Below are 57,671 nucleotides of genomic sequence, written 5' to 3'. Positions count from 1 at the left end.
CACGTCACGATTCGAGGTCGTGCGGCGTTCCAGCCGACGCTCCCCGCCACTGTGGGCGACTCTGAAAGCCAAAACGTCGAGGTATCGAGGAGTTCGAACCTGCTCGGCCGATATCCGATAGGAACGTGTTCGCCCTTCGTGTCACCGTCTGCGCGCCCTACGCCGACCCATTCGATGCCGGGTGTCTGTCCGTCGATATAGTCTAACTGATGCTTCAGTGGCTCCTGTAGTCCGACGAGGTCCGGCTTGTGAAATCGAAGCACGCTGGCGACCATCTCCTTCCGCTCGGGCCACGCGTGTTCGCCGTCGGAGTCGGTATCGTAGCGCACGTTGAACGACATCACTCTCGACGGAGCCGAGGCCTCGAAATCGACGGATTCGGAAGCGTTGCCTGACATGGGTGCCGTAGCCTTAGTTCTCTGTCCATTCGTAAATAGTCGTTCCGGGGAACTGTCTCCCCGATGTCGTCACGAAGGGAGTCTCGCGCGAGTCACCCCTGTGCCGGGACGCTACTCTGTCCGGTCCGCTGGTCGACCAGTTTCGTCACCACCACGATGCTAGCGAACAGCGTCGCGAGTACGATTATCAACTTCATCGAGAGGAAGATATCGCGGTAATCCGCGATGAAGCCCATGAGGACCGGGAAACTCGCCATTCCGGCGTAGAAGGCGCTCGTCGCGATAGCGTTCACGGGACCGCTGAACTCCGGCGAAGTCTCCACGCCGAACGCGACCATGTTCGGATAGATACCCGACTGAAGCACGCCCATCAGTGCGATACCAGCGAGCAGTACCACCCACGTGGACGTCGAGAAGACGACGTAGGCGGTCGGCACGAGGAGAACGCCGATGGTGATGACGAGGTTGATGTATTGGACTCGCTCGGAGATGTACGTGTAGACGAGTCGGCCGGGGACGTAGGAGACGAGAAACAGCGAGAGGACCGAGTTAGCGGAGGATTGAGAGAACGACTTTCCGACGTAGTACGGAAGCCACGTGAAGATACCGCCCTCGACGCCGCCGCCGATGAACATCGCGACGGCCATCCCGACGATACCCGTCTTTCGAATGATGTGGCGCAGTGCTCCGAGGTCGAGTTCCTCCTCCGTCCCCGGTTCGAGCGGGAGGTCCGTCCTCGAGACGAGTATCGCGACCGGAACGAACGTGACCGCCAGTCCGAGATAGGCGAACTGCCAGCTTCCGGCGGCTACCGACGCGGTCACCAAGAGCGGTCCGATGGTCGCTCCGACCGCCCACGCGAGGTCGTACATGTTGAATATTCGCCCACGGGAGGTGGGGTAGAGGTGACTCAGAATCGGCCTGTCGAGACCTCGGAACAGTCCCGTCGCGACTCCTCGGACGAACAGTGCTCCGAGGAACGCGACGAAGGTGGGTGCGAGACCCATCACGAACATGCACGCCGAGACTATCAGCGAACCCACTAGGAGGAACCGCTTCATGTTCACTCGACCTGCGACCGTTCCCATGACGACGACGCAGAGGACGAACCCGACCGTTCCGGCTGGTGCGACGAGTCCCAGCATGCTGGCCGACACCGCGAACTGCTGTTTCAGTTCCGGGACGAGCGCGCCCCGCATCTGGAACCCGACCGCTTCGAGTCCGACGAAGGTCAGGATAGTGACTAGCCAGAGTCGCCTGTTCTCGGGCGGTTCTTCCGTCATCGGTTGTCGCCTCCTCGTTCCATTTGCGACGCCCCTCGATTACTTTCGTGGGAAAGTAGTGTTATTTCGCACATGATGTCAGGTCAAGACCACAATTAAAAACTATTCTGGTAGCCGTCAGTACTCCTCGTGTTTCCAGCTCTCTATCGGCTTCTGCCCACCGTCAACGCGAAGTTCGTGACCGTTCACGTAGTCGCTCGCGGGTGACGAGAGGAACAGAACCGCGTCGGCTATCTCCTCGGGTTCCGCGAACCTGTCGAGGGGGTTCAGGTCCAGAATCTTCTCCCGGGTCTTCTCGACCATGTGTTCTGTCATCCGAGTGTTCACCCAACCGGGCGCTACCGCGTTCACGCGGATACCGTCGTACGCGAGTTCTCCGGCCAGCGATTTCGTCAGTCCGAGGAGACTGTACTTCCCGACGTCGTACTGGGGAGACATCCCGATGCCCTCTTTGGTGTGAATCGAACTCACGTTGACTATCTTCCCGTATCCCTGCTCGCGCATCCCCGGAATCGCGTGACGACAGCAGTATATCGACCCCCAGAGATGCGTCTGAAGATTCAACTCCCATATCTCGTCGTCGGTCTCCTCCGTGAACCGTTGGGCGTCACCTACACCTGCGTTGTTGACGAGTACGTCGACTGCTCCGACTTCTTCGGCGGTGCGCTCGAACATGGCCTCGACTTCGGCTTCGTCCGTGATGTCCGCGGGCACGGCGAGAGCATCGCTGCCACGTTCCCGAACCTCGCTGGCGGTGTCTTCCGCGCGGTCGGGGTCGATGTCGTTGACGACGACGTCTGCACCGTTCTCGGCGAGGGTGAGAGCAGTCGCTCGACCGTTTCCGCGTCCAGAACCGGTTACGAGCGCAGTCCTACCTGAGAGGTCGCATTGCATGAGTAGACAACTCGTGTTATGTGCATTAGTGCTTTCTAACTAAATTTAATGGAAAGCCTTAATACATATAAGTGGTTCTTCCGATTTGCAACGATGCACATTTACTTTGCAGGGCCGATTTTCGGCGAAGCACAGCTACAGTTCAACGAGAAGATACTCGAGATGATAGAGGCGGAGGGACACGACGTATTCCTGCCCCAGCGCGACGGAATCGAGAATCTCCAACCGGGAGACGAACCGCACATCGAAACCGTCGAGGACGCGAAGAACGAACTGTTCCGATTTAATCGGGAGAAGGTCCTCGAAGCAGACCTAATGATGATAATCCTCGACGGCCAGATTCCGGACGTGGGTATCGGAACCGAACTCGGCCTCGCGCACGAACACGACATCCCGATTATCGGTCTGAAGACTCACGCGCCGAACTCGGTCTCGAAGGACATCGTTGGAGAACTGAATCCGATGCTGTTCGGTTCTCTTTCGGAACTCACTACGAGTCCCGAGGAGTTCGTCGGTGCTATCGAAAACTACGAAGGCCGGTGATTACTGATGGAGGCTGTCATCTTCGACATGGACGGTGTCATCGTGGACTCGGAACGCCATTGGGGTGAACTCGAAGAGGGATTCATCTTCCCGGAAGCGGTCGATTCCGACGCTGCGACGGCCGCAGAAATCGCGGGCATGAACGTCCACGACGCCTACGACTACCTCGCCGACGAGTACGGCGTCACCGTGGACGAATCGACGTTCCTCGACCTCTATCAGGACGCTGCCGAGAAACTGTACACCGAGAAAGCGGAGATGATGGACGGACTCCCCGACCTACTCGACACGCTGGACGAGCGCGGGACCAGACTCGCACTCGCTTCCTCTTCGCCGCCCGCTTGGATTCAGTTCGTGATGGACCGGTTCGACCTCGAACGCTACTTCGAGGAGATAGTCAGTGGCGACGAAATCGAGAGCGAGAGCAAACCCGCTCCCGATATCTATCTACATACGGCGTCGCTACTCGACGTCTCGCCGTCGGCTTGCGCCGCCGTCGAGGATTCGACGCACGGAACTCACGCAGCGAAGGCCGCGGATATGCATTGCATCGGCTACCGCACTGTCGCTAACGAGGACCAAGACCTCTCAGAGGCCGACGAAGTCGCGTCCGGTTCTGACGCTTTGCGGGACGCGTTGCTCGGGTTGACGACCCCGGCCTGACTCGCTCCTTCTCGTTACGGGCGAATATATTACAGTATCTATAACAGTTTATATCAGCACTAGCAAAGCTTATATTAAGTTAATATCATTGTGTTAGTGTGAGCAAACAAACTCCACACGACCGGACCGACTCGTTCGCAGAGAATTACGCGGAGTACAAACGGTATCTCTGCCAGAACGTCCAACCCTCTAGGCCCCCGTTCGATACGGCGGACGGAATGCGTGTTACGAACGTAGAGGGCCGGGAGTTCCTCGATTTCGCGTCACAGACGCTCAATCTGAATCTCGGCCAGTGTCACCCGGACATCGTCGAGGTCGTCGAACGACAGGCCAACAGACTCCAATACACCTCGTCGCGGTATCTCGACGAACCGACCATGCGCCTCGCCAAGCGCATCGCCGAGGTCGCACCCGAGGGTCTCGACAAAGTCAACCCGAAAGTCACCGGGGGAAGCATAGCCAACGAAGGTGCCATCAAGATGGCCCGAAAGAAACACGACGGTAACACCATCGCCACTACCTACGGTAGTTTCTTCGGCGAGACCAACGAGGTCATGCGACTCTCGGGCAAGTACTACGACAAGGACTTCCTCGTCACCGACGGGGACTTCGAGCACTTCGACCCGCCGTACGCTGGCGATTCAGTGTCCGAATCGGCGGACGAGTTCCGTAAGTTAGCCGAGACGCGTGAGGACCTCTGTGGTGTCATCTTGACGCCCATCGACGTGAACGCTGGCGTCGTCGAATTCCCGAAGAGCTACCTCCAAGACGTACGCAATATCTGTGACGAACACGACATCGCGCTCATCTTCGACGAGGTCCAGACCGGATTCGGATGGCTCGGTCAGATGTTCGCAGCCGAGTACTACGACGTGACCCCGGACATCATGACCCTCGCCAAGGGTATCTCGGCCGGATATCCGCTCGGTGCCATCGTCTGTCGGGAGGAGTACGACGTCGTCGGCTACGGCGAACACGAGTTCACGCACGGTGCGAACCCCATCGCGAGCGCCGTCGCCGTCACGAACATCGACATCCTCACCCAACCGGGGTACCTCGACGAGGTTGCCGACAAGGGTGAACTCCTCGGGGAACGTCTCGCGGGACTCGAAGACGAGTTCGACATCGTGGACGACGTGCGTCGGTTCGGGCTGATTGCCGGTGTCGATATCGTGGACGACGGTGAACCGTCGCCCGAACTCGCCGAGGAGATATTCGAAGCGTGCCTCGACGAGGGCATCATGTTCCGTCTCTCGGGCGACTTCGGCGGCAACTCGCTGGTCATCAAACCACCGGTCATCGCGAAACGCTCTCAGATAGACACCGCAATCGATACGCTTCGCGACGTTCTCGAACGGCACTGAGTCACCACTGCTCCGACCGTGGAACTACTCCGTCCACGGACTCTCTCGCTTTCGTTCTGCGTGCCGCTGTGGTTGCTGTTTTTGCTGTCGTTGCCGCTCTGGTATCGCTCCCGTTTCGCCTCTCGTTCCGGTCTCTTCTCGTCCCGCGCCACGTTCGTTCGAGCGAGGAGAGTCGATAGAAAGAAGGGTTCGGCGGACTCACCCTACGCGTACTGTTGATGCTCGACGATACCAAGCGACGAGCACGCAGCGTCGCGTTTCTCTTTCCGGCAGCGCTGGCGCGTCTCGGTCTCCTCGACCGCGAGAAGGGCGAGGAGGCGTTCGACCTCGCGGTCCCGGTGATGGTCACCGGCGGGATGCGGACGCTGCTCCGGGTCGCGGACTTCTTCATGGTCGGACGTGCGCTGGGCGACGAGGCGGTCGCCGCGCTCGAACTCGGCTTCCAGTACTTCTTCATCCCCTTCGGTCTCTCGCTGGCGCTGACCAGCGGGACTATCAGCGTCGTCTCGCGCTTCGAGGGCGCGGGCGAACACGAGAAGGCCAACTTCACCATCAAGCAGTCGCTCTGGTTGGCGCTCCTGCTCGCGGTGCCCATCACCGCGGCGACGTGGGTGTACGCCGAACCGATGATAGACGTGCTGACCGACGACCCCGAGACCATCCGACTCGGCGCTATCTACCTCAAAATCATCATGCTCTCGGTCTCGTTCCGGTTCTGGAGCATGATAGCCGCCCGCGCGCTTGCGGGCGTCGGTGACACCCGAACCCCGATGTACGTCCGCCTGCTCACACTCCCGACGAACATCTTCCTCAACGCGGTCCTCATCTTCGGGTTCGGCCCGTTCCCGAAACTGGGCGTCGCGGGCGCGGCGTGGGGCACTGCTCTCGCCAACGTCCTCGCGGCGGTCATCTTCACCGGCGCGCTCCTCTCGGGGCGGTATTCGGTCCGTCTGCCGCTCGGCGGGAAGCAGTGGGACTGGTCGATAGCGACCGAAATCGTCCGCGTCGGCCTGCCGCTCGCGGGGACTCGACTCTCCCGGACGCTCGGCCGGTTCCCCTTCCTGCTGGTCCTCACCACGCTCGGGACGCCGGTCGTCGCGGCCTACGCCATCGGTCGGCGGGTGATGCTGCTCGCCCTGATGCCCGCGTGGGGGTACTCTACGGCCTCTTCGACGCTGGTCGGCCAGTCCATCGGGGCCGGAAACGACGGCGAGGCCACCGAGTACGGCTGGCAGACCCTGCGAATCGCGCTCGTGACGCAACTGCTCATCGGCGCGGTGCTGTTCGCGGCGGCCCGGCCAATCGCAGTGGCGTTCGGCACCAACCACGTCGACCTCACGGTCACCTTCGTCCGCGTGTTCGGTCTCGGCGTCGCGGCGTTCAGCGTCTCCCGAACGATGCGCGGGGGCCTGCGCGGCGCGGGCGACACGCGGTGGCCCTTCTACGGCGCGTTCGCCGGGACCTATCTGTTCAAGCTTCCGGTGGCCTTCCTCGCGGTCGCGCCCGGGGTCGCCCTCTTCGAGATAGCAGGCTGGCAGTTCGCGCCGGGTATCGGCTTGGGTTTGGTGGCGGTCTACGCCTCCATCCTCGGCGATATGTACCTCCGGGCCGGTGTCAACGTCTTCCGGTTCTGGACCGGCAAGTGGAAGCAGGTCGCCCGCGAGTCCGATATCGGGGCCGGAACCGGTGCGGACTGACGAGTAGTCGCGGCGCGTCGCATCCGGACTCGCGGACTAAACCTGACAGTTTTAAGCGCTCGCGTCCGAACGAATCGGTATGAGCAAGGCAACCAAAATCGTCGTCGCAACGGTCGGCATCACCTCGATTCTGTCAGTCGCACTTCTCGCGAACCTCTGGCTCGCCGCCTGATGTTCGAAGAACGGTCGCTGTCCAGGGAGGTGGCCGACGTTCGGGACGCCCACGCGCCCGACGCGCTGGTGCTGGACTCGGGGACGGACTTCGAGACGCTCGACCCCGCGCGCGCCGAAGACCTCGGCCTGCTCGTGGACGCGCTCGACCCGCTCGCGTACCCGGACGACTGGCTTCCCGAGGACGCGCCCGAACTCCTCCGCCGGTTCGCCTCCACCGACTTTACGGTGGGGATGCCCGGCGACGGCAGCGTCGCGTGGACGCGCCAGACCGACCCGCCGGTCGCGTTCGTGAAGGCCCGCGTGCAGGGGTCACCCGACGACTTCGTGGACTTCCTGCTCGCGGAGGCGCTGGTGGAAATCGGCACGGAACTCCCCGAACACTTCCTCGGATTCTTCGAGGACCGATACGTCGAACTCGACGCCGCGCTCCCGTTCGACGGCGGCAGCGTCTACCAAATCGCGGCCGCGCTGTACGACGCGTACGTCGGACTCCACACCCGCGAGGTGTTCGCGGAGTGGGACGACGACTTCCCCCGTCTGTTCGCGGCGTGGCAGGACGCGGGCGAGCGTATCGAACCTCGACTCGACGGACTCCCGTCGTCGATGGCCCGCGACGAGACCGACTTCGCGGACGCGGCGGAGTTCGCCTGCGCAGCGGTCAAACACGGACTCGAACTCCCTGCACCGTTCGCAGCGCTCGACACGCGAGCCTATCGCAGCCACGGTGCGGAGTACGCGGTGAAGTGGGCGGAGAAGACGTTCGAGTGAGGTCTCCAGCCGGTCCAATCGGACTTCGGTCGCTCAAGTTGGGTTTCCACACGTTCAAGCTCCGAGGTAATACCAGAGAGCGGATTTCTCGGGGGATTTCGAATTCCCGCAACGGTTTTACTAATCGACAGCTAGTGTTGGATTGCTCGAACCATGAGCGACTACTGGGATGTGCGCCGTGACGCACACAGCTGGGAGGAACAGCTATACCCCGACGCCGACGAGGAAGAGAGCGTCGAGGATTCGACGACCGAGTGAGCGACCGACGCTCGCGTCCGACTCGTTTTCCATCGGTGCGACTGTTGTAGCACCGGTAGGGCTACTGCTGTAGACCGACTGAACTACTGCTTTAGCACCGACAACCCCTGTGCGCCAGCACCCACCGTAACGGCACGCTACCCCTCCGCTTCGTCTGGAGATACTGACATTCACCGACCGCACCCTGTTCGGACAGATTCAGGGGATTATCTGCTCGCCGTCGTCGTCGTACACGCGGATGGCGTCCACCGGACAGACCCGGGCGGCCATCTTGGCGTCGAACTCGGCGTCTTCGGGTATCTCGCGCACGAACAGGTCCGCCTCGTCCTCCTCGGCGTCGCGCAAGTCGGCCTTGCCGTCGTCGCGATTCTCCTCGAAGGCGTCCCACTCGGCGGTACACTGGAACATCCCGGTGCAGGTGTCTCGGTCGAACTCGACTCGCATGGTCCGGCATTGAACGGGCACGTCCTAATCCCTGCCGAAGTCGTCGGTGTCACGGAAACAGGTGACTCCGTTTCCGAGAGTAGGCGCTTCGTCCCCTCAGTCCGAGACCACGTACCGCCGAAGCGCCTCGACGGTCGGGTCGAGGAACTCGGCGAGGTTCTCCTCGCGTTCGACGCCGGACTCCCACTCGTCGGGCGTCAGGTGGTCTCCGATTTCGTGGACGACGGCCGCATCGGCGTCGCGGTACTCGGCCACCGCGAGCATCGCCGCAGTCTCCATTCCGAGCGAGACGACGCCTTCCTCCGCGTACCGGTCGATTTCGGGCACCGTCTCACGGTAGTAGGCGCTCGTCGTCCACGTCGGGCCTCGGTGGGTCTCGACGCCCGCGTCCGAGAGCGAGGCGTCCAGCGCGTCCACGAGTTCGGGCGTCGCCCGTACCTCCTCGTCCGGCGGGAGGTAGTGGTACGAGACTCCCTCGTCGCGAATCGCTCGCGTCGGCAGGATGGCGTCGTTGGGCGGAATCGACCGCTGGAGACAGCCACAACCGCCGAGGATGCAGACGACCTCGGCACCCGCCGCGAGCAGATTTTCCGTGATGGTGGCGGTCACGGGGGCACCGATACCGAAATCCCCGATGAATCCGACATCGTCGTTCAGGAGGTGGACCGTCTGGCCCCTGACGACGTTCACCGTATCGTCGGTCCGCTCTGCTACTTCCTCGTAGAGCACGTCCTGAAACCCGAGAATCACGGCCGGAGGGACGTCCGGAAGACCGTCGTCCTGCTCGCCGACGGCCTCCGCGGGTGAGAACAGCGCCTCGGCGTCGTACTTGTCACCGAAGTTGGGAATCGGCATACAATAGGGGTGTCCGACTACTCGTAAAAACTTTCAGGTGGTGTGCGAACGACCCCCGATTGCCGAGGTCCCGTCGTCCGACGCAGAGTCACTCACTGCCCCCGTTCGAGTCGCGCCCCGATTTTGCTCGGCAGTCCGACCGCCTCGACCTGCCGGCGGACGGTCTCGATGTCGTACTCCACGCGACGCTGCTCGACCGACAGGTCGTCGAGGTCCAGAACCGCGTACGCCGCTCTCGGGTCGCCGTCGCGGGGTTGGCCAACGCTTCCGGGGTTCATCACCACGCCGTCGGCGTACTCTTCGGCGTACTGGACGTGAGTGTGGCCCATCACGAGCACGTCTTCGTCGTCGAGCAGGTCGGCCGAGAACTCCTCGGGCATCGTGTAGTGGTCCGGGTCGTCGGGGTGACCGTGGACGATTTTGACTCGGCCGTCGAACTCGTGGCGCTCGTCGGGGAGGTCGGCAAGCCAGTCTAACTGGTCGTCCGAGAGTCGCTCCCGGGCGTGTTCGACGCCGGCCTTCGCCATCTGGTTGAACCGGAACGCGGTGCCGGAGGCGACGGCGCGGTCGTGATTGCCCATCACTGTCGGAATCTCGCGCTCGCGCATCATCCGGACGCACTCCGCCGGCCACGGGTTGTAGCCGACGACGTCGCCGGCGCAGACGAGTCCGTCCACGTCGGGCATGTCGTCGAAGACCGACTCCAGCGCGACTCGATTCGAGTGGACGTCAGAGAGAACACCGATTCGCATACCGGGAGCTTCGAACCCCCGCGACTTAATTCCAGTCTCCGGCGGTGCGATTTAGTCTCCGTTCTCGACGGCGAACTCGAACCCCTCGCCCGTCCGCGCGACTCCCGCGGCACAGACCGGATGCTCGAAGTCGAGTTCGTAGGCCTCCGCGGCGGCCTCCGCGGCGGTATCGGCCGCGAAGTCGAACGACTCGGGCGCGTCTCTCTCGTAGGTCGCGACGAGCGTCGGCGTCGTCACCTCTCGGACCAACAGCGCGTCCTCGCGCACGATGCCGACGAACGCCGACTCCTCGCCCACGGTCCCCGCGATTCGCGGCGTGTCGTAGTCGTCCTTCTCGTAGTCGAGTGCGAGCAGACTCTCGGCGAGTGCGTCCCGTGCGGGATAGCCGAGTTCGAGTTTCTCGGCGATGGGGTCCACGTGCGACCCGTTCCCGACGACCACCGAACCGCCAGCGGTCGGCGTTCCCGGTCGCTCGTTCGCGCTCTCCGCCGAGCGAGGTTCGACGCTACGGACGCAGTTGTACGAGATGTACGGGTTCTCCGTCTCGGGTGCGTCCTCGGTCGGCGCGACGGTCAACGCGTCGTCGCGCTCGATTATCTTCCGGTTCGGGAACGACCGCGACGAGACGCGATACGCCGCAACTTGCGGGCCGACGACGAGGAATCGTCCGATGTACATACACGAACGTGGGTACTTGGTCGGCAAGTAGGTGTTGGTTTATGCACTCCTAACGAACGAACTCGGTAGCACATGCGAACTATTGCCACTCGGCGGCGAACGCGCAACGCTTACATTCCCCCGGCGAGTACCGGAGGGTGTAGAGTCCCATGGGGTAGTGGCCAATCCTGAAGCCTTCTGGGGGCTTCGACCCAGGTTCGAATCCTGGTGGGACTACTCCCGATTTTCACGCCGTTTCACCCGACAGACGTGTGGTTCCGAACGATGCCACGCGGTAGTACCTACCGTCGCAGAATTTTCACTAACTCCGTTCTCCATCTTCGATAGTCTCGTCCCCCTCCGAGCGGAGAGCGTCCTCTATAAAAGAGAGACGTGGTGAACTGTGTCGTTTTCTCGCAGGTCAGTCCTCGGAGTCGTGGGCTAACACGTCGAACTCGGAGGTACCGCACTCCGGGCAGTCTTCCCGAACGGGGCGGATACCCTCGTCGGTTTCTCTGCCGACGCGCAACTCTCCGCAGTCTGCGCATTCCAACTGGTAGACCACCACGTGTCTGGGGAAGCGTTCCGTCTGTTAAGTTCCCCGACACTGTTGCAACCGTTTCGTTCCCGACAGGTTCGGTCGGCCGTCGTCTCGAACAGCGACCGTCCGGGCGACGCGACTATCGTCACCGAAGTCGGGTCGGTAGCCACGCCGCCAAAACGACTAGAAAGGACGAATCGCCACACTCCGACGTGCAGTATACACCGATTACTCGACCGGACAATCGATTCAGGACCGCAAGAACAAAGTCTCACCCACTTGAATCTGGAAAGACACGGTTCGGGCGTAACTGCTGACTTAAATCACTCGCCCAGCCTCGGCGCCGTCCTCCCATTTAACCCCTTCGTTTCGACTGGAGCGACGACCGGTAGCGTGAGACTCAGTTCGAGTTCACGTCGGAGGTCTCGTCGGAGACGTTCTCGTCAAGTTCGGCGATTTCGCGCTCGTCGTTGTACTCCTCCGGACCGGCGGCCTCTCCCGTTATCTCGTTGTACACCGCTTCCCGGGCCTCCTCGGGCGACTCGAACCGCTCGTCCACGAGGCGGTCGAAGACGCTCCCCAGACTCTCGGTCTCGTTCTGCAGGTCGAGCGGTTGGTCGCCGTACTCGGTGGCGAGTTCCTCGCTCGTCGCGGGATACTTGTGTTCGCCGAGCATCTTCCCGGCCTCCCCGAGCATGTCCTCGACGCGCTCGGTCCGTTCGCGCTGGCGCTCGCGGGCGTGTCGCTGTTCGCGTTCGGCGTCGGGTTCGTCGGCCATGTCTGGGAATTGGGTCGTGATATCCGTAACCCTGCTGGCTGGGTGGCGTTCGTCTTCTCGTCTCGCTTCGAGCGCAAGACGTATCAGTATCAAGATGGTAACCGGAACGGGTAACGGGTAAGACGTGGCATCGCTGCGTCTCCGTACGCACCGGTGCCTTTTCGGAAACTAGACACCGAAGAGACATCCTTCACCGTCTCGGTTCCACTCCATCCGAGCATCCGACGCCGACCGCGACGAAAGTCCACGACGTCGCTTCACGCTACTTCTCTACGTCCAGCAGGGCCACCCGCTCGCGTACGAGGTCGGCGAGTTCCGCGTCGGTCGCGTCCAGTTCGGTCTCGGTCACGTCGAAGAACTCCCTGACGGCGTCGCGGTCGATACGGTCGGGCGCGAGTGTGCCCGCGCTCGCGTCCTCGCCCCCAGTTCCAGATGCGCCCGCGTCTCCGCTCACGGGCACGAGCAAGTCGGCGACTGCGTCCGCGGCCGCCCGTTCGCACTCTCCGTCGCCGTCCGGGGAGTGGACGACGACCACGACGTCGGATTCGCCCTCCGAGACGCCCATCGCGAACGCGCGGTCTATCTGTCTCCGTCCCGCGGCGTACAGCAGAATCTCGACGGCGCGCTCCCGGGCGACGTTCTCGCCGCGGTCGAAGGCCCTGTCGGCGCGTTCGACGGCCGTCCGGAGGTGGTCGCGGCCGAGGACGTAATCGGCGTCGAACGCCTGAATCGCGCAGTCGAACTCGTCGGCGACTTCCCCGATATCTCCGAGGAAGGCGTCGAGGTCGTCGATGTCGGCGCGTCCTTCGACGAGTCTCATCGTCGGTCCGCTCCGTCGGCGTCGCTCATTCGAAATCACCGAGACTCTGCTGGCCGCTTCCGTCGTCGCCGGTCCCGCCGACCTCTGTTTCGGCGTCGCCGTCGGCCTCGACGCCCTCCAAGTCGGGGTCCTTGCGCCCGACGTTCTCGAGGATTGTCTCGGCGGTCTTTCGCCGACCGCGGAGCGCGCCGAGGACGACCGACTTGTCGGCCTCCCGGAGGTCGGCCCGCGACTCGATGCCCGCGTCGTAGAGTCGCCGGGCGCGCTTGCGGCCGACGTTGCGGACGCCAGCGAGGTCGAGCAGTTCCTCTCGGACGCCGTACTCGACGCGCTTCTTGGCCTCGCGAATGGCCGCGCCAGAGTCGAGACCGAGTTCGCCCGCGAGTCGCTCGGCCGCGTTGAGCAACCACTCGGCGGTCTCGACCTTGCCTCGGATGTCGCCCGGCCCGACCCCGTAGCGCTCGGCCATGTCGTCCTCGTCCAACTCGGAGGCCCAGTCTTCGAGCAGGCGAGCGGTCTTGAGCGCCGAGAGCCAGTCCTCGAAGGCGTTGTCCTCGAACTCCGATGGCATCGACCCGAGGAACTCCGACTCGCGCTCGTAGGCCAGTTCGGTGTACTCCTCGCGGTCGCCCGACCGGAGGTAGAGTTCGTACATGTCGGGGGTGCGCGAGACGAGGTGGAACAGACCGAGCGCGGTCGGGCGGCCCTCGGCCGCTCGGAGACCGTCGATGATTTCGGCGGCGCTCATCGGGTCGATGTAGAGTTGCGAGACGCGGTGGCCCAGTCCGGTCGCGCGCAGGCCGCCGTCTTCGCGTTCGAGGAACTCGTTGCGTTCCAGATACTCGAGGACGTTCTGGCTCACGGTTTCGAGGCGGCCGGTCTCCTCCGTCTGGGTCGCGTAGAGCGTGCGTTCGAGGAACGAGACGAGTTCGTCCTCGGTGTCGGCGAACCCGGAGGCGACCGTGGCGAGGACGTGAGTCCTGAGCGCGGGTTCGGCCGCGAGTTTCGACCGGACCGGTTCGGGGTCGGCCCAGACGTAGCGGTCGAACAGTTCGTCCAACTCGTCGTGGCTGTTGGCGATGAGCACCGCCTCGCCGTAGAGGTCGAGTCCGGGGCGTCCGGCCCGGCCGAACATCTGGTGGACCTCCAGCACGTCGAGCGGGGCCATCCCGCCGACGTCGCCGTCGTAGCGCCGCCAGTCCCTGACGATGACCCGGCGGGAGGGCGTGTTGACCCCCGCGGCCAGCGTCGGCGTCGCCGAGATGACCTTGACGAGTCGGTCCCGGAACGCGTCTTCGACGAGTTCGCGGCTATCGCTGGAGAGACCCGCGTGGTGGAAGGCCGACCCCTTCTCGACGGCGTCGGCGAGGTCGTCGCTGGTCTGGGTGTCGCTGGCGTCCCGAATTTCGTCGGCGATGTCGCGGAGTTCGGCCCGCTCCTCCGACGTGAGGTAGTCCCGGGTCACATCGCCGAGTCGCCTCGCGGCGGCCTCGGCGTTCCGCCGGGAGTTGACGAACACCAGACTCGACCCCTCGTCGGTGAGCGTGTCCTCGACCAGCGCGGCGGTGGCCTTCTCGTTGCCTCGCGAAATCTGTTTCTTCGACCCGTCGTCCAGATGGAGGGCCTGCCCGTAGAGAACGCCTTTCTGGAGGTCGATGGGCCGCCACGACGAGTCCACGAGGGTCGCGTCGAGCCAGTCGGCTATCTCGTCGGCGTTGCCGACCGTGGCCGAGAGCGCGACGGTCTGGAGGTTCTCGTTGAGTTTCCGGAGTTTGGCGAGGGTGACTTCGAGCGTGGGACCGCGGTTCTTCGAGTCCACGAGGTGGACCTCGTCGGCGACCACGCAGGTCAGGTCGTCCACCCACTGCGCCCCGTTCCGGACGAGCGAGTCCACCTTCTCGCTGGTGGCGACGATGATGTCCTTTTGGGCCAACCAGTCGCCGTCGCTGTCGTAGTTGCCGGTCGAGACGCCCACGTCGATGCCGTACTGCTCGAACTCCTCGAACTCCGCCTTCTTCTCGCTCGCCAGTGCGCGCAGTGGGACGATGTAGAGGGCCTTCCCGCCCCGGGCGACGCTCGTCAACATCGCCAACTCGGCGATGAGCGTCTTCCCGCTGGCGGTCGGAACGCTCGCCACCACGCTCTCGCCGTCGGCGACGCCTGCCTCGACGGCCTCGCCCTGCGGCGGGTACAACTCCTCGATGCCCTGCTCGCGGAAGTGTTCCGGTACTCCGTCCGGAAGGTCCGGGATGTCGGAGATGGCGACGGTCACGCCGTCCACCTCCGCGGAGAGACGAAAGTAGCCATTACTCCGTCTTAGGCGCGTCTTCTGGTTTAAACTGTCGGGTCGTCACGTCGCGCGGTCCGGACGACGTCTCCCGGTGGACGTTCCGAAGAAAAATCCGATTCGACGGCGCGGGTCCGGCTGACTACGCGATTTCGTCGTACTGCTCCGAGAGTTTGTCCGCGGCCTCGCCGAGTTGCTCGCGCTCGAACTCGGTCAGGTCCCACTCCACGACTTCCTGCACGCCGCCCTCGCCGAGTTTGACGGGGACGCCGAGCGCCACGTCGTCGTGGCCGTACTCGCCTTCGAGTTTGACCGAACCGGGCAGGACCTCGCCGGTATCTCGGACCACGGCTTCGACCATGTGGCCGACGCCGGTGGCGGGACCCCACTGGGTCGCGCCCTTCTTCTCGATGACGTTCATCGCGCTCTGCTTGAGTTCCTCCAGAATCTCCTCCTTCTCGTCGTCGCTGAACTCGGGGTCCTTGCCGTTTGCGCGGACCTTCGAGAACACCGGGACCTGCGCGTCGCCGTGTTCGCCCAGAATCGTCGCCTCGACGTTCTGGACGGGTTCGTCGAAGCGCTGGCTCAGCACGTAGCGGAAGCGCGCGGAGTCGAGTCGGCCGCCGAACCCGATGACCTTCTCGCGCGAGCGCTCGCCGGTCTCGTAGAGGTGGCGGTTCAGCAGGTCCACTGGGTTCGAGGTCGTAATCGTCACGAAGTCGTCGTTGTACTCCGCGACGGAGGAGCCGATGTCCTCCATGATGGGCGCGTTGTCGCCTGCGAGGTCGATTCGGGTCTGGCCAGGTTGGCGCGGAATCCCGGCCGTGATGACGACCACGTCGGACCCTTCGGTCGCCTCGTAACCGCCCTGACGGACCGTGGTGTTCGAGTCGTAGGCGGCCCCGTGGTTCACGTCGGCGGCCTGCCCGACGGTGTCCTCCTCCTTGTCCGGGATGTCTACGAGTACCAGTTCGTCCGCGATGTCCCGAAGCGCGATGTTGTACGCCGCCGCGGCCCCGACGGTTCCGGCCGCGCCGACCACGCTGATTTTCGTCATACCACGTAAAACGCCTCCCGCTATTCGGTTAAGCGCTTCGGAAACACCGAAAAACCGCCCGTGTGGTCGTCGTACAACGTTTACAGGGTTCGACGAACGACGTGATAGCTCGGTCTCGCTAGCTCCTCGTCGGTCCGTTACCGGTTCGACCCCCGGAAAACTGATACGTCCGGCGACACGTCGTTCTGCTGATGCCCTCTCCCCCGTCACCAGACGGTTCCACCTCCAGAGCGGCCGTCGCCCTCGCAGTCTTGGCAGTCCTCGCCGCGTCGTTCCCGGCGGCCGCCGTCACCGACCCCGCCGCCGATGTCGAATCTGCAACCACATCCGGCGTCACTGCCGACCGAAAGACATGTCCGCAACTCCTCAACCCGACCGGCGAAAAAAAGACTTCCCGAGAACGCCACGTCACCTCCGACGCCGAACGAGTCCGCGGACCTCTCCGTCGCCCGCGGCGATATCGCGGTCGTCCCGCTGTCGGTTCCAGCGGGCGCGAACGTCACGGTCAGGGCCGGGTCCGACGACGGGTACAGCGCCAGACTCGACGTCCGAGACGATGGTAACGGGCAAGTCCGACTCCTCGTCAACACCTACCTCGCCAGGAACCGGACGACGGTCGCACCCGATACGTACCGGGCCGCAGGCGACGACGCCGTGACCGTCACCGGCGGAACCCCGACCGAACCGCTAGAATCCGGAACGTACCCTGTGACGGCCACTCGAAAGGGAACCGTCGTCGCGGAGCGCGAGTTGACCGTGACCGAGCCTTCGTTCAGGTCAATCACCGCCCGTCGCGCCGTCCCTCGACTGTTCGACGCGCCGAACGTCAGCGCGGTTCGAGCGGCGAATCGAAACGAGGTGACCGCCTCGCTCCGGTCGGGGGAGTACGAACCTGAAGTCGTCGAGGGCGAGACGCTCCTCGTCCGCATCGACGCGCCGAGCCTCCTCGGCGTAATCGCCGCCCAGTCCGGAAACACGACGACCGAGCGGTTCCTCGCGCTTCACGACGAAACGGAACCGGAGACCGACGAGACGTTCGAAATCAGTGGTCCGTGCGGTGGCATCTTGTTCCACGAAACCGTCACCGAGGGGGGCGCTCGCGTCCTACTCGACTACCGCGCTGGCGCGGCGTACGTCCTGCTCGATACGACAAAGCTCGAAGGGACGTACGCCGGAGGACAGGCCGTCTACGTCGAAGTCTCTCCGGAGAGCCGTCTCGGAGGTGCCGGGCGGGAACTGACCACCTCGTTCCGAGTCGCTCCCCGTCAGACCGCGATTCGACCGGCCGGAACTGACACCGTTCGACTGACCGCCGACGACCGAGCGACGATATCCGGCGAAACGAATCTCCTCCCCGGCTCACGGGTCCCCGTTCGCGTCGAGTCGCGGGTCGCCCCGACGTTCGAGCGCCGGACTTCTGCGACGGTCACGGACAACGGCACGTTCACCGCGACGGTAGACCTCTCGACCGCCTCGGCTCCCGGTCTGTTCGCGGTCCACGTCGGCCCCGACCAGTTCCCCGGAGAAATCGGTGAGCCGCCGGGCGTCTACTGGAGGATGTCAGAATACGGACACCGCCAACGAGTCACCGACGTGAACATTCGACAACTCACGCTTCCCGAGGGCGGTTTCCTCGTCGCCTACGAATACGACTCCTCGACCGACCGATTCCGACCGGTCGGCTCGGCGACCCCGAGCGACGACGACCTCGTGGTGGACTCCCGAACCGAGCCGGGCTACCTCCTCGTCGTCGCACACCGAGACGCCAACGGGAACCGAGCGTTCGACGGTCCGGCGACCGACTCGCCGTACCGGGTCGGCGACCGAGTAGTGAGCGACTGGGTCGGCGTCACCGTCGACGGAGTCGAACCGCCCGGGGACGAACCGTCGGCGACGTTCGACGCCGACCGAGCGGTGACGCCGACGACGGAAGCACCGACCGCCGACCCCGACACGGTCGGTTCCACTATCGGGTCCACTGCAACCACCGGAACCGCTAAGTCCACTGGAACGACCCCGACCACGGCCGACGCTGGCTCCACCACACCCCCCGACGCGACGGGCGTGGGGATATCGGGCTTCGGCCCGCTCGTCGCCGCCGCGGCGCTCCTCGGCGCGACCGCGTTGCGTCTGGGAACGCGTCGGTGACCGGTGACCTGCTGATGACCTCGTGACCCGTCGGTCGGCACTGACCCAGCGGGTTGCGAAAACCGGAAAACGCTGGCGTTCCTCTTGACGTACATGAGCAGCGACGACTCGGAGTTCGACAAGGAGGCCGAGCGCGAGAAACTTCGAGAGAAGTACGGCGACGAGGAGCAGGACCGCGAGAACACGCGTCGGATGAGCGAACTCCTCCTGCAGGGCGCGACGATGACGGGCAAGCACTGCGACAACTGCGGCGACCCCATCTTCCGATACGACGGGCAGGAGTTCTGCCCGACCTGCCAGCACGAGGCGCGCGCGCAGGCCGAGGGACAGAACGGCGACCAGAGCGAGCAGGCCCAGCAGTCCACCGAGACGCCCGCGCAGGCCGAGGCGAACGCCGACCGAAACCAGCAGACCGCCGAAACCGCCGACCGGCCGGCGACCGACGACCCGGACGACGAACCCTACGTCGAAATCAACGACGTGCGAGTCGCCGACCAACACGCCGACCGGTCGGACCTGCGCCGCCCGCCGTCACAGACCGACGACCGCCGCGACGGTCAGTCCCGAGATGCGTCGAATCGCGACGCGCCGACCCGCGACGCATCGACCCGGAACGCAGTCAGTCAGCGTCCGACCGACGAGAGACGCTCCGCCCGCGACCGCAGTCCCGCGAACGCCTCCGGACACCGCCACGCTCACGGCGCGACCTCGGCCGACCGCGACGACCTCGGAACCGCCCGCGAAGCGCTCGTCCGAAAGCTCTCGTCGCTCGCGCGCGAGGCCGAGACGACCGACGACGTGGCCCGCGCCCGCGACCTGCTCGCGGCGACCCGTGAGGCCGCCGAAGCCCTCGCCGCGCTCGACCGGGCGAACCGTTAACACGCCGCCACTCCTTCTTGTGGACGTATGGACATCCTCGTTCCCATCGACGGTTCGGAGTGTAGTTTCCGCGCCCTCGACTTCGCCATCGAGTTCGCCCGCCGATTCGAGGCCTCGCTACACGTCGTCCACATCACCGACGTCGAGACGGACGCGACCGACGACATCCTCGACCGTGCGCGCGAACGCCTCGACGAAGCAGGCGTAACCGACGAACCGGAGGTATCGACCGACGTGGACCTGTCGTTCCGACCGGCCGAGCGGGTCGGCAAAGACATCCTCGAACTGGTGGACGAGCGCAGTTACGACCACGTCGTGATGGGTCATCACGGCGGTAGCACTATCGACAGGGCCATACTCGGAAGCGCCGCGCACACAGTCGTCCAAGAAGAAGCGGTGCCGGTAACTATCGTTCCGTAGCGCTCGCAGTCGAGGATTCTGAGCGGGGCGGTAGCACGGTCGGTCCGGCGGCGGACTCGACCTGCAGTCGCACGAAGAGGAGTTCCACGTCCGGAAAGTCGCGGGGTTCGTCGCGAATCTCGTGCTGCGGTTCGCCGTACAGCCGCTTGAGGTCGTCGTCGGAACTGACCTCGTGGCACGGTTCACCGTAGAGAGCACGCTCATCGCTGCACTTTTCGTCACTTTCCGGCTCTCCGTAGAGCGAACCTGCACTCCCCATCGTGTCCTCGGTGGAAGGCTGTTCGTATTTCATTTACTCGGTACCCGAACAAACATTCTTAGCTGGCTTAAGTCGCCGTGGCTGTTCTGTCGAGTTTTACCAGAAAACGCGGTATTACACCGTTTCTCCCGGGAGTAAGCTACGGTTTCTCACATCGGAACGCTCGAAACGCGAGGAGGTAGCGGCGGATTTCACCGCATCGTTCGTGATTGTTTACGACCGAGTGGTACCACTACCGGTCGTATTCACTGCCGACGACTTCGCGGATGCGTTCGGCGGTCACTTCACCGACGCCTTGAACGTCCAGTAAATCGTCCTCCCGAGCAGTCATGACCGCTTCCACGGTCTTGAACTCCTCCAAGAGCGACCGGGCGGTCACGGGACCGATGTCGGCGATGGAGGAGACGACGTACTCCTGCTGTTCGGCCAGCGTCTTGCTCGCCTTCTCGCCGTGGACCGACACTTCGCGGTCGTCCTTGTCCTGTTCGCGGGTGGCGATGACTTCCAGCAGGTCGGCGGTGTCGTCCTCCCCGGTCGTCCGGAGAACGCTCGTGCCGAAATCGACCGCCAACGACGCCAACGCCCCGCGGACCGCGTTGGGGTGGACGTTCCGCTCCTCGTAGAGACCCTCGCCCTCCAGAATCAGAACCGGGCGGGCGTAGTGGCGCGTCGCGTCGCCCAACTGCTCGAACATCGACCGGTCGCCGCCGGTCAGGGTGTCGAGGAAGTCGGTGACCGACTTGCGCTCGACCACCACGCGGTCGCTCAGCACGTAGTCGCCGACCGAGAGCGTTTCGAGGCGCGTCTCGATTCCCTCTCGGGTCGAGAGGTCGCGTGCGATGGTGGAGTCGAGTTCGCGCTGGTCGGCGACGATTTCGACCGTCTCGTCGTCGGGTTCGGCGGTGGCCACGACGCCCTCCGTTTCGTCTGCAACTTCTTCCGCGTCCGCGGTTTCTTCGGAATCGTCGCGGTCGGAGCCTGCGGTCTCCGCGTCGTCCTTCGCTCCGCCGTCCTCTGCCTCGTCGTCTCCGTCGTCGCTCGCATCGAACGCCTGCAAACCGGGTTCCACGTCGGTCTGGGAGTCCCCGTCCTCGCTGCCCGACCCGCCGCTATCGAAGTCGGCGAGTTGGCGCTGGGAGTCGTCCAGTTCCTCCTCGACCTCGTCGGCGACTCCCTTCAGTTTCCGGAGTTCGTCTTCCATCTCGTCCTCGCGGCGCTTGGAAATCCAGAAGTAGGCCTCGTCGCGGGTGTCCTCGGCGAGCAGGACCGCGACCCGGCCCTCGGCCTGTCGTCCGGTCCGGCCCTTGCGCTGGATGGACCGAATCGCGGTGGGGACCGGTTCGTAGAACATCACGAGGTCAACCTCGGGCACGTCCAGACCCTCCTCGGCGACCGACGTCGAGACCAGCACCTCGAACTCGTTGGCCTTGAACCGGTCCAGCACCTCCTGCTGTTCGTTCTGGGTCATTCCATCGCTGCCCTCCTTGTCGCCCTGCCCGACGAACCGCTGGGTGTCGAAGTGCTCGCCCAAGAACTCGGTCAGGGCCTCCGCGGTGTCGCGGGACTCCGTGAACACGATGACGCGCTCGCCGTTCTCGATGCCGAGCGTCTCGGCGATTCGCATCCGGGCACGGGAGTATTTCGGGTGGAGACCGTCGTACTCCTCGGCTCTCCGCATCGCCTCCTGCACTTTGGGTTCGGAGACGAACCGCTGGCTCGCCTTCGACGCGCCCGAGGACTTGGCGGCGTTGCGCTGGCGCTCGAAGTACCGCCGGAGCGCCTCGACGCTCTGGGTCTCGACGTAAGTCACCGCGGTCCGCAGCTTTCGAATCTCGGCGAGCGCCGACATCCCCTTGTACCCCTCCGACTGGTCGTTGTCGATGAGTTGCTGGAGTTCGGCCCGCATCTTCTTGATGTCGGTCTCCGAGAGGTCGGCGCTCGTCTTGCGGGTGATGCCGAGTTCCTTCAGTTTCTCCAGTCGGTCCTCCACGACGTCGTTGAGCGCGTCCCGAATCTCCAGCACCTCGTCGGGCAGTTCGACGCGCTCCCACTCCACCTCGGTGTCGTGGGTGTAGTCGTCCACGTCGGAGTCCTCCTCGGTCATCACCTCCACGTTCTCGATGCCGAGGTTCTCGCAGACCTCCAGTATCTCCTCCTCGTCGCCGCCGGGCGAGGCGCTCATCCCCGTCACGAGCGGCTTCTCGGCGTCCTGATGGTAGCGCTCGGCGATGTAGTTGTAGGCGTAGTCGCCGGTCGCGCGGTGACACTCGTCGAAGGTGACGTGGGTCACGTCGCGCAGGTCGATTCGGCTTCCGACGAGGTCGTTCTCCACGACCTGCGGGGTCGCGATGACCACCTGCGCGCTCTGCCAGAGTTCCGTGCGCTCGTCGGTCGGACCTCCCCGGTGAACACCACGATATCGTCGTCGGGAATCTGGAGGGCCTCCCGGTAGAAGTCGGCGTGCTGCTGGACGAGCGGTTTGGTCGGCGCGAGCAGCAGCGACTTCCCGCCCACGCTCGACAGTCGCTCGGCCGTGACCAGCAGACTCACCGTCGTCTTTCCCAGTCCGGTCGGCAGGCAGACCAGCGTGTGGCGGTCCTTCGCCGACCCCGCGAGTTGCAACTGGTACATCCGGCGCTCGATGAACTCCGGAACGAGGAGTTCGTGGTCCACGTACTGCTGGTCCCCGGTCGTCGCCATTCGTAGGCAGGTTCGTCGTGCTCCGATTAAAGGGTTCGGCTATCGGGGTGAAAGTGAAATCCGTCACTCCTCGGTCTCCTCGGTTATCGCCCCGAACGGCGTCGCTTCCTGCGTCGGCGTCGTGAACGGCGTGATGGCCGCCGTGCGCTCGGAGACGACCGAGAGACGCAGGACGTACGCGAACAGCACTGCTAGGGGGGTCGCGCCGACTGTCGCGAACACCGGGGCGACGATGGACAGTAGCCTCGGAGTGAGCGCCGATTGTCGCGTACTGACGAACAGCACCATCAGCGCTAGCGCGACGAGGACTACGGGGACGCCGATGTACATGAGGTTGCGGGACACACGGGAGAGTTCCTCCTGAATGTAGACCGTCTTCAGGTACTGCCGCGCCACGTCTATCTGTTTGAGACCGGCCACTAGCTCGTCGAGGCAGTCGTCGATGTCCGACGTGAATTCGCCCTCGTACGTCGTCTTCAAGCGCTGAATGTGGTAGATGTCGTCGGAGTAGTTAGTGTTCAAGCTGACGACCAGCGCCTCGAAGGTGGTCGTGTCCTCCGCTTCGAGTTCCAGTTTCGCTCGACCAATCTGCTCGTCGAGCGGTTCGAGAACCTCGTCGATGGCGTCGGCGGCGGCGTTGCTGACGACCTCCGACCGATACCCGTCCAGTTCGCGCACGGAGTCCTGCACGCCGCCGAGAAGCACGTCGAGGAACATCGCCGGGGTCGGCGGCAGAACCCGGTCCTCGACCAGTTCGGCCGATGCCTCGCGGTAGCCGGTCGTGTTCTCGATTTGCTCTCGCAACTCGCCGGGCGCAGCCAACTGTCGAGAGATTACGAGCTGATTGATGGAGATGACGATTGTGAGCAGGGTGAAGTTCCCGCCGACGATGGCGCTCGACATGTAGAACAGCGGTACCAGTTGCTGACTGGTCGCGCTGGTACGCAGTTCGATGGCGAGGACGACGAGTAGAAACGAACCGAGGAGAACGGCCGCCAGTAACAGTCGGTTTCCGGTCAGGAAGACCAGTTCGTGTATCTGGGACAGCTTCTCTCGGGGTTCGGGTCGGTCGGAACTCACGCTCGGTCCGGTCACCTCCTCTTCCCGCTCCTCGTCCATACCGAACTCTACCGATACTCGTCCGGAAATGGGGTTCGGCCGTGTGCGACCGGTCGTCCCGGCAAGCGGTCTCAGACCGAGACCGTCGGCAGATACCGTAGTGCGACGTACATCACGACCGCCGACCCGACAGGAATCGTGAGGTTGTCGTCGATGACGTAGCCCGCGACGATGGGTTTCATCCCGTCGGCCAGCGTCGCGGCCAGCGCGCCCAGCGCGGCGGTCACCAGCGGAAGCCCCGACAGACTGGTGATGAGCAGACAGACTCCGAACGTGAGTAGGAGAGTGTGGGTCGCCTTCACCCCCAACTCGCCCGACCCGGCCAGTCCGCTGATGGGGTCGGCGATGGTGAGCATCAGCATGGCGGGAATCGCCACTCGGGGACTGAACGCCAACGTCGCCGCGGTCATTCCGAACATGTAGAGCGCGTAGCCGGCCAGATTCTCCTGTTCGTACTCGCGGGTGAGTTCGTCGAAGATACGCCAGTCGAGACCGACGAACAGTCGAACCACCTCCAGAATCAGCGCGCCGACCGAACTCGCGACGAGCAGGAGTCGCAACTGGTCGTAGGACGCGAGGTCGAGCAGGTAGAGCGCCGGAAACCCCGTCCCGGAGACGTGGACGAGTCGGCGCTTGACCTCGCTGTGGAGCGACACGGTTACTGTTCTGGTGCGGTCGCGTCCAGTTCCGCGAAGGTGGTCTCGCCCTCGCGGAGGTCCGCGAGCAAGTCGGGCAGGTCGTCTGTATCGACCCGGACCTGCTCGGTCGAGTCGCGCTCCCGCAGGGTCACGGTGTCGGCCGTCTCGTCGTCCACCGTGATACAGAACGGCGTCCCCACCTCGTCCTGTCGGCGGTAGCGTCGGCCGATACTCCCCGAGTCGTCGTAGGTCACGTCGAAGCCCTCGGCCCGGAGGTCGTCCGCGATTTCGCGGGCGCGGTCGTCCATGCCTTCCTTATCGACGAGCGGGAAGACCCCGACGAAGGTGGGCGCGACGTCGGGTTCGAGCGCGAGGTAGCTCCGCGTCTCGCCCTCGATTTCGTCCTCCTCGTAGGCGTGGTCGAGGACGGTGTAGATGACGCGGTCGATACCGATGGAGGGTTCCACGACGTGGGGCATGATGTGTTCGCCGGTCTCCTTGACCTCCTCGACGGCGAACCCGGTCTTCTCGACCGGAATCTCGTGTTCGTCGCCCTCGACTTCGACCGCGACCGTCTCGCCGTCGAAGGCGGCGCGGTCGCGCTCGGCCAGCAGTTCGAGTTCGGCGGCCACGTCGCCCGCCGCCCCGCCGAACTCCGGACCGAGGTAGCTCATGTCGGGGTCCACGGTCGCCCGTTCGACCACCTTCGGTTCGTCGTACTGCTTGAAGACGGTGAAGTCGTCGTCGGAGTACTCGTCGTGCTTGCTCAGGTCGTAGTCGCTCCGGTAGGCGAAGCCCGTTATCTCTATCCAGTCCCCGTCCACCTCGCTCTCGGCGTCCCAGCAGTCGGCCGCGTAGTGGGCCAGTTCGCCCGAGAGGTGCTGGCGGAACCGGAAGCGGTCCATGTCCACGCCGATGGACTCGTACCACTGCTTGCCGACGCCCAGATAGTAGGCGACCCACTCGTGGACGAGACCCTCTTCGACGGCCTCCTCCACGGTCTTGTAGACGTACTCGCCGTCCTCCTTCTCCTGCTCCTCGGCCGGGTAGAGCTTGAGTTCCACGTCCGCCACGCGGTCGAGTTGCGGTTCGTCCTCGGTCGGGTCGATGAAGTGCTCCAGTTCGGCCTGCGTGAACTCCCGGACGCGGACGATGGACTTCCGGGGGCTAATCTCGTTGCGGTAGGCCTTGCCAATCTGCGTGATGCCGAACGGAAGCTGGTTGCGGGCGTACTCGGCGAGTTGCGGGAACTCCACGAAGATGCCCTGTGCGGTCTCGGGACGGAGGTAGCCCGGCGAGGAGCTACCGGGACCGATGTTGGTCTCGAACATCAGGTTGAAGTCCTCGACCGGAACGCCGCCGAGTTCGGTACCGCAGTTCGGACACTGCAGGTCGTGTTCGGCGATGAGGTCCTCCACCTCCGAGATGGCGATGCTCTCGGCCTCCTCGATGTCCGTGTTGTCCTCGATGAGGTGGTCTGCACGGTGGCTCTCGCCGCACTCGGGGCACTCCACCAGCATGTCGTCGAAGGTGTCGAGGTGGCCCGACGCCTCGAAGACGGGTTCGGGCATCACGGTCGGGGCGTCGATTTCGCGGTGACCCTCCCGAACTTGGAAGCGCTCGCGCCACGAGTTCTCGACGTTCTGCTTGAGCGTCGCGCCCTGCGGACCATAGGTGTAGAACCCGGAGACGCCGCCGTACGCGCCCGCCGATTGGAAGAAGTACCCGCGGCGCTTGGCGAGTTCCACGAGGTCGTTTCGAGTCATCGTATCGCCTCCACGAGGTTCACGTCCCGAACGATGCCCGTGAGTTCGTCGCCTCTGACCAGCGGAATCTGCTCGATGTCGTTGGTGAGCATCGTCTGGGCCGCCTGTTTGGCGGTCTTCTCGCCCGAGACCGTCACCACGTCGTCGGTCATGAACTCGCGGACCGGCGCGGCCGGAATCTCGACGTTTCGGGTCGGGAGGTAGCGCTTCCCGACCGCCTTGATGGACTCCCACTTCCAGTCGTCGTCCTCGTCGGCCAGCGAGTCGCCGGTGTCGTCCTCGCCCTCGACCACGCGGGCGACTTCGATGATGTCAACCTCGGTCAGCACGCCGTCCATCTCGCCTTCCTCGTCGAGGACGACGGCGTAGGGGAGATTTGCGTAGTAGAGTTCGCGTTCGGCGACCGTCAGGGGGACCTCGACGTAGGTGGTGTTCACGTCGCGCGAAGCGATGTCGCCGACCGTCTCGTCGCCGTCGGCGTCTCCGTCGGCGATGGCCCGTACCACGTCGGTGACCGTGACGATGCCTTCCAGTTCGCCGTCCACGACGGGGACGCGGCGCGCGCCCTCGTCTATCATCAGACCCGCCACCGCTTCGAGGGTAGTGTCCTGCGTGGTGGTCGGAACGTCGCGCATCAGCATGGCGAGTTGGTCCTCGTCGGGGTTCTCGATGAGGTCGTCGCGCGAGATGAGTCCGCGGAACTCCTCGACTCCGTCGGTGGTCTTGACCACGGGAACGGACGAGAACGACCGCTCTTGGAGATATTCTAGCACGTCGTCGCGGGTGCCCGGAAGCTCGACGGTAACGACCTCCGAGCGGGGCGTCATGGCTTCGCCGACTTTCATGTTCGCGCGATACGTGTCGGGGCGTCTTGTAGTCTACGAACCGAACGCTCGCTCTCCGTTCGAATCTCCCCGTTTTCGAAGGTCTCGGCGAAAATGTATCGGACGCGCCCGCTGATTTGCGTCTCCGGCGCGTGCGAGTGCGGCCCATCGTACGGTCTCGCTTTGCTCGAACCTGTCGCTAGTTCTGACGAACTGTCCGACTCGTCGGTAACTCGGAAATCCGGTTCCGTTCGGTACCGCGCTCACGTGGCGGAACCTCTCGAAGCGGAAACTTCAACCGTCAGGCACCGCGATAGCGTCGTCAGCTCTGGCCCGCGAAAGTACGGACTGACAGAAATCGTCCTTCGCCGCGTTGTATGCGGTGATGTCGTTCGGGTGAGATTCGGCCGCATCTCGCTTTACGGTCTCGTACTCGTCACGCACGACCGGGTAAGTCCGCAGATACTCCCGGAACAGCAGGTCGTCCTTCCACTGGTCGTTCGATTCGCGGACGAGGTGGAGGTTGTATTGCTGACCCGAATCGTCGGTTCGTTGCACGAACAGCCAGTCGGCGGGGATGTGGCTCAGTTCGTACCCGAAGCCTACACTGAGTTTGTCGAGGTTCCCCCAGACCCCCGGAAGGTCGGTCACGACGGCCAGAACGTCGATAACCGGTTTCGCGCCGAGTCCCGGCACTGCCGTACTTCCGATGTGTTCGATGCGGGCCGTGTACTCCGCGAGCAACGACCCAATTCGGCGTCGTTCCGCCTCGAACGTCTCCGGCCACTCCGGGTCGTAGTCGTGAATCGTAATCGGCGTTTCGTCCATAGAGAAAAGTCAAGTTGACTGACAAAAAGCGCTGTGAGATGGCCGAACCGATACTGCTCTCTTCCGCCGACGCGACCGACTTACTCCGATTCGGCCGCTTCGTCGTCCAGCACCCCGTCGAACGGCACGTCGTAGCCCGTGTACTTGTGGGGGTCCGGGAAGAACTTCTCCACGTCCTCGTGGCGGAACGACCCGAGGTGAGTCTGGTCGAGTTTCTGGACGTGGGTGTACATCTCGTCTTCCTTCAGCGCGGTCTTGACCAGTCCGGGCGCGTGCCGGACCTCGAAGTTGCCCGCGATGAGGATGGCCGTCTCCGAGTCGGGGTCGAGCAGTTGAGTCACCATGAAGATGCGCCCCTGCATCTCGTTGCGGAACACGCGGTACTGCGGGAAATCTCCCGTCTCGACCGCCTCGGTGAACGGTTCGGCCTTGTTGTCGGGAACGACGTGGACGAAGCCCCAGCGGTCGGTCTCGCCCGCGTCGGGGTTCGTGGGCGCGGTGTGACCCGACCCGATGGTGACGACGTCCCAGCCGTCTTCCTCTAACTCCGCTGCCATCGCCTTCATGTCCTCGATGGTGCGCTGCCACGCGCCCTTGTGAACGTCTGCGCTCGCAGCAATCTGCTCGGCGTAGTCGGGTTCGTCGTCCCCGTCCCCAGTCTTTGGCATGTGTACGTCTGACGGTCTTCTTATGGTAAAACCTGTTGTTTGGGTGCCAACCGAGCGCGTTCCGGCAGGAACCGCGACTCTTCGACGAGCGCGAGTCTGAAAACCGTCGGTCTCTCCTCCCAATCTCTGCGACCCGCGCCGACAGTCACGCCGCGACGCCGAACACCGTCTCCATCACGAACGACCACGCGAGCGTCGCCAGACTGGCGAGGAACATCTTGAACGGGACCGGGAACCGCTCGTCCGGCGGGAGCGAGTACCACGGGAGCGGCGGAATCCGCTGGACCGCCGCCTGAAACTTGGTCTCGTCTCGGCCGCCGAGGACGGTGCCCGACGGGTCGTTTCTCGTCACCTTGACCTTGCCGTCGTCGGTCTGCTCGGTGTCCCACGGCGGGTCCGGCCGCATCTGGAACGTGGCGTACCCGAACGCGAGGAGGCCGACGACGAACATCACGTACTTCGCGGTCACGAGACCGCCGCCGACTGCGAGTCCGAGTAGCGCACCGACGACGAACACCACTCCGGCGACCGCGAGCGCGTAGACGAGCGCATCGACGACCTGACGCGCGCGCCGGGCGGCCGACGACGTGGCGGACGTCTCCGAGGGCGTGGGCGACATCTACCGTTCGGTGTACGGCACGAAGTCGTCCGGTTCCGCGTACTCCGACTTGTGGCGGTGACAGTGGCTGACTCGCCCGCTGTCGCTGACCACGTAGTCGTCGGGCTTCTCGGTGTCACAGATGCTCCCGAACTCTTCGCGGAGGAGTCGCCGCGCCTCGCCCTCCTCGTTGTCCTCGACGTAACTGGCCGCCTCGTCGATGTAGCGTTCGACCTCGCTCGCGAGGTCGATGTCGCCGAACAGTTCGCGTTTGATTTCGCCGATGTCGGAGAACCGCGTCTCCATTCCGAGCAACTCCTTGGCCTGCTCTGTCAGCGACTTGTCCGCCCGGGAGCGTTCCCGAAGCACCTCGCGGAACACCTCGATGGCGACCCACGTGTCGGCGTCCATGTCCTGATACTTGTCGGGCCGAATCTTCATCGGACACCGCGTCGTGAACGGACATCCCTTCGGGGGGTCGCGCGGACTCGGCGGCGTCCCCCGCAGCGTGATGCGCTCCTTGTCTGACGTCGGGTCGGGTTCCGGAATCGCCGACAGCAGCGAGTGGGTGTAGGGGTTCTTCGGGTTCTCGAACAGTTCCCCGGTGTCGCCGAGTTCCATGATGTTACCGAGGTACATCACGGCCACCCGGTCACAGATGTGGCGGACGACGCTCAGGTCGTGAGCGATGAACAGGTACGTCAGGCCGAACTCGTCCTGCAGGTCCTCCAGCAGGTTGAGAATCTGGGCCTGCACCGACACGTCCAGCGCCGACACCGGTTCGTCGAGCACGACGAACTCGGGTTCGAGCGCCAGCGCGCGGGCGATGCCGATACGCTGGCGCTGCCCGCCCGAGAACTGGTGAGGGTAGCGGTAGTAGTGTTCGGGTTGTAGCCCCACGACGTCGAGGAGTTCGCGCACGCGCTCGCGGCGCTCTTGAGCCGTGTTCCAGTCGTGAACGTCCAGCGGTTCGCGGATGATTTCGCCGACGGTCATCCGGTCGTTGAGGCTGGACTCGGGGTCCTGAAACACCATCTGGCTGTTGCGCCGCCAGTCTTTCAGGTCCGACCCCGACAGTTCGGTCACGTCGGTGCCGTCGAACAGCACCTCGCCGTCGGTCGCGTCTTCGAGTTGGATGAGCGTCCGGCCGAGCGTCGTCTTTCCACACCCGGACTCACCGACTAGACCCAACGTCTCGCCGCGCTTAATCTCGAAATCGACGCCGTCCACTGCTTTCACCGGGTTCGATTCGATGATGCCTCCCTCGTCGTAGTACGTCTTCAGGTCGTTTATCTCCACGAGCGTCTCGCCCGTGGCGACGCTGACGGACTCCTGTTGAACTTGTTCGCTCATCGCTGGCTCACCTCCCGCTGGCTCTCACGCTGCTCGTGTAACTCGACGGCCTCCTCCTGCGAGACGTCCTCAGGATACAGCAGACACGCCGCAGTGTGGTCGTCGGTTTCGGAATCGACCTCAACCGACGCCGGGTGGACCTGCGTGCAGTCCTCGAACGCCTTCGGACATCGCGGTTCGAACCGGCAGTAACCCGCGGGTTCGTTCGGCGTGGGCACGTCGCCCTCGATGGTCTCGAGCCGCTCGGCACCGGGCTGATTGCCCGGAATCGACTTGAGAAGCCCCTGCGTGTAGGGGTGTCGCGGGTTCTCGAACAGTTCCTCGACCGGCGCGCTCTCGACGATTTCGCCCGCGTACATCACGTTCACGCGGTCCGAAATCTCGGCGATGACGCCCATGTCGTGGGTGATGAACATGATGGCGAGGTCCCGCTCCTCCTGCAGGTCCTGCAGGAGTTCGAGAATCTGGGCCTGAATCGTCACGTCGAGCGCGGTCGTCGGCTCGTCGCAGATGAGCAGTTCCGGGTCGCAGGCGAGCGCCATGGCGATGACGGCACGCTGGCGCATCCCGCCGGAGAACTCGTGGGGGTACTCTTTGACCCGCCGCGAGGCGTCCGGAATGCCGACCGCTTCGAGCAGGTTGATGGCCTCTTCGGTGGCCGCCGCACCTCGCATGTCCTGATGGAGTCGCAGCGACTCCTTGATTTGGTTGCCGACCGTGTAGACGGGGTTGAGCGAGGTTAGCGGGTCCTGAAACACCATCGCGATGTCGCTCCCGCGGAGGCTCCGGTACTCGCGTTCGCTCTTCTGCGTGAGGTCCTCGCCCCGGAAGTCGATGCGACTCCCCTCCAGCACGCGACCGGGCGAGTCCACGAGTCCCATAATCGACCGGGCGGTGACGCTCTTGCCCGACCCGGACTCGCCGACGATGCCGACGGTCTCGCCCCGCCGGATGTCGAAGCTCACGCCGTCCACGGCGCGAATCGTCTCCTTATCCGTGAAGAAGGCGGTCTGGAGGTTCTGTACGGACAGTAGGGGGTCCTCCTCGCCGTGGAGTTCGGTGGTCTCTCGCTGTGCCATCAGGCACCACCTCCACCGGCCGCGGCGACTTCAGCACCTTCGCCTTCGCCGCTCTCGCTCTGCGGGTCGATAGCGTCGCGGATGCCGTCACCAAGCGCGTTGAACGCGGTCACGACCAGCACGATGAGCACGCCGGGGATGAACGAGATGTGCCACGACGACGTGGTGACGTACGACTGACCGATGTTGACCGCGCGGCCCCACTCGGGCGTGGGCGGACTGACGCCCAGTCCGAGGAACGAGAGGCCCGCGACGGCGATGATGATGCCGCCGAGGCGCATCGAGGCGTACACCAGCAGGTAGCCGAGGATGTACGGTGCCATGTGCTTGCGCATCGTCACGCTCGGTCGCTGGCCGAAGCTCTTCGCGGCGTCTATCCACTCCTGTTCGGCGATTTGCATCGCCGGCCCACGGACCGACCGCCACAGGAACGGCCACCCGGTCCCCGCGAAGATGACCGCGAGGAGGAAGCCGCCGCTGTAGATGTTGGCCAACCACGTGTCCCCGAGGACCACTGATAACAGCATCACGAACAAGAGGCTGGGTAACGACATTATGGAGTCACCTAAGATGACCACCAAGAGGTCTACCAGCCCCTTGTAGTAGGCGGTCACCAGCGCGAACGCGACGGCGATGAACCCGCTGACGAGGATGGACGTGAGACCGATGAACAGCGATATCCTCGCCCCGGCCGCCATGAAGGTGAACATGTCTTTCCCCGTCGGTAACGTCCCGAAGGGGTGCCACCGCCCGTAGTCGTCGTACTCCATCGGTCCGACGTTCCGGTCGGGCGTCCCCTGCGAGCGCGACCCGAGGTTGGCCGACCCGACGGTGATGTTTTCGAGTTCGCCGTCGTCGTTGTAGTACTCGATGTAGTGCGAGTACGGATTCGAGATGGTTCGCTCGACGGTGGTCGGTCCGAGCGCCGGCGCGAACATCGCCATCACGACGAACGCGAACACGATTACCGCGCCGAACTGTCCCCAGCGGTGGCCGCGGAGTCGGTCCATCATGTCGTCGCGCGGCGTCCAGTCGGCGTACCGGTAGTTCTCGCGGAAGACGAGATACCCTCGCCAGAGCCACACCATCCACAGGAACGCGTAGGCGTAGATGAGGACGACCCGGAGTGCCCACGCGTAGGCCGCGGGCAGACCGAGGAACGTGTCCTTCCACACGCCCTTCGGCGTCACGTAGCCGTTGTTCGGGATGAGTTCCCGCGAGAGCAGCGTCGGTAGCTCGACCGGGTTACCCAGCAGGCTGGTCACGAAGTGGACGACTGCCCCGGCTTCGAGGGCGAACAGGAGCAGTGCGCCGACCATCCACCCCACTGCGGGACCCGGGTTCTCCTTGATACGTGCCGCAATCGAAACGTCGTCTTGGTCTCTCTCTGCGCTCATATCAGGCACCTCCGTCGTAGCCGACTCGCGGGTCGATTATCGTGTACAGGAAGTCTTGGACGATGTTGAGCAGGACCACCAACAGGATGAAGATGAACATCAGCGACCCGACCAACGGCATGTCGCCGTTCTTGACCGCCTGGAAGAACAGGTAGCCGATACCGCTGATGTCGAACACCGTCTCGACCAGTACCGACCCGCCGATGAGGATGAACGCCTCGCCCGTGATGATGGGAACGAGCGGGATGAGCGCGTTCCGGAAGATGTGCTTCCAGACGAGCGAGCGCGGCGGGACGCCCTTCGCCTTCGCGGTCTCGATGAAGTTGGAGTTCACCGTCTCCAGCACGGCGGTCCGCCCGATGCGCATCTCGTTGCCCATCGACGCCGAACCGAGAACGATGGCGGCCGGCGCTATCTTCTTCAGCGCCGCCGTGAACCCTGCGACCGACGTGAGGTTGCCCAGCGGCGGCGGTCCCGTGACGTTCGTCGGGGAGAGCCACGTCTCCCAGTCGAACCCGAACAGGAACTGCTCGGACTGCGAGAGGACGCTCATCAGGATGACCGCCAGCCAGAAGTTCGGCATGGCGCGCCAGACGATACCGCCGAACGACGCCACGTAGTCGCTGAACGTGTTCGGGTTCAGTCCCGCGTAGAAGCCCAGCGGGATGCCGATGAACACGGCGATGAGGACCGACCAGAACCCGAGCCAGAGCGTCCGAGGCGCGTAACTGGCCACCAGCGAGTAGACGCTGGTGTCAGGTTGCAGCACCCACGACTCGCCCAAGTCGAAGGTGAACAGGTTCACCATGTAATCGATGTACTGCTGCCAGAGCGGCTGATTCAGCCCGAGTTGTTGTTTAATCGCGTTGTATGCCTGCGGGTCCCCCTGTGGTCCCAGAATCGCCGATACTGGGTCGAGTGGTCCGGCGCGAATCACGAGAAACGTGATGGAAGCACCGAACAGTAACACAGGAACCGAAAGCAGAACCCGTTTTGCGAAGTATTGCCACCGGCTCACGGCGAACCACCGCCGCGGCTGTGACTACCTCGTTCGAATTGTTCGTACCCAAACTGGACCGCGCACATGGGTGATAAATTTGGGGGACCTCTCATTATGTCTTGCGCTTTCGTGTACCACCCCGTAGACGGACGGATAAGCCCTCGAACATCGGTATATCCCGCGCGGGATATGCCTTCGGCGCGGCGCGCACAAAAAAGAAAAACGGCGTCTCGTTACTTGCGACTGCTGAGTTTGACGTTGTTGTACATCTGACGACTGAAGTCGGCCGCACCGAAGCGGGGCACGTCGACCCAGTCGTACGTGAAGCGCTCGCTAATCTCGTGGTACGCGGGTAGGAGGACGACGTCCTGCCAGTTGGCCTCCTCCATGGCGACGTAGGCCTCGTTGCGCTTCTTCTTGGCAGACTCGGTCGGCTTGGGGTTGTTCTGGACCTTCTCCCACGCCTGCTTGGCCTTCTTCGAGGCGCTGGTCCCCGACCAGTTGAAGTACGAGAGCGGAGCGTCCTTCGACGTGTCGGTCCGCGGCGGGTAGAGCAGTTCGAGGAAGTTGTCCGGGGCCGGGTAGTCCATAATCCACCCGAGCGAGTACGCTTCGAGGTTGCCCTGCCGACCGCGCTTGGTCAGCGTCGAGAAGGGCGTCTTCTGGATGCTCATGTCGATGTGGGCGCTGGCGAGTTTGTCACGCAGCAGTTTGCCCAGTTCGGGCCACGTACTCGACGACTGGTAGACCGTGAAGGTGAAACTGGCCTTGTTGTCCGGGCCGTAGCCGGCGTCTTCCATGACCTTCTTGGCCTTCTTCAGTTGCGTCTCGTTGTAGCCGTACGGGTAGTTCTCCTTGGCGTGCTTGTTGTAGGCGTCCGGTCCGCCGGGGTAGATGGACGGCGGGGTGAAGTGGTAGGACTCCTGACCGCGGCCCTTGAACACCTTCTCCACCGCTTCCTTCTGGTTCAGGGCGTAGGCGGCGGCCTTACGAACCGGCTTCGGGACCGCGTCGGCGTTGAACCCGATGTAGAACTCGTTGATGGTCGAGACGCCGGTGTACTTCATCGTCGCACCGCTCGTCGTCTTCCCGTAGGTACCGACTTTGCGGCCTTGGTCGTCGGTCTTCTTGACCGAGACTTTGTCCGCGTTGTAGTGGCTAGTCGGCAACTGGTCGCCGTGTATCATGTCGGCGTTCTGGTTGACGGTTCCGTAGGTGTACATCGCCTCGGAGTCCGACATGATGTTCCAGTGGATACCGTCCACGTCGGCCGTACTACCGTGGTAATCCTCGAACTTCGAGACCTTGGCCTCGGTGTTGCTCTCCCAGTTGTCGAACGAGAACGGACCGGCACCGACGGGGTTCTTGGTCGCGAACTTCTTGTGGCTCATCTTCCCGTCGTAGCCGTCGATGTCGCCCACGATGCCTTTCGGCACGGCGGCGAACGACGTGTACGCCAGCATCTCCAGCGTGGCGTGGAACGGCTGAGAGAGTTCCAGCTTGAGGGTGTAGTCTCCCTCGGCGCTGACGCCCATCGTACCGGGCTTGTAGTTCCCGTCACTGTCGGTCTCGTGTGTGACACCGATAGAGTCGAGGATGAAGTAGGCCCGTCGAGAGTTGTCCGAGGCCGCGAGACGCTCGAACGAGTAGACGAAGTCGTCGGCGGTGACTTCGGTTCCGTCGTGGAACTTGGCGCCTTCCTTGAGCTTGAACGTGTACGTCTTGTAGTCGTCGGAGACCTCGTGACCCTTCGCGAGTTGGCCTTTGACGTCGATTTGGCCGTTCGGGTAGTTCATCAGGCCGTCGAAGACCTGCTGGATAACCGTCCCGGAGGCGCTGTCGGTCGATTTGACCGGGTCCAGCGTGGTCATCGTCGAGTTAATCAGACGAAGCACGTTGGCATCGTCGCCCGGCTTGTCCACGTCTCCGCCCGTGGTCGTCCCGTTCGTCGTCGTCTCTTTACCGCCATCGTCGTTGGAACCGGTACAGCCAGCCAGCGCGACGGCCGATGCCGCACCGCCGGTCGCTTGCAGGAAGCGACGACGGCTAACGTTGTCAGTATCTGTCATCCAACGGTCCGTTGTCAACCAGACCGGATAAACTTACCGTTTGTTACTTAGAGAAAGACCGCCTTAACGCCTGTATCGCTTTTCTCTAGAGGTATTTCTGTTGTTCTTTTGGTTTTACGTCTAATCTCGGGCGAGATGTGGTCTGTCTCGACTCTCGGCTCCAGTTACGCACTCGTGACGGTCCGCTGTTACTATCGGGGCATGGTACCTATTCTCACTATTTGAGTACTTCGATTTCGACCACCCGTCTACAGTTTCGGAGCGTTTATCAACCCATGATACCATGTATCATATATGGCCCCGAACACGGCCACTCCGGCGCAGTCGGTCGCACAGCGCGAGGTTATGGCCTCGCTAGACGATGATGGTCGCACGGAGCGACTCATCATCGCAGATACGACGGCCGACGACGCGTGGCTTTCGGTCCCCGTATCCGGAAGCGTCACCCTCCAAGACTGGAAGTAGCGCCGCCTAAACGGCGTTTTTCTCTGCGTCACGGTTCCGCGCAACTCGGGTAACGAGCTAATACTGAACCTTTTTCCCGACGGTCCACGTTCCACGGAACATGAACTACCGGGAGGTCTCAGGGGACCGCGAGTTCGTAGCGAGACTCGGCCACGGCGAGGACTGGCGCGAGGAGATAGAGTCTCTCGCCGCCGACGAAGGCGTGGACGCGGCGTGGTTCGTCGCGATGGGAGCGGTGCAGGACGCCACCATCTGGTACTACGACCAGTCGGAACTCCAGTACCGAGAGGTGACGTTCGACGAACCGCTCGAAGTCGCCTCCTGCGTCGGTAACGTCTCGTGGTTGGACGGCGACCGATTCGCTCACACCCACGCCGTCCTCTCGCGAAAGAGCGGCCAGACGCTCGCGGGCCATCTCGACTCGGCCACCGTCTTCGCCGGCGAACTCTACATGCGGACCTTCGAGGACGAGTTGGAGCGCGAACGCGACGAACCCACCGACCTCGACCTCTGGCTATAGATGCGCGAGGAGGACGAGGACTACTTCGAGGACCTCGAAGACGACTTAGACGACGCCTTCGAGGTGGCCCGCGACGCCCGCGAGAACAGCGGCGACCCCAAGCCCGAAGTCGAGATTCCGGTCGCGAAGGACATGGCCGACAGGGTCGAGAACATCCTCGGTATCGACGGCGTGGCCGAACGCGTCCGTGAACTGGAAGGCGAGATGTCCCGCGAGGAGGCCGCCCTCGAACTCGCCGAGGACTTCGCGGAGGGGCGAGTCGGCGACTACGAGAGCAAGGCCGGGAAGGTCGAAGGTGCAGTTCGGACCGCAGTCGCCCTCCTCACCGAGGGCGTGGTCGCCGCCCCTATCGAGGGCATCGACCGCGTCGAGGTGCTGGAGAACGACGACGGCACCGAGTTCGTCAACGTCTACTACGCCGGACCGATTCGGTCGGCCGGTGGGACCGCGCAGGCCCTCTCGGTCCTCGTGGCCGACTACACCCGGGCGCTCGTCGGGATGGCCGAGTACGAGGCCCGCGACGAGGAGGTCGAGCGCTACGCCGAGGAGATAACCCTCTACGACAAGGAGACCGGACTCCAGTACTCGCCCAAGGACAAGGAGACGAAGTTCATCGCCGAACACATCCCCATCATGCTCGACGGGGAATCGACCGGCGACGAGGAGGTCTCGGGCTTCCGGGACCTCGAACGGGTCGATACCAACAACGCCCGCGGCGGCATGTGTCTCGTCCTCGCGGAGGGTATCGCGCTCAAAGCCCCCAAGATTCAGCGGTATACCCGCAATCTGGACGAAATCGACTGGCCGTGGCTACAGGACCTCATCGACGGAACCATCGGCGAGGACGACGCCGACGGGGAAGACGACGAAGACGAGGCCGCCGAAGCGGAAGACGCCGCGGCCGAGGAGGACTCCGACGAGGCGGTCGAAGGTGTCGACGGCCCGCCGCGAGTCGAACCCGCCAAGAAGTTCCTCCGGGACCTCATCGCCGGCCGCCCCGTCTTCGGGCACCCCAGCGAGTCCGGGGGTTTCCGCCTGCGCTACGGTCGGGCGCGGAATCACGGCTTCGCCACGGCGGGCGTCCACCCCGCGACGATGCACCTCGTGGACGACTTCCTCGCAACCGGGACCCAGATAAAGACCGAGCGTCCGGGCAAGGCCGCGGGCGTGGTCCCCGTGGACTCCATCGAAGGGCCGACCGTCCGCCTCGCGAACGGCGACGTGCGACGCATCGACGACCCAGACGAGGCGCTGGAACTCCGGAACGGCGTCGAGAAGATTCTGGACCTCGGTGAGTATCTGGTCAACTACGGCGAGTTCGTGGAGAACAACCATCCCCTCGCGCCCGCCTCCTACACCTTCGAGTGGTGGGTGCAGGACTTCGAAGCCGCCGGTGCGGACGTGCAGGCGCTGCGCGACTCGCCCAGCGTCGACCTCTCGGCCCCGAGTCCCGACGAGGCGCTGGAGTGGGCGACCGAGTACGACTGTCCGCTCCATCCGAAGTACACGTACCTCTGGCACGACGCCACCGTCGAGCAGTTCGAGGCCCTCGCCGAGACGGTCGCGGCGGGAGACATCGTGGACGGTGAAGGCGGCGACGGCGACTTGGTCATCGAGTTCACCGAGGAAGCGGTTCGCACCGCGCTCGAATGCATCCTCGTTCCCCACGAGCAAGACGAGGAGACCATCCGAATCCCCGAGTGGCGACCGCTCGCCCGGTCGCTCGGAATCGACGACGGTCTCGAAAAGACGTGGGACGACCTCTCGCCGGAGGCCCGGAACTGGGGCGAGGACGAGGACGGCGACAACGCTGTTCGGGCGGTCAACGAGGTCGCGCCCTTCGAAGTTCGAGAGCGCGCGCCCACGCGCGTCGGCAACCGGATGGGTCGCCCGGAGAAGTCCGAGAGTCGGGAACTCTCGCCCGCGGTCCACACGCTGTTCCCCATCGGCGAGGCGGGCGGCAGTCAGCGCGACGTGGCCGCCGCCGCCAAGCACGCGCCGGACATGGAGAGTACGCCCGGTCTGGTAGAGGCGCAGGTCGGCCGCCGGGAGTGCGAGGACTGCGGCGAGCACACGTTCAAGGCCAAGTGTCCGGAGTGCGGGGGCAACACCTTCGCGCACTTCGAGTGCCCCTCCTGCGGGTCGGTGGTCGAACTCGACGAGTCCGGACGCGCGGTCTGTGACCGCTGCGAGGTGGAAGCCACGCCGGTCGAGCGCCGAACCATCGACATCAACGACGAGTTCCGGTCGGCGCTCGAATCTGTGGGCGAGCGCGAGAACGCCTTCGACACGCTCAAAGGCGTCAAAGGGCTGTCGTCGTCGTACAAGACGCCCGAACCCATCGAGAAGGGCATCCTCAGGGCGAAGCACGGCGTCTCGGCGTTCAAGGACGGGACGGTCCGCTACGACATGACCGACCTCCCCGTGACGAGCGTGCGGCCCTCGGAACTCGACGTGTCGGCCGACCACTTCCGGTCGCTGGGCTACGAGGAGGACATCTACGGCGACCCGCTCCGCCACGACGACCAACTGGTCGAACTGAAGGTGCAGGACATCGTCCTCTCGGACGGCGCGGCCGAACACCTGCTCAAGACCGCCGACTTCGTGGACGACCTGCTGGAACAGTACTACGGTCTCGACCCGTTCTACGAGATGGACGAACGGGACGAACTCGTCGGCGAACTCGTCTTCGGGATGGCACCCCACACCTCCGCGGCGGTCGTGGGCCGCATCGTCGGCTTCACGTCCGCGGCCGTCGGATACGCACATCCGTACTTCCACGCCGCGAAACGACGGAATTGTGACGGTGACGAGGACTGTGTTATGCTTCTCATGGACGGGCTTCTTAACTTCAGTAAAGAATTTTTACCCGACAAGCGTGGGGGCCAGATGGACGCGCCCCTCGTGATGTCCTCGCGCATCGACCCCTCCGAAATCGACGACGAGGCCCACAACATGGACATCGTGCGGGAGTACCCCCGCGAGTTCTACGAGGCGACCCGCGAGATGGCCGACCCCGGCGAGGTCGAGGACGTGATGACCATCGCCGAGGAGAATCTGGGCACCGACCGCGAGTACACCGACTTCCACCACAGCCACGACACCTCAGACATCGCGCTCGGGCCGGACCTCTCGGCGTACAAGACGCTCGGGTCGATGATGGACAAGATGAACGCGCAGTTGGAACTGGCCCGAAAGCTCCGGTCGGTGGACGAGACCGACGTGGCCGAGCGCGTCATCGAGTACCACTTCCTTCCCGACCTCATCGGCAACCTCCGGGCGTTCTCTCGACAGGAGACCCGGTGTCTCGACTGCGGCGAGAAGTACCGCCGAATGCCGCTCACGGGCGACTGCCGCAAGTGCGGCGGGAAGGTCAACCTCACCGTCCACGAGGGGTCGGTGAACAAGTACATGGAGACCGCGATTCAGGTGGCCGAGACGTACGACTGCCGGGAGTACACCAAGCAGCGACTCGAACTGCTGGACACGAAACTGGAGAGCATCTTCGAGAACGACAAGAACAAGCAGGGCAGCATCGCCGACTTCATGTAGCGCTGCTCTCGTACGTAGTTTCTACTACTGTTTCTCTCGATTAATCGACGATAGAATTAGGCCAATACCATATCCAAAACAATAATATATCTAACCAGAAGAAAATTATTTCAACCAAACGTGAATTGATTCGAGTGCATGTCTGGTAACGATAATAGCAGTAACGCAAGTCGGCGTCAGTACATCAAGGGAATTGGAGCCTTCACATCGCTGAGTTTCGCCGGAGTTGGTACTGCATCGGAGCGCATCAGGGAAAAGCAAACTCCACAACCGTATAACAAATACGGCCAGCAAGGTACTTCTGTCAGGAGTAGCGTCTACCTCAAACACGTTTCCGAGCTTCGAACGCTTCGGAAACGTCTCAAGGCCTACGAAAGCACTGGCGACGGCAATCACATCTTTACAGCAGATTTAAAACGCCAACTCCGTTCGTCCTCAACCGGAACAATCGACATTACAGTAAGTACGTGTGGTGAGCGTTCTGAAATAGTTTCACGTGGTCAGTACGGTCGTCCGCTACACGGATGGCAACCGAGGGAACAAGAGATTGAACGCCTCAAAGCTTTTGGAGATATTGAATTTATTCCGGAGGTAATTTCTACAAAGGTCGGGCTTTCAGACGTAGCTATCGACGACCTTGAGAAAATCGCGGCCCTCGATTTCGTGCTCGAAATCGGTTTTGACCCCGAACTCCAGTTACCAGATAGCGCAAACTCGAACGTGAGTGCTAGTGGCTCGACGCCTTCTGCGGATGATTTAAAGACCGCTAGCCATAGTGATTTCGAGTCAGTAAACTACACTATCTCGACCATCAATCAAGTTGGAATCATTGGTACCGGGTATAGTGGGGACACAGATTGGGGGAAAAACTGGGCAAAATCTATCGGAGACGCTAACGTTGAATGGAACGGTATCGATACTGACAAAGCCAAAGATTTCATTGGCAGTGATTGGAAAAGCGGCCATTCACACGGAACAGACTGTGCGGACACGGTCGCTTACATGCTGAAAGAGAAAGACCCGCATTCTAATTTCATCGTCCCGCTAGAAGTTTACAATCCAGACACGGGTAACGCGAATGCTAGTGCCGCTCGTCAAGCAATTGAGTACGCTCTGACGAATGATATCCCGGTAAGTAGTATGTCGGTCGAGACGACTAACGACGTCGGTTACTGCACAAGTACCCTTTGCGAGGAATTGCAATCCTACGCGAGTGCTGGATACGCTGTCGCCTGTGCAACTGGAAACGATAGTATGGAAAGCGAGGTCTGTCATCCTGCTACTTCCTACTACACTATCGGTGTCGGTGGGTACAGCGGGAGTTGTTCAGGTGGCTACAACCGAGCGAATGAATCTAATTATGCAACTGTTCTTTACGACGATACCGATAGCAACTACGAGTACTGCTCTTGGTGTTACGATGCTTTAGGTACGTCTGGCTTCCAACCGAACGTCTACAGTTGTTACAACTTCAAAACCGACGATGGAACTGCAAAATCCGGTACTTCGTTTGCGGCCCCAGTTGTCGCCGCTGGTTCTTCCCTCCATTACGCTGAACACGGAAGTATTAGCTACGAGAGGCATCTCTCGAAGTACAACAATATGAGCGACAAAGTAGTTTGCCCGAGTAGCGCCTCAAAGCTTGGTAACGTCCTTCATGTCCCTGACCTGTGATTAGAAACCGACGCCAGCTCCTCTCGGCGATACTTTCGGTTTGCGGTCTTTCGGGGTGCCTCACCGCCTCAGAATCGACACGAACATCGAGAACACCGACCGACGCGACAACGATGAACGAGGACAGTAACACGACCTCCTCGGGAACGACTAGGGAGCGACCGACCACTACGTCATACTCTGAGACCGTGACTACGGGACCAGCACTAAATAGAACGTCCTATGACGTGGCAAGACAGCGCGACCTCGACCACAGTATGTTGGGCAGTGGAACTGAACCGATACTTCGACTGTTCACGACGGACGACTGGAGGAAATACGTGGACGAGTCAGTAGCCTCTAAAGAGATGCGTACATTCCTTGATGAGACAGACTTTGGCTCAGAAAGTGTTATTGGATTGGAAGCTCGGGTCTCCGGGCAATCCTTCCGGTTGATTCTCCAGTCAGTTAGCGGTGTCGGGACTCAATCGCTCCAGCTCCGATTCGAAGAACTCGAAACTAATGGTGGACTCAACGTGTCTCCCCTCCACCTCATCCTCGTCCGCGTTCCAAACCGGGGAATCCAACCGACTGAAGCAAACGCAGTCATCGATTGGAACGCCGACATCGAAACGGTTTCCGCGAAACCGTCGGAGTAATATCCAAATTTTGTAGTTTTGTGAACCTACCGTAGTTATCGACAACTTCTTTCCGCTTACGTGAATCGGCGACGAGTTTTATCAGTACCTACGCCGTACCTCACCGTATGAGTGGCCACGGTGAGCAACCACTAGAGGACGACGGGGACGAGCAGGCATCCGAGACCATCATGCAACTCGACTTGGGCCAGAGCGTCTACGACGACGACGGCAACGAAATCGGCCAGATTCGCGGCTTCGAGCGCGGCGGGTTCTTCGTCACCACGCGAGAGGGCGTCGAGAGTCTGAGCGTCGAACACTCTCGCGCGGGTCACGAGTACGGCGAGGGCGAACTGATGTGGCGGTGTACCGAGTGCGGCGAGATGGGCGAGATAGACGACGGGATTCCGGACGAGTGTCCGAACTGCGGCGAACCGAAGGAAGCGCTGATGTACTGGACCGAGGACTGAGACGAACTACCCGGTCGCGAGAACCGGACCGACTCCGAGACACACCGATTTTTCTACCCGCGACCCCGACGAGGAGACATGGAAATCGTCGTGTTCGGCGCGGGAAGCCTCGGAAGCCTCGTCGGGGGCCTGCTCGCCCGCGAACACGCGGTCACGCTCGTCGGACGCGACCCCCACGTCGCGGCGGTGCGCGAGTCCGGTCTCCGCGTGGGGGGCCGGTTCGACTTCGCGGTTCGCCCCGGCGCGACCACCGACGGGACCGGTCTCGCGGCGGACCTCGCGGTGGTGACCGTCAAGGCCTTCGACACCGAGGCGGCGGGAGAGACCCTCGCGACCGGCGAGTTCGACGCCGCGCTCTCACTCCAGAACGGGATGGGCAACGAGGAGACGCTCGCCGAGTCGCTCGACTGCCCGGTCCTCGCCGGAACCGCGACCTACGGCGCGGTCCTCCGCGAACCGGGCGAAGTCGAGTGTACCGGCCGCGGCGAAGTCGTCCTCGGCCCGCGCACGGGCGGCACCGCCGAGATAGCCGACGCGGTGGGTCGGGCCTTCGGTACCGCGGGAATCGAGACCACCGTCGCCGACGACATGCCTCGCCGCCTCTGGGAGAAGTTGGCGGTCAACGCGGGCATCAACGCCACGACCGCGCTGGCCCGCGTGGAGAACGGTGCGCTCCTCGACGGTCCGGCCCGCGACGTCGCCGCGGACGCGGCCCGCGAGACGGCTCGCGTCGCACGCGAACAGGGCGTCGAACTGGGCGACGACGAAGCCGTCAACGCCGTCGAGCGCGTCGCCGAGACCACCGCCCAAAACACGTCCTCGATGTACCAAGACGTGTTGGCTGGCAGGCGGACCGAAGTCGGGGCCATCAACGAATACGTTCTCGCCCGCGCGCGCGAGACCGACCGAACGGTCCCGGTCAACCGGACGCTGACGAACCTGCTTCGGGCGTGGGAGAACGGACCCGTGGAGCACCCGAAAGAGTGAACGGGTCGTCCGTTACTCCGATAGCTAACCGTTTGAAACGCGGCCGTACGGACGACTACGCACGTCGCAACTCTCTCTAAGTTCCCCTTTCTCCGTCCGATACGGGTGGAGATTCCGACATACTGATTAATGCAGAAAGCAAGCGTAGCCCATGAACGACGCGCAGTTGCGAACTACCATTCTCGGGTTTCTCGGTACGTTCGCGATTCTGGGTCTGCTCTCGTACTTCGTCGGCGTCGAGGGACTCGTCCGAGAACTCCGGCGGGCCGACGGCGAGATGGTCGCGCTCCTCGTGGTGGTCACGCTCGGTTGGCTGGCGGCGTGGGGGTTCGGTCTCCGGACGGTCCTCGACGTACTCGGCGTCGACGTGTCGTTCCTCAAGTCGTTCTTCATCCTGAACGGGGCGATGTTCTCGAACAACATCACGCCGTTCGGGCAGGCGGGCGGTGAACCCGTCACCGCACTGCTCATCTCGAAGGTGGCGGACACGGAGTACGAGCGCGGACTGGCGGCCATCGCGAGCGTGGACTCGCTCAACTTCGTCCCGTCAATCGTCCTCGCGCTGGGCGGTGCCGGGTTCTACGCGACCCAGACCTCGTTCGGTCGCCGCCTCCGACTCGCCACGGCGGCCATCGTCGTCCTCTCGGTGGCCGTCCCCTTCGTCGGGTTCTTCGGCTGGCGGAACCGGCAGGCGCTGCAGCGCGTTATCGCGCGAGTGCTCGCGCCGATACTTCGATTCGTCACCCGAGTCGCTCCCGTGGACGTGTCGCTCAAACGGGACACCCTCGAATCTCGCGTCGGCGAGTTCTTCGACTCGATAGAGCGCGTGGCGACGAACCGGCGCGGACTGACGCTCGCGCTCACCGCCTCGACGGTGGGATGGGTGTGCCAGATGGTCGCGCTCTGGCTGGCGTTCTTGGCCATCGGCTCGCCGATTCCGTTCTCCGTCCTCCTGTTCGTCGTACCGGTGGGCGCTATCGCGGGGGTCACGCCGCTCCCCGGCGGCGCGGGCGGCATCGAAGCGGTACTCGTCGGTCTGCTGTCCAGCCTCCCCGGTGCCGCGGTCGGCTGGGAGACCGCCTTCGCCGCCGTGATAATCTTCCGCGGCGCTGTCTACTGGGTACCCATCGCGATTGGCGGCACGGTCGTTAGCGTGGTCGGCATCGATTCGGTGTAGAAAGGGAGACGACCGTTCAGTCTTCTCGATTCGAGTCGCGTCGCGCCGGACGACCCCGTCGGTCGATATCAGTCGATGTATCCGAGGTCCTGTAGCCGGTCCTTAGCGTCGTCGCTCATGTCGTCCAGCACGTCGTCGTCCTCGACTTCCTTCCACTCGCCGCCCACGCTCTGCTCGAACTCCGAGAGCGCGCCTTCGAGTTCGCCCTCCTCGTCGCTGCCCTCGCCGTAGGCGTCGTCCGACTCCTCCGGGTCCTCGTCGAGGTGGTAGAACTCGTCGGCGATGCGCTCGTTCCGGATGTACTTGGCGTCGGGGCGGCGCGCGGCCCGCATCCGGGAGTAGAACCGGGAGTCGCGGTCCAACTCGATGCCGGCGTCGCTGGCCTTCTGCTCTAACTGCTTCAGTTCTACGACCGGCCGGTAGTACTCCACGAAGGCGTAGTCGCCTTCAGCAAAGTCGCGGTAATCGGCGTCGAGGAGCGACCGCGTCCGGTCGAGCGGAACCGTCGAGCGTTCGGCCTCGACGCCGGTGTGGTCCAGCACGGTGTGGTAGAGGTCCACGAGTTCGACCTGCTGGTCCTCGCGAGTGCCGGGGTCCATCTCGGGGTGCTTGACCAGCAGCGGCACGTTGACGAGAGGGTCGTAGATGCAGAACTCGTGGCCGTAGAGGTCGTGTTCGCCGTGGAGTTCGCCGTGGTCGGCGCAGACGACGACCATCGTGTCCTCCCACTCGTCGTTCTCCCGCATCCACGAAAACAGGCGCTGGAGTTCGGCGTCGATGTGTCGAATTTCGGCGTCGTAGAGACCCTCGATGGCCTCCCACTCGTCGTCGGAGATGTCGCGGGCACCGCAGTTGTACTCCTTGGAGTTCTGGCAGACCTCGCTGGAATCGACGCCGGGCGCGAACTCCTCCTTGTACTCTTCGGGCGGGTGGTACGGCAGGTGGGCGTCCATCAAGTTGATGAACGCGAAGTAATCGTCGTCCGCGTCGTCGATGAACTCCATCGTCCGGTCGATGACCTGCGGCGTCTTCGAGTCGGCACCCTCCCCGGAGGCGGTGTACTCGTGAATCTTGTTGCCGACGCTGACGAGGTAGTCGGCCACCTTCCTGAGCGAGTCGTTGTCGTTCATCGCCTTCCAAGCCTTCGCCAGCGGTCCCGACAGGAAGTCCCCGGGCATCACCTCGAAGAAGTTGTCCTGACTGTCGAAGCCGTCGGTGAGGTGCGTGTAGGGCGTAATCCACGCGTTCGAGGAGTAGCAGGCCGTCTCGTAACCCGCACCCGAGAGTGTCTCGGCGAGCGTCGTCGCACCTTCGAGGTACGGATTCTCTTGGCTCGCACCGTGTTCGCTCGGGTACATCCCCGTGAACAGCGAGGCGTGGACCGGGAGGGTCCACGGAGCGGGGGCGACCGCCTGCTCGAAGACGGCCGCCTCGTCGGCGAACCGCTCCAAGCCCGGCGTCGTCGGTCGGTCGTAGCCATAGACTGAGAGATGGCTCTTGCGAACCGTGTCCATGACCACGAACACGACGTTCCCCGCAGCGTCGTCGTTGGTCATACCAGTACCGTCCAACTCCCTGCGGGATAAATATCCTGATGTTAGCCGCGTTCTACGCGAAGAATCGGGACGTTTCCGTGCGACAATCCGGACTTAGAAGGGAGCCTGCGGACCTTCGTCGCTGTCCTCGCCGTCGTCGGTCGTCTCGCCGGGGAACGACGGACTCATGCCGCCACTGCCGCCCATACCGCCACCGCCGTCCATACCGGTGTCGGCGTGAACCTGCTCGATTTCGGGAATCTCCTTCACCATGCGGCTCTTGATGGCCTGAATCGTCATCGGCGAGATGCCACAGCCACTGCACGCGCCGCCCAGTTGGATGTGAACTTCTCCTGTCTCGCGGTCGATGTTCTGGATGGCCGCGCTGCCGCCGTGCATCTGAATCTGGGGGAAGTTGCGCCGCAGGAAGTTGCTGACGCGCTCCTCGAGGTCGTCCCCTTCGTCCTGAGTCTCGGTACTCATACGGCGAAGTTGGTTTCGGGAAGTCTTAGGCCTTTGGTTCAACACTCCGAGGCCATCGTCGTTCGACTGGCGCTCTGCGCTTTCGTCCGGGATGCAGCTAGGGCTGCTTCGCCCGCATATTTCAACAGAAAGACAGGGAGAAAGTATTTCGCACTCGCATCTGTAGGCTCAGTCGATGTCTCCTAAATGGTCCCGCCGGTCGTTTCTCTCTGCTGGTTGCCTCGGAACACTGTCGCTGGTTGCGGGGTGCTCCTCGTTTTCGCGCGGTAACCAGACCGTGGGTGAGGTGAACGTTACGATTACGAACGACTCGGAGCAGAAGAAACTCGCTACGGTCACGGTCGAACGAGTGGACGACGACGAAGAGGTGTGGGTCCAGTCCGTTACCCTTCCGCCTCGTTCCTCGGACGAATTGTCCTCTCAGGCGGAAACTATCCACGCGCTCGAAATCTCGAACGCAGACCGAGAGTACCGTATCCACGTCTGGACCGGTCAAGACGAGTTCGAACACGGGCGAGACCCGGAACTGATAACGTCGTTCGGTTGTACCGGCGACCAACCGAATCGCCTGCGAGTTACGCTCCGGAACGACGACGTCGAAACGAGCGTTCAGAACTGCGGATAGTCGGACTCCGCATTCCGGTAGTTCGCCGTCGTCGGTTCCCTTCTTCAACCCGACCGCCGACTCGAAAACGGATACCTACATGGCTGTTCGACTAGCCGCGTTCGACTGTCCGAGCACCTGATTACGTGACCACCATATTGTCGGGTGAAACGACGAGACGCTCGTCGTCCTCGGTCTCCTCGGACGTCCACGTTTTCCCGTCGACGTCACTCGGAGACGTGATGTCGATACCCTTCGGGAGACCGACCGAAACCTCGGGATACGAGAACGAATCGTACGTGTGAACGTACTTTCCGAATATCTGTCTCTTTTCCGAGTCGACGTTCTCGGCGTCGTACCGCGCTTCGATGGAGGCCCAGTGCCGGTCGCCACCGTCACCCTTCGAATCGTTGAAGTCGAAGACCATTCCTTCGTCACCGTCGTTCTTGCTGGAGTGGAACGAGACGTGTTTGTCGATGTAGTCGTACTCCGAACCCTGTACGTACCACTCGTTGTCTCGCCAGAAGAATCCGACAAGGTCCTTCGGCGGTTCGCCCCAGTCGTCGGCGTCTTGTCGGGACCAATCCCACGAAATCGTCGCGGTGTACTTGGTGTCCGTACTGGAGTAGGCCGTCAAGGTGAGACCAGTGTTCAAGTCCGCCTTGTCCAAGTACTGCGTTCCGACTTCCCCATCGGAGGTAGACGGGCGGGGGACCGTGTACGTGTTCTGGACGGTGGAGACGAAAAGCCCCTTCTTCTTCATGTACTGATTGAACTTTTCGTGACTTCCGGTCTTTTCGAGGATTCGGTACGCTCGCTCGTAAATCTCCTCGTCGCCCGGTTTTGCGCTGCCCAACATCGGAGCGGTAGAGAGACCGACCGCTGCAGCACCGAGAGATTTTATCGCACTACGACGACTTCTATTTACGCGGTTTTCTTTTTCAACCATTGCTTCGACTTGTGAATTGGATGGTGGTGTAATAACTGTATCTTAGATTAATAAACACATTCGTTTAAACACTGTCGGGAATTGATAACTAAAGACGAATAGGATATATTAACCGTAAATCGATATTCACTGAACGAATCTCGAATCCGGCCTCACGTCGAACCTGCTCAGGTCGCCTCTACTCGATGGACACCCGCGGTCGCCCCCGGAACTCGTTGTCCGGATAGGAATCGTGATTGGATGCTCTGAAACCGCTTCTCCCGAGCGAGGGGTCACGTGGTAATCGTCCTGGAGAGCTACGCTTCGACTGAAACGCTCTATACACAGTTCACCGTCTCCCCGCGCCCGTGTGTCCCTAATCCTCGCACGGAGGAGAACCGACCCGCCGCCTCGATGGCTTCGAACTCGGCTACACTCGTCGGATTCTCGCTGCGTATCGGTCGAAGTCGAGACTCAAGCCGGTATTGAATATAGCGATAGGTAATTTATAGCGACCAACCCCGGCTCAGTCCCCTTACGTGGCCCACACAGAGGAACGTCGGAATACCGCTGAAAAACCGCCGTATCCGCGTTGGCTGAATCTGAACTACGCCTCGCTCTCGGACTCGAAACCGAACACGCGACGAAGTTCCGTCTCGATTTCTTCGACGTAGATATCGAGCATCTCTTCGAGTTTCTCGTCGTCCACTACGATGGCCTGCACGCGCTCGGTCGGGTTCTCCGGGAGTTCGACGCGGAACTCGCCGTCACCCTCGTAGAAGGGTTCGGACTCGTTCAGAATCTGCTGGTCGATGGCGTGAATGAGTTCGGAGTCGTACCGTTCGTTGAGTCGGTTGAACGCGTTCTTGTACGCCTTCTGGAGTTCGTTGAAGTAGTGGACGTACTTGTCCTCGAACTTCTCGGGGTCGAAGTCGCTCATGTGCCGGAATTGGACGAGCGCGGATAAAAGTCGGGCGATGCCGCGTCGCGGTGGCCCGTGAGTAACGGTCGCGCGTGCGCGAGGACAACAGTAGAATACAACTCCGGACCAGTCCACGTTCTCCCATCTAGTACTGAGAACTCCCGTCGCTTCGGGACCTTCCTTCCCGCCGGCACCGATGGTTTCCCCGACGTACGCCTGACCGTCCGACTCGACTGAGTGAATTTCGGTACGCGCCTACTGACTCGGATGACTCGCCGAGCGTGAGGTGGCTGTTCCGGTTAGCTATCTTCCGTCTCGTCACGTAATTCGGTAAGTCGGGGTAAATCGGCACCACCACTCTCATAAATCAAATACCGCGATATTAATTCTGTCCCCTCGCTCGACGATAGCTGCCAGAGGAACCTCGACGCGGTCGCCGAATTTGGCGGACAGAGACGCTCAATCCGTCACTTCGAACTCACAGGCCCGCGGAACGGCGGTGCTATCGACCGTAACCGCTCGAAAATACGTGTGTCCCGTTCTGTCTCGCCGTCGGCTATCCTAACTGCTCGCCCACGAGTTCGTCGGCGCGCTCGACGAACTCCTCCTCGGTGCCCTTCGGCACCGTCGCGCCCGCGGCGACGTTGTGACCGCCGCCGTCGCCGCCGACCGCCTGCGACGCCTCGCGCATCACCACCGAGAGGTCGAGACCGCGGCGCGTGAGCGATGGCGTGGCGCGTGCCGAGACCTTCACCTCCGTCACCTCTCCGTCGTCGGTCTTCTCGGCGAAGGCGACGATGGGCGTCCCGCGCTCGATGCCGTCCGACCCGACCGCCATCCCGGCGACGATACCGACGATGGTCTCGCGGATTTCGTCTCCGGCGTGGAACCACTGGATGTGCTCCTCGCGGGTGACGCCCTCGCGCTCGACGAACCGGAGACCCTCCGAGAGGTTCCGCCGGTGGTTGGCGAGCAGGTTCTGCGCGCAGTCGAGCGCCCCGTCGCGGTTGCCGAGGCAGACCGCCAGCCCCACGTCGGCACGTTCGTAGCGCGCCGTCGCGTTCAGGAGGGTGGAGAACTCGCTCACGTCCCGGAGTTCGGTGCCCTCGGGTTCGGCGGTGAGGACGTAGCTCGTCCCGACGAGTCCCTCGATTCGGTCGGAACTGACGCCCCTCGACACGGCGCGCTGGAGGAGCGCGTTCGAGACCGTACTGCGTTCGTCCTCGTTCAGGTCCACCCAGCACCGCCACTCGCCGTCCTCGTTTTTCAGGTCCACGTCGAGACCGTCGAGAAACCGGAGCGCGCCGCTCTCGTCGTTCGTGATGCCGGGGATGTACGCGTCGCTGGCGTATTCGAGCAGTTTCGGCAGTGGCCGCGTCTGTTTGCCGTACAGCGTCAGGTCGGTCGCCGTCTCCACGACGCCCGCCTCGACGCCTTCGGAGACGATGGACTGGTTCGCCCCGACGAGTTCACCGTCGGTCGTCTGCATGTCGCCGACTGCGCGACCACCGCGAGCGCCGCCAAGTCGCGGTTGTCGGTCCCGTTTGGTTCCAACGCGCGCGCGAGGACGTACGCCGCACCCGCGCCTGAGAGTTCCGAGGAGCCGTCGATGTCGAACAACAGCGGATTCAGGTGGAACTCGGTGTCCGCCTCTGCCGGTTGGTGGTGGTCGGCGATAACCGGGGTGAACTCGCCCGCCCGCTCGTGGTCGGCGATGAGGTCCAACTGGCCGCTCCCGAAGTCGGTGAACAGCACCGTCTCGTAGTCGGTCGCCGCGATGGACGCGATTTCGTCGGCGTCCAACTGCTTGCTGAAGACGGTCTCGAACGGGACGCCCGCGCGTTCGAGCGCCCGCGACGCTATCGCCGCACTCGTCAGTCCGTCGGCGTCGATGTGGGACGCGAGCAACACCTCGTCGGCGTCTCGCAAGCGGTCGGCGCACGCGGCGGCGCGCTCTGCGAGAGCGGGAACTGGACCAGCGGAAGCCATTCGGAGCAAGGTAAGTCGTTATTACTTATAAAGTTCTGCGTCTCCCGCTTCGGAGTCCTCCCGTCCGTCTCAGTCCCTCTCCTCCTGCTCTCGAACGTCCAAATACTCCGGCGGTACCTCGTCGGCGGTGTACGTCTCCGCGCCGCGCTTCGAGATTCGGTGGCCGTCCGCGACCATCTCGGACGCGTCGATTTCGAGGACGACCGGACTCGAGGTGTGCCGACGTCCCACCTCACGGGCCTCGGCGGGCGTCCCCGAAAGGTGAACCTCCTGCCGGTTCATGGAGTGTAACCCCTCCGCGTGAATCGAGTCCAGATTGTCCGGGTCGGTACCGTGGTAGAGTCGGTCGGGAATCTCGTTCTCGGCGTCGTTTTCACTCGCTCCCAGCGTCACGTCCACCGAGTGACCGTACGCCGCGCGAATCCGACCCCCTTCGCGCTCGAATCGGCCCTTGGGGTCGGTGGCGACCACCGCGGCGAGGAGTTGCGGGTCGGCCCACTCGTACTTGCTAACCACCGCGTCTTCGAGGGCGGCGTAGTCGGCCCACCCGCTGTCGTCCAGTTCGAGACCGGCCTCGTCGGGGAAGTGGCGGAGCGCGCCGCTGACGAACTTCGAGAGGCGGCGTCTGCGCTCGCCCGGGAGCACTCGCTCGACGTCCGCGCCGCACTCCGGACAGTCCGGGTCACCGCTGGCAGGTGCGGTCACGAAACCGTGGTCCGGACAGCGGCGTATCGGGTCCGTCACGCTCGTCGGGCCGTTCGGGTTCGCGTCGGAAAATTCGCTCGGCGGGACGGACAGAAACCGCGTTCCGTCCGGGAATTCGACCGAGAGCGAGAAGATAGCTACCGGCGTCGCGGTCACTCGTGATACGTCGGCGCGGCCGTCTCCACGACCTCGCAGGCCAACGCCTCGAAGTCCGCGACTTCGGGCACCACGTCCACCTCGATGCCCTCGGACTCGGCCATCTCGCGGGTCGGGTCGCCGATAGCGCCGACCACGGCGTCGTTCAGACCCGCGATTGCCTTCTCCCGGACGTCGCGCTCCTCGGCCGCCTCCAAGAAGTGGCCCACCGTCAGCGACGAGGTGAAGACGGCGGCGTCGAGGTCCCCCGCCGCCGCGAGGGCGGCCGACTCGCCGGACCCCTCGGGACGCACCAATTGATATAGCGTAGTTTCGTTTACGTCGGCCCCCGCGTCGGCGAGGCCGTCCGTCAGCACGTCGCTCCCGTGGTCGCTCCGGGCGACTTCGACGCGTTCGCCCTCGACCTCGTCTTCGAGGGCTTCGACCAGTCCGGCCGAGGAGAACTCCTCGGGCACGACGTCCACGTCGTATCCCGCGTCGCGGAGCGCCTCGGCCGTACTCTCGCCGATGGCGCAGACCGTCGCGCCGTCGGGGTCCCACCCGGCCTCCGCGGCCAACTCCACGCCGGTCTTGCTCGTCAGGACGACGTACGCCCCGTCTCGCGGCGTCTCGCCCGTCGGTCGGACTTCCAGCATCGGGTCGGCGACGGTCTCGGCACCGAGCGAGTCCAGCAGTTGCTCGGCCTCGGCGAGTCGTTCGTCGTCGGGTCGGAAGACGGCGACTCGCACGTCTCGACTCATCTCACTCGTCCTCCTGATGGACGGACTCACCCCGCTTGCTCTCTCGTTCCTCGTCGTCGGCCTTCGCGGCCTCGATGAGGTCGTCGGCACCCTGCTCGGCGAGGTCGGCCGCGAACTCCTTGGCGGCCGAGACGTGGTTCTCGACCGGTACGTCCCGACTGGCCTCGATGACCTCCGTGCCATCCTGCGAGAACACCTGTACGTCCACGTGGACGTTCTCGCCCTGAATCAGGCCGTGAACACCGATGGGCGCGACGCATCCGCCGCCCAACTCGGCGAGGATGGTTCGCTCGACGGTGGTCTCGACCCGCGTTCTGGGGTGGTCGAGGACGGTGTTCACGTCGCCCGCGAGTTCGCTGTCGAGCGCGGTCAGCGCGAGCGCACCCTGTCCGGGTGCGGGGACGAACTGACTGCTGGGCAACTCGACGTAGTCGAGGTGGTGGGCCAGACCGCTCCGTTCGAGTCCGGCCTGCGCGAGGACGATGGCGTCGTACTCGGTCTCGACCTCCCGCTCTAACGCCCGGCGCTCGACCTCGGCGAGGTCGTTGAACCACTCTTCGACGGTCCGGTCGAACTCGCCCTCGTACTCCTTCTTGTGGCCCTTCTGGGCCATCGCCTTGTCCGACTGCTTCTCCTTCTCGGCCTGCGTTCGCTCCTCGTGTTCGCGCTGGAGTGCGGGCGCGAGCAGTTTCTCGGCGCGGGTGTCCACGTTCCCGCGGAGGGGTTCGACGTTCAGGTCGTCGCGGTAGTTCAGCAACTGGGCCTTCCGTCGGAGGCTGGAGGTGCCGACAGTCGCGCCCTCGGGGAGCTCGTCCAGTTCCGTCCCGTCCGGGGTTATCAGCACGTCGTTCGCGCTGGCGCGTTCGGGGATGGCGGCGACCACCAGTTCCTCGGGGCTGTCGGTCGGCATGTCCTTCATCGAGTGAATCGCGCCGTCGAGTTCCCCCGACAGCACCTTCTCGTCCAGACTCCGGACGAACGCCCCGGTCTTGCCGAGGCGGTGGATGAGTTCGTCCCGAATCTCGTCGCCCGTCGTCTCGACCTCCACCAGTTCCACGTCGAATCGCCGGTCCTCCAGCGCGGCCTTCACCTCGGCCGCCTGCCGGAGCGCGAGGTCCGACCCCCGCGTGGCGAGGCGTATCTCGGTCCCGTGTTTGCTCATGTGTGAGCGTCCGCGCCGGAGGTTGAAACCCTGTTCGTTCTCCTCGCGGACGCGATTCCGGTTTCCACCTCGACACCCCCAATCAGGCTTTACGCCTCGCTCTCCTAACGGTTCCACCCGTGACTCTCTTGTTCGAGTACGCCGTCCGCCAGTTCGACCCCGGCGACGCCCGTCACGTGCGCCCCGACGACGAGGGCCTCGCACGCCCCGGCGGACCGGACGCCGACGCGCCGAGTGCCGACGACTCGCTCCCTATCGAGGAACTCGTCTCCGTCCTCCCGAACCGCGCCCGATTCCTCGCCCATTCCGACCGCGACGACTGGCTCTGCGTCCCCCTCCACGAACCGGACTCGGCCGCGCTCACCGACGAGTACGTGGTCTACGAGGACCACCCGGTCCGGGGCGACGTGTTCGTCTCCCTCGACGCGGACGGCGACCCCGAACCCCTCTCGGCCGACGACTTCGCGGACACACCGCTGGCCCGCCGGGTCCGGTTCTGGCTCCCCGGCTTCGAACCCGACGACCTCCCCGACTACGCCGACCACCCGCTGAGCCGCGAACCGCCGGAGCGCTCCGAGGACCCCGACGACTACTTCGACCGCCTCGCGGCGTTCGTCGATGCGGAGCGCGAGAGCGAACGTGAGCGAAACCGCGAGACGGCGAGCCACCGCACGCCCGGCCAGCGGGCCGCCGACGGCGACTCCGCGATTTCCGACATCGGCGGCTTCTCCCGCACCGACGAGAACCGCGTCCGGTTCCACGTCCTCGCCGAGAACACCCACGGCGACGTGACCGACCGCTTTCGCATCTTCGAGGGAAACGACGTTCTCCTCCACAGCAACGACCCCAGCGCCGCGCCGGACCGCCTCCCGGTCGAGGCGACGGTGGACCGAATCGCCGACTTCACTATCGACCTCGTGCTCCGCGCCGACGACGCGGACGCCCCCGACGCCGCGGTAGACGCCCTCGAATCCGCCGACTCGCTCGGTCTCTCGCTCCTGCTCAACGACCTGCCGACGGGCCGGGAGGCCGACGCGGTCGAGGCCGCCCGGTCGGACCCCGGTCTCCGCGACCTGCTCACCGGCAACCGGGACGCCACGTTCGCCTGCGAGACCGGTCGCCGGGCGCGCCCGGCCGACCCAGACCTGAACGAGCGACAGGAACTCGCCGCGACCCGGGCGTGCTACGCCGACGACGCCTTCTGCATCCACGGCCCGCCGGGGACCGGCAAGACCCGGACGCTGGTCGAGGTCGTCCGCCGGGCGGTCGAGACCGGCGAGCGCGTCCTCGCGTGCGCCGACTCGAATCAGGCCGTGGACAACCTGCTCGTCGGGGCCAGCGCCGAGGGCCACCCCGACGAGGGGTCGCTCCACTACTACGCCGCGGTCGAGGACGAGTTCGACCTCGCCCGCCACCGCGCCGACCACTCCGACGAGGCGTTCGTCCGGGACAACTACGGCCGCCACGGCGGGGGCGACCCGGCCACCGCCGACGTGGTGGCGACGACCAACAACAGCGCGGCCGAACTCGACGCCGACTTCGACCTCGTGGTCGTGGACGAGGCGACCCAATCGACCGTCCCCTCGACGCTCGTTCCGGCCGTCGAGGGAGACCGTCTGGTCCTCGCGGGCGACCACCGCCAACTCCCGCCGTTCGACGCCCGGACGACTCCCGACGAGGACCGCCACCACTCGCTGTTCGAGCATCTCTACGCCGAGGACGGGGGTGAGCGAACGTCCGGTTCGCGAGACTCGTCGGACCGGCAGTCTAGCGGCGTGTACGGGCATCGACTCGGCACGATGCTAACCACCCAGTACCGAATGCACGAGACCATCGCCCGCTTCCCGGCCGACAGGTTCTACGACGGCGCGCTCCGGAACGGCCGGGACGTGACCCCGATAGACGGCCTCCCGGCGGTCGTCCGCGCGGACGTGTCGGGGTCAGAGCGGACCGACGACTCCCACTCGTACGCCAACCCGGCGGAGGCCGAGGAAGTCGTCTCGATAGTCGAGCGACTGCTCGACGCCGGCGTCCGCCCGGAGAACGTCGGCGTCGTCACGCCCTACGAGGGGCAGGTCCACGAGATTCGGGGGCGACTCGACCGGGAGGTCGAGGTGGACACCATCGACTCCTTCCAGGGCGGCGAGCGCGAGGCTATCGTCGTTTCGTTCGTCCGGAGCAACGACCGCGGCGACGTGGGGTTCCTCGGCCGCGACCCGGACGGTCCGCGACGACTCAACGTCGCGCTGACCCGCGCCGAGCGATTCCTCGCGCTGGTCGGCGACTGGGAGACGCTGCGGGAGTCCGACGGAGAAGACGGGTCGGGTACCGACGGTAGCGAGTCGTCGGGCCTCTACCGGGCGCTGTACGACTACCTCGACGCCGAGGCGGAGACGGACCTCCCGGAGTGAGTCACCACGGCACGTCGGGGATGCCGACGTGTTCGCGGCGCTTCGAGAGGTAGTAGGCCGCGAAGGGGACGCTGACGACGAACCCCGCGACGACCCCGTACGTCGGCGGGAGTCCGAAGAACAGCGACGGAACGCCGACTAGAATCATCACGACGAGACCGAGTCCGGCGGCCAGCGCCATCCGCATCGGTTCGGGTGCCCACTTACCGCTGGTCCGGTTCACGTAGTCAGCGTCCCGATACACCGCCAGCGGGAAGTAGGCCGTCAGGAACACGAACGGTACGCCGAGCACGACGAGGGAGAGTTCGACCGTGTTGCCGCCGAATCCGAACGCCTCCCACGAGGAGGCCAGCGCGAGCCACCCGAGAGTCGCCAGCCACAGGAGGAACGTCGCCGGGATGGCGGCCACCCAGTACCAGTGGTGGGACCGGCGGCGTCTCGTTCGCTCGCTGTTGGCCCGTTCACTGCTCATGGTCCGAATTGGGGGCGCGGTCCCTAAACGCGTGTCGCATGCGGTCTCGCGGCGACGCCCGAGCGCCGCAATCACTCTTATTGAACTGGGGCGCCCACTTCGAGGGGATGGCGCGAATCACCTA

51 protein-coding genes, 1 tRNA gene and 1 pseudogene (1 of these 53 running past the window's edge) are annotated in these 57,671 nt (G+C 63.7%); 18 read left to right on the top strand and 35 right to left on the bottom strand.

Annotated elements, in window-relative coordinates; genetic code table 11:
- From FXF75_RS20995 to FXF75_RS20985, 3 genes are all read right to left on the bottom strand, one after another.
- Positions 1-398 carry the beginning of an endonuclease/exonuclease/phosphatase family protein gene (locus tag FXF75_RS20995; protein WP_163524026.1) on the bottom strand. The gene continues 457 nt to the left of window position 1, outside the view, so the window shows 398 of its 855 coding nt (coding positions 1-398); the start codon lies at positions 396-398; its stop codon lies off the left edge, out of view.
- Positions 399-490: 92 nt separating this feature from the next.
- Positions 491-1,681 carry a sugar MFS transporter gene (locus FXF75_RS20990; protein ID WP_163524025.1) on the bottom strand — a complete coding sequence of 397 codons (1,191 nt, stop codon included), beginning with the start codon at positions 1,679-1,681 and terminating at the stop codon, positions 491-493.
- Positions 1,682-1,798: 117 nt separating this feature from the next.
- Positions 1,799-2,575, bottom strand: coding sequence for an SDR family NAD(P)-dependent oxidoreductase (locus tag FXF75_RS20985; RefSeq protein ID WP_163524024.1), 777 nt, complete (start codon positions 2,573-2,575; stop codon positions 1,799-1,801).
- A gap of 93 nt (positions 2,576-2,668) precedes the next feature.
- Here FXF75_RS20985 and FXF75_RS20980 point away from each other — a divergent pair, with 93 nt between their 5' ends.
- The 5 genes from FXF75_RS20980 (at position 2,669) to FXF75_RS20960 (ending at position 7,784) form a co-directional block, all read left to right on the top strand.
- Complete coding sequence (locus FXF75_RS20980) at positions 2,669-3,118, top strand: nucleoside 2-deoxyribosyltransferase (RefSeq protein ID WP_163524023.1); 450 nt, start codon at positions 2,669-2,671, stop codon at positions 3,116-3,118.
- A gap of 6 nt (positions 3,119-3,124) precedes the next feature.
- Positions 3,125-3,781 (top strand): HAD family phosphatase, encoded by a 657-nt coding sequence (locus tag FXF75_RS20975; RefSeq protein WP_163524022.1) that lies wholly within the window; start codon positions 3,125-3,127, stop codon positions 3,779-3,781.
- Positions 3,782-3,879: 98 nt separating this feature from the next.
- On the top strand, positions 3,880-5,145 hold the full coding sequence (locus FXF75_RS20970; protein WP_309221880.1) for an aspartate aminotransferase family protein: 1,266 nt from the start codon (positions 3,880-3,882) through the stop codon (positions 5,143-5,145).
- Positions 5,146-5,363: 218 nt separating this feature from the next.
- Positions 5,364-6,842, top strand: coding sequence for an MATE family efflux transporter (locus FXF75_RS20965; RefSeq protein WP_163524020.1), 1,479 nt, complete (start codon positions 5,364-5,366; stop codon positions 6,840-6,842).
- A gap of 171 nt (positions 6,843-7,013) precedes the next feature.
- Positions 7,014-7,784, top strand: coding sequence for a hypothetical protein (locus tag FXF75_RS20960; protein ID WP_163524019.1), 771 nt, complete (start codon positions 7,014-7,016; stop codon positions 7,782-7,784).
- 456 nt (positions 7,785-8,240) lie between these two features.
- Here FXF75_RS20960 and FXF75_RS20955 read toward each other — a convergent pair whose 3' ends face one another.
- From FXF75_RS20955 to FXF75_RS20940, 4 genes are all read right to left on the bottom strand, one after another.
- Positions 8,241-8,486: a ferredoxin gene (locus FXF75_RS20955; RefSeq protein WP_163524018.1), complete on the bottom strand. Its 246-nt coding sequence runs from the start codon at positions 8,484-8,486 to the stop codon at positions 8,241-8,243.
- Positions 8,487-8,582: 96 nt separating this feature from the next.
- The gene (locus FXF75_RS20950; RefSeq protein WP_163524017.1) at positions 8,583-9,341 is read right to left on the bottom strand and encodes a nucleoside phosphorylase; all 759 of its coding nucleotides are present in this window, start codon (positions 9,339-9,341) and stop codon (positions 8,583-8,585) included.
- A gap of 92 nt (positions 9,342-9,433) precedes the next feature.
- Positions 9,434-10,093 carry a metallophosphoesterase gene (locus FXF75_RS20945; RefSeq protein ID WP_163524016.1) on the bottom strand — a complete coding sequence of 220 codons (660 nt, stop codon included), beginning with the start codon at positions 10,091-10,093 and terminating at the stop codon, positions 9,434-9,436.
- A gap of 51 nt (positions 10,094-10,144) precedes the next feature.
- Complete coding sequence (locus FXF75_RS20940) at positions 10,145-10,771, bottom strand: IMP cyclohydrolase (RefSeq protein ID WP_163524015.1); 627 nt, start codon at positions 10,769-10,771, stop codon at positions 10,145-10,147.
- Positions 10,772-10,914: 143 nt separating this feature from the next.
- Between FXF75_RS20940 and FXF75_RS20935 the strand changes: the two genes are divergently transcribed.
- Positions 10,915-10,987 (top strand) — tRNA-Gln (locus FXF75_RS20935).
- A 704-nt stretch (positions 10,988-11,691) separates the two neighbouring features.
- Here FXF75_RS20935 and FXF75_RS20930 read toward each other — a convergent pair.
- The 4 genes from FXF75_RS20930 to mdh form a co-directional block, all read right to left on the bottom strand.
- Entirely contained in the window at positions 11,692-12,069 is a 378-nt protein-coding gene (locus FXF75_RS20930; protein WP_163524014.1) for a hypothetical protein, read from the bottom strand.
- Positions 12,070-12,331: 262 nt separating this feature from the next.
- On the bottom strand, positions 12,332-12,889 hold the full coding sequence (gene cgi121, locus FXF75_RS20925; protein WP_163524013.1) for a KEOPS complex subunit Cgi121: 558 nt from the start codon (positions 12,887-12,889) through the stop codon (positions 12,332-12,334).
- Positions 12,890-12,914: 25 nt separating this feature from the next.
- Entirely contained in the window at positions 12,915-15,161 is a 2,247-nt protein-coding gene (locus FXF75_RS20920; RefSeq protein ID WP_163524012.1) for an ATP-dependent DNA helicase, read from the bottom strand.
- Between the two features lie 157 nt (positions 15,162-15,318).
- On the bottom strand, positions 15,319-16,233 hold the full coding sequence (gene mdh, locus FXF75_RS20915) for a malate dehydrogenase (protein ID WP_163524011.1): 915 nt from the start codon (positions 16,231-16,233) through the stop codon (positions 15,319-15,321).
- A 306-nt stretch (positions 16,234-16,539) separates the two neighbouring features.
- Here mdh and FXF75_RS20910 point away from each other — a divergent pair, with 306 nt between their 5' ends.
- The 3 genes from FXF75_RS20910 to FXF75_RS20900 all read left to right on the top strand — a co-directional run bounded on the left by FXF75_RS20910 (position 16,540) and on the right by FXF75_RS20900 (position 19,680).
- Complete coding sequence (locus FXF75_RS20910; RefSeq protein ID WP_163524010.1) at positions 16,540-18,381, top strand: BGTF surface domain-containing protein; 1,842 nt, start codon at positions 16,540-16,542, stop codon at positions 18,379-18,381.
- Between the two features lie 93 nt (positions 18,382-18,474).
- Positions 18,475-19,260: an Sjogren's syndrome/scleroderma autoantigen 1 family protein gene (locus tag FXF75_RS20905; protein WP_163524009.1), complete on the top strand. Its 786-nt coding sequence runs from the start codon at positions 18,475-18,477 to the stop codon at positions 19,258-19,260.
- Between the two features lie 27 nt (positions 19,261-19,287).
- The gene (locus tag FXF75_RS20900; protein ID WP_163524008.1) at positions 19,288-19,680 is read left to right on the top strand and encodes a universal stress protein; all 393 of its coding nucleotides are present in this window, start codon (positions 19,288-19,290) and stop codon (positions 19,678-19,680) included.
- On the opposite strand, the gene FXF75_RS22250 is transcribed toward FXF75_RS20900, so the two are convergent.
- The 15 genes from FXF75_RS22250 to FXF75_RS20830 form a co-directional block, all read right to left on the bottom strand.
- On the bottom strand, positions 19,667-19,972 hold the full coding sequence (locus FXF75_RS22250; RefSeq protein ID WP_205427958.1) for a hypothetical protein: 306 nt from the start codon (positions 19,970-19,972) through the stop codon (positions 19,667-19,669). The genes FXF75_RS20900 and FXF75_RS22250 overlap by 14 nt on opposite strands.
- Before the next feature lie 199 nt (positions 19,973-20,171).
- Positions 20,172-22,295 carry a DEAD/DEAH box helicase gene (locus FXF75_RS20890; RefSeq protein WP_375335560.1) on the bottom strand — a complete coding sequence of 708 codons (2,124 nt, stop codon included), beginning with the start codon at positions 22,293-22,295 and terminating at the stop codon, positions 20,172-20,174.
- A complete protein-coding gene (locus tag FXF75_RS23580) occupies positions 22,226-22,639 on the bottom strand; it encodes a DEAD/DEAH box helicase (RefSeq protein ID WP_375335559.1) in 414 nt (137 codons plus the stop codon). Before FXF75_RS23580 ends, FXF75_RS20890 begins: the two co-directional genes overlap by 70 nt.
- A 63-nt stretch (positions 22,640-22,702) precedes the next feature.
- Positions 22,703-23,758, bottom strand: a complete 1,056-nt coding sequence (locus FXF75_RS20885; protein WP_163524007.1) for a hypothetical protein — start codon at positions 23,756-23,758, stop codon at positions 22,703-22,705.
- A 71-nt stretch (positions 23,759-23,829) separates the two neighbouring features.
- A complete protein-coding gene (locus tag FXF75_RS20880) occupies positions 23,830-24,414 on the bottom strand; it encodes a dolichol kinase (RefSeq protein WP_163524006.1) in 585 nt (194 codons plus the stop codon).
- A gap of 2 nt (positions 24,415-24,416) precedes the next feature.
- Positions 24,417-26,162, bottom strand: coding sequence for a glycine--tRNA ligase (gene glyS, locus FXF75_RS20875; RefSeq protein WP_163524005.1), 1,746 nt, complete (start codon positions 26,160-26,162; stop codon positions 24,417-24,419).
- Positions 26,159-27,007, bottom strand: coding sequence for a CBS domain-containing protein (locus FXF75_RS20870; protein ID WP_163524004.1), 849 nt, complete (start codon positions 27,005-27,007; stop codon positions 26,159-26,161). The genes glyS and FXF75_RS20870 overlap by 4 nt, the downstream gene beginning before the upstream one ends.
- A gap of 273 nt (positions 27,008-27,280) precedes the next feature.
- Entirely contained in the window at positions 27,281-27,814 is a 534-nt protein-coding gene (locus FXF75_RS20865) for a GrpB family protein (protein ID WP_163524003.1), read from the bottom strand.
- Positions 27,815-27,894: 80 nt separating this feature from the next.
- The gene (locus FXF75_RS20860; RefSeq protein ID WP_163524002.1) at positions 27,895-28,482 is read right to left on the bottom strand and encodes a hypothetical protein; all 588 of its coding nucleotides are present in this window, start codon (positions 28,480-28,482) and stop codon (positions 27,895-27,897) included.
- Positions 28,483-28,627: 145 nt separating this feature from the next.
- On the bottom strand, positions 28,628-29,101 hold the full coding sequence (locus tag FXF75_RS20855; RefSeq protein WP_163524001.1) for a hypothetical protein: 474 nt from the start codon (positions 29,099-29,101) through the stop codon (positions 28,628-28,630).
- On the bottom strand, positions 29,102-30,433 hold the full coding sequence (locus FXF75_RS20850; protein WP_163524000.1) for an ABC transporter ATP-binding protein: 1,332 nt from the start codon (positions 30,431-30,433) through the stop codon (positions 29,102-29,104).
- Positions 30,430-31,512 (bottom strand): ABC transporter ATP-binding protein, encoded by a 1,083-nt coding sequence (locus tag FXF75_RS20845; protein WP_163523999.1) that lies wholly within the window; start codon positions 31,510-31,512, stop codon positions 30,430-30,432. Before FXF75_RS20845 ends, FXF75_RS20850 begins: the two co-directional genes overlap by 4 nt.
- The gene (locus tag FXF75_RS20840) at positions 31,512-32,909 is read right to left on the bottom strand and encodes an ABC transporter permease (protein ID WP_163523998.1); all 1,398 of its coding nucleotides are present in this window, start codon (positions 32,907-32,909) and stop codon (positions 31,512-31,514) included. Before FXF75_RS20840 ends, FXF75_RS20845 begins: the two co-directional genes overlap by 1 nt.
- Position 32,910: 1 nt before the next feature.
- A complete protein-coding gene (locus FXF75_RS20835; RefSeq protein WP_163523997.1) occupies positions 32,911-33,927 on the bottom strand; it encodes an ABC transporter permease in 1,017 nt (338 codons plus the stop codon).
- Positions 33,928-34,142: 215 nt separating this feature from the next.
- Positions 34,143-35,978, bottom strand: a complete 1,836-nt coding sequence (locus tag FXF75_RS20830) for an ABC transporter substrate-binding protein (protein WP_163523996.1) — start codon at positions 35,976-35,978, stop codon at positions 34,143-34,145.
- A 565-nt stretch (positions 35,979-36,543) separates the two neighbouring features.
- Between FXF75_RS20830 and FXF75_RS20825 the strand changes: the two genes are divergently transcribed.
- The 7 genes from FXF75_RS20825 to FXF75_RS20795 all read left to right on the top strand — a co-directional run bounded on the left by FXF75_RS20825 (position 36,544) and on the right by FXF75_RS20795 (position 45,440).
- On the top strand, positions 36,544-36,963 hold the full coding sequence (locus FXF75_RS20825) for a PPC domain-containing DNA-binding protein (protein WP_163523995.1): 420 nt from the start codon (positions 36,544-36,546) through the stop codon (positions 36,961-36,963).
- Positions 36,964-40,515 (top strand): DNA polymerase II large subunit, encoded by a 3,552-nt coding sequence (locus tag FXF75_RS20820; RefSeq protein ID WP_163523994.1) that lies wholly within the window; start codon positions 36,964-36,966, stop codon positions 40,513-40,515.
- A gap of 138 nt (positions 40,516-40,653) precedes the next feature.
- Positions 40,654-42,189 (top strand): S8 family serine peptidase, encoded by a 1,536-nt coding sequence (locus tag FXF75_RS20815; protein WP_163523993.1) that lies wholly within the window; start codon positions 40,654-40,656, stop codon positions 42,187-42,189.
- 113 nt (positions 42,190-42,302) lie between these two features.
- Complete coding sequence (locus FXF75_RS20810; protein ID WP_163523992.1) at positions 42,303-42,827, top strand: hypothetical protein; 525 nt, start codon at positions 42,303-42,305, stop codon at positions 42,825-42,827.
- A 107-nt stretch (positions 42,828-42,934) separates the two neighbouring features.
- Complete coding sequence (locus FXF75_RS20805; RefSeq protein WP_163523991.1) at positions 42,935-43,276, top strand: hypothetical protein; 342 nt, start codon at positions 42,935-42,937, stop codon at positions 43,274-43,276.
- Positions 43,277-43,354: 78 nt separating this feature from the next.
- Positions 43,355-44,263 (top strand): ketopantoate reductase family protein, encoded by a 909-nt coding sequence (locus tag FXF75_RS20800; protein WP_163523990.1) that lies wholly within the window; start codon positions 43,355-43,357, stop codon positions 44,261-44,263.
- Between the two features lie 151 nt (positions 44,264-44,414).
- Positions 44,415-45,440: a flippase-like domain-containing protein gene (locus FXF75_RS20795; RefSeq protein WP_163523989.1), complete on the top strand. Its 1,026-nt coding sequence runs from the start codon at positions 44,415-44,417 to the stop codon at positions 45,438-45,440.
- 68 nt (positions 45,441-45,508) lie between these two features.
- On the opposite strand, the gene FXF75_RS20790 is transcribed toward FXF75_RS20795, so the two are convergent.
- Entirely contained in the window at positions 45,509-46,996 is a 1,488-nt protein-coding gene (locus FXF75_RS20790; protein ID WP_163523988.1) for a sulfatase, read from the bottom strand.
- A 93-nt stretch (positions 46,997-47,089) separates the two neighbouring features.
- Positions 47,090-47,458 carry a NifU family protein gene (locus FXF75_RS20785; RefSeq protein WP_163523987.1) on the bottom strand — a complete coding sequence of 123 codons (369 nt, stop codon included), beginning with the start codon at positions 47,456-47,458 and terminating at the stop codon, positions 47,090-47,092.
- Positions 47,459-47,744: 286 nt separating this feature from the next.
- Here FXF75_RS20785 and FXF75_RS20780 point away from each other — a divergent pair, with 286 nt between their 5' ends.
- Complete coding sequence (locus tag FXF75_RS20780) at positions 47,745-48,083, top strand: hypothetical protein (protein WP_163523986.1); 339 nt, start codon at positions 47,745-47,747, stop codon at positions 48,081-48,083.
- Between the two features lie 121 nt (positions 48,084-48,204).
- Here the strand turns inward: FXF75_RS20780 and FXF75_RS20775 are convergent, their stop codons facing one another.
- The 6 genes and pseudogenes from FXF75_RS20775 to hemC all read right to left on the bottom strand — a co-directional run bounded on the left by FXF75_RS20775 (position 48,205) and on the right by hemC (position 54,664).
- Positions 48,205-48,921 (bottom strand): hypothetical protein, encoded by a 717-nt coding sequence (locus tag FXF75_RS20775; RefSeq protein WP_163523985.1) that lies wholly within the window; start codon positions 48,919-48,921, stop codon positions 48,205-48,207.
- Between the two features lie 676 nt (positions 48,922-49,597).
- Positions 49,598-49,930, bottom strand: coding sequence for a DUF5783 family protein (locus tag FXF75_RS20770; RefSeq protein ID WP_163523984.1), 333 nt, complete (start codon positions 49,928-49,930; stop codon positions 49,598-49,600).
- 538 nt (positions 49,931-50,468) lie between these two features.
- Positions 50,469-51,901, bottom strand: a pseudogene (locus FXF75_RS20765) (DHHA1 domain-containing protein).
- A 69-nt stretch (positions 51,902-51,970) separates the two neighbouring features.
- The gene (locus FXF75_RS20760) at positions 51,971-52,645 is read right to left on the bottom strand and encodes an RNA 2'-phosphotransferase (protein ID WP_163524042.1); all 675 of its coding nucleotides are present in this window, start codon (positions 52,643-52,645) and stop codon (positions 51,971-51,973) included.
- A gap of 113 nt (positions 52,646-52,758) precedes the next feature.
- A complete protein-coding gene (locus tag FXF75_RS20755; protein WP_163523983.1) occupies positions 52,759-53,502 on the bottom strand; it encodes a uroporphyrinogen-III synthase in 744 nt (247 codons plus the stop codon).
- 1 nt (position 53,503) lies between these two features.
- The gene (gene hemC / locus FXF75_RS20750) at positions 53,504-54,664 is read right to left on the bottom strand and encodes a hydroxymethylbilane synthase (protein ID WP_163523982.1); all 1,161 of its coding nucleotides are present in this window, start codon (positions 54,662-54,664) and stop codon (positions 53,504-53,506) included.
- A 119-nt stretch (positions 54,665-54,783) separates the two neighbouring features.
- Here hemC and FXF75_RS20745 point away from each other — a divergent pair, with 119 nt between their 5' ends.
- Positions 54,784-57,075, top strand: coding sequence for an AAA domain-containing protein (locus FXF75_RS20745; protein WP_163523981.1), 2,292 nt, complete (start codon positions 54,784-54,786; stop codon positions 57,073-57,075).
- Between the two features lies 1 nt (position 57,076).
- Here FXF75_RS20745 and FXF75_RS20740 read toward each other — a convergent pair whose 3' ends face one another.
- Positions 57,077-57,547, bottom strand: a complete 471-nt coding sequence (locus FXF75_RS20740; RefSeq protein ID WP_163523980.1) for a hypothetical protein — start codon at positions 57,545-57,547, stop codon at positions 57,077-57,079.
- Positions 57,548-57,671 lie beyond the last annotated feature (124 nt).

This window comes from Halorussus sp. MSC15.2, from assembly GCF_010747475.1.
In the GTDB taxonomy this organism is placed as follows: Archaea; Halobacteriota; Halobacteria; order Halobacteriales; family Haladaptataceae; genus Halorussus.
This window is presented reverse-complemented; position numbering and strand designations above follow the sequence as displayed.

Excerpts from the sequence above, each read along its gene's own strand:
- FXF75_RS20770 (WP_163523984.1), bottom strand. The coding sequence starts at position 49,930 with ATGAGCGACTTCGACCCCGAGAAGTTCGAGGACAAGTACGTCCACTAC.
- FXF75_RS20985 (WP_163524024.1), bottom strand. The coding sequence starts at position 2,575 with ATGCAATGCGACCTCTCAGGTAGGACTGCGCTCGTAACCGGTTCTGGA.
- mdh (WP_163524011.1), bottom strand. The coding sequence starts at position 16,233 with ATGACGAAAATCAGCGTGGTCGGCGCGGCCGGAACCGTCGGGGCCGCG.
- FXF75_RS20975 (WP_163524022.1), top strand. The coding sequence starts at position 3,125 with ATGGAGGCTGTCATCTTCGACATGGACGGTGTCATCGTGGACTCGGAA.
- FXF75_RS20825 (WP_163523995.1), top strand. The coding sequence starts at position 36,544 with ATGAACTACCGGGAGGTCTCAGGGGACCGCGAGTTCGTAGCGAGACTC.
- FXF75_RS20810 (WP_163523992.1), top strand. The coding sequence starts at position 42,303 with ATGAACGAGGACAGTAACACGACCTCCTCGGGAACGACTAGGGAGCGA.
- FXF75_RS20865 (WP_163524003.1), bottom strand. The coding sequence starts at position 27,814 with ATGGACGAAACGCCGATTACGATTCACGACTACGACCCGGAGTGGCCG.
- FXF75_RS20845 (WP_163523999.1), bottom strand. The coding sequence starts at position 31,512 with ATGGCACAGCGAGAGACCACCGAACTCCACGGCGAGGAGGACCCCCTA.
- FXF75_RS20755 (WP_163523983.1), bottom strand. The coding sequence starts at position 53,502 with ATGAGTCGAGACGTGCGAGTCGCCGTCTTCCGACCCGACGACGAACGA.
- FXF75_RS20740 (WP_163523980.1), bottom strand. The coding sequence starts at position 57,547 with ATGAGCAGTGAACGGGCCAACAGCGAGCGAACGAGACGCCGCCGGTCC.
- FXF75_RS20855 (WP_163524001.1), bottom strand. The coding sequence starts at position 29,101 with ATGTCGCCCACGCCCTCGGAGACGTCCGCCACGTCGTCGGCCGCCCGG.
- FXF75_RS20820 (WP_163523994.1), top strand. The coding sequence starts at position 36,964 with ATGCGCGAGGAGGACGAGGACTACTTCGAGGACCTCGAAGACGACTTA.
- FXF75_RS20960 (WP_163524019.1), top strand. The coding sequence starts at position 7,014 with ATGTTCGAAGAACGGTCGCTGTCCAGGGAGGTGGCCGACGTTCGGGAC.
- FXF75_RS20965 (WP_163524020.1), top strand. The coding sequence starts at position 5,364 with ATGCTCGACGATACCAAGCGACGAGCACGCAGCGTCGCGTTTCTCTTT.
- FXF75_RS20885 (WP_163524007.1), bottom strand. The coding sequence starts at position 23,758 with ATGGACGAGGAGCGGGAAGAGGAGGTGACCGGACCGAGCGTGAGTTCC.
- FXF75_RS20815 (WP_163523993.1), top strand. The coding sequence starts at position 40,654 with ATGTCTGGTAACGATAATAGCAGTAACGCAAGTCGGCGTCAGTACATC.
- FXF75_RS20790 (WP_163523988.1), bottom strand. The coding sequence starts at position 46,996 with ATGACCAACGACGACGCTGCGGGGAACGTCGTGTTCGTGGTCATGGAC.
- FXF75_RS20830 (WP_163523996.1), bottom strand. The coding sequence starts at position 35,978 with ATGACAGATACTGACAACGTTAGCCGTCGTCGCTTCCTGCAAGCGACC.
- hemC (WP_163523982.1), bottom strand. The coding sequence starts at position 54,664 with ATGAGCAAACACGGGACCGAGATACGCCTCGCCACGCGGGGGTCGGAC.
- FXF75_RS20950 (WP_163524017.1), bottom strand. The coding sequence starts at position 9,341 with ATGCCGATTCCCAACTTCGGTGACAAGTACGACGCCGAGGCGCTGTTC.
- cgi121 (WP_163524013.1), bottom strand. The coding sequence starts at position 12,889 with ATGAGACTCGTCGAAGGACGCGCCGACATCGACGACCTCGACGCCTTC.
- FXF75_RS23580 (WP_375335559.1), bottom strand. The coding sequence starts at position 22,639 with ATGGCGACGACCGGGGACCAGCAGTACGTGGACCACGAACTCCTCGTT.
- FXF75_RS20910 (WP_163524010.1), top strand. The coding sequence starts at position 16,540 with ATGTCGAATCTGCAACCACATCCGGCGTCACTGCCGACCGAAAGACAT.
- FXF75_RS20785 (WP_163523987.1), bottom strand. The coding sequence starts at position 47,458 with ATGAGTACCGAGACTCAGGACGAAGGGGACGACCTCGAGGAGCGCGTC.
- FXF75_RS20805 (WP_163523991.1), top strand. The coding sequence starts at position 42,935 with ATGAGTGGCCACGGTGAGCAACCACTAGAGGACGACGGGGACGAGCAG.
- FXF75_RS20900 (WP_163524008.1), top strand. The coding sequence starts at position 19,288 with ATGGACATCCTCGTTCCCATCGACGGTTCGGAGTGTAGTTTCCGCGCC.
- FXF75_RS20930 (WP_163524014.1), bottom strand. The coding sequence starts at position 12,069 with ATGGCCGACGAACCCGACGCCGAACGCGAACAGCGACACGCCCGCGAG.
- FXF75_RS20940 (WP_163524015.1), bottom strand. The coding sequence starts at position 10,771 with ATGTACATCGGACGATTCCTCGTCGTCGGCCCGCAAGTTGCGGCGTAT.
- FXF75_RS20860 (WP_163524002.1), bottom strand. The coding sequence starts at position 28,482 with ATGCCAAAGACTGGGGACGGGGACGACGAACCCGACTACGCCGAGCAG.
- FXF75_RS20870 (WP_163524004.1), bottom strand. The coding sequence starts at position 27,007 with ATGAAAGTCGGCGAAGCCATGACGCCCCGCTCGGAGGTCGTTACCGTC.
- FXF75_RS20980 (WP_163524023.1), top strand. The coding sequence starts at position 2,669 with ATGCACATTTACTTTGCAGGGCCGATTTTCGGCGAAGCACAGCTACAG.
- FXF75_RS22250 (WP_205427958.1), bottom strand. The coding sequence starts at position 19,972 with ATGAAATACGAACAGCCTTCCACCGAGGACACGATGGGGAGTGCAGGT.
- FXF75_RS20955 (WP_163524018.1), bottom strand. The coding sequence starts at position 8,486 with ATGCGAGTCGAGTTCGACCGAGACACCTGCACCGGGATGTTCCAGTGT.
- FXF75_RS20850 (WP_163524000.1), bottom strand. The coding sequence starts at position 30,433 with ATGAGCGAACAAGTTCAACAGGAGTCCGTCAGCGTCGCCACGGGCGAG.
- FXF75_RS20945 (WP_163524016.1), bottom strand. The coding sequence starts at position 10,093 with ATGCGAATCGGTGTTCTCTCTGACGTCCACTCGAATCGAGTCGCGCTG.
- FXF75_RS20775 (WP_163523985.1), bottom strand. The coding sequence starts at position 48,921 with ATGTTGGGCAGCGCAAAACCGGGCGACGAGGAGATTTACGAGCGAGCG.
- FXF75_RS20990 (WP_163524025.1), bottom strand. The coding sequence starts at position 1,681 with ATGACGGAAGAACCGCCCGAGAACAGGCGACTCTGGCTAGTCACTATC.
- FXF75_RS20840 (WP_163523998.1), bottom strand. The coding sequence starts at position 32,909 with ATGAGCGCAGAGAGAGACCAAGACGACGTTTCGATTGCGGCACGTATC.
- FXF75_RS20905 (WP_163524009.1), top strand. The coding sequence starts at position 18,475 with ATGAGCAGCGACGACTCGGAGTTCGACAAGGAGGCCGAGCGCGAGAAA.
- FXF75_RS20795 (WP_163523989.1), top strand. The coding sequence starts at position 44,415 with ATGAACGACGCGCAGTTGCGAACTACCATTCTCGGGTTTCTCGGTACG.
- glyS (WP_163524005.1), bottom strand. The coding sequence starts at position 26,162 with ATGACTCGAAACGACCTCGTGGAACTCGCCAAGCGCCGCGGGTACTTC.
- FXF75_RS20800 (WP_163523990.1), top strand. The coding sequence starts at position 43,355 with ATGGAAATCGTCGTGTTCGGCGCGGGAAGCCTCGGAAGCCTCGTCGGG.